Origin of the sequence: Streptomyces sp. NPDC091377 (assembly GCF_044757045.1) — a bacterium.
Lineage (GTDB): Bacteria > Actinomycetota > Actinomycetes > Streptomycetales > Streptomycetaceae > Streptomyces.
This window is the reverse complement of the sequence record NZ_JBIVUE010000004.1, coordinates 401,787-455,987: the sequence shown is the minus strand read 5'-3', so window position 1 is coordinate 455,987 and position 54,201 is coordinate 401,787. Positions and strand designations below refer to the sequence as shown.

57 protein-coding genes (1 of these 57 cut by a window edge) are annotated in these 54,201 nt (G+C 72.2%); 20 read left to right on the top strand and 37 right to left on the bottom strand.

Annotated elements, in window-relative coordinates; genetic code table 11:
- The 4 genes from uraH to ACIQNG_RS12285 form a co-directional block, all read right to left on the bottom strand.
- Positions 1-139 carry the 5' portion of a hydroxyisourate hydrolase gene (gene uraH, locus ACIQNG_RS12300; protein ID WP_401484377.1) on the bottom strand. 254 nt of this gene lie to the left of the window's left edge, so 139 of the gene's 393 nt are visible here — the first part of the coding sequence; it begins with the start codon at positions 137-139; its stop codon lies beyond the left edge, outside the window.
- A gap of 20 nt (positions 140-159) precedes the next feature.
- Positions 160-672, bottom strand: a complete 513-nt coding sequence (gene uraD / locus ACIQNG_RS12295) for a 2-oxo-4-hydroxy-4-carboxy-5-ureidoimidazoline decarboxylase (RefSeq protein WP_401484375.1) — start codon at positions 670-672, stop codon at positions 160-162.
- Between the two features lie 179 nt (positions 673-851).
- Positions 852-1,169, bottom strand: coding sequence for a helix-turn-helix domain-containing protein (locus ACIQNG_RS12290; protein WP_401426444.1), 318 nt, complete (start codon positions 1,167-1,169; stop codon positions 852-854).
- A gap of 47 nt (positions 1,170-1,216) precedes the next feature.
- On the bottom strand, positions 1,217-1,468 hold the full coding sequence (locus ACIQNG_RS12285; protein ID WP_401426442.1) for a hypothetical protein: 252 nt from the start codon (positions 1,466-1,468) through the stop codon (positions 1,217-1,219).
- Between the two features lie 156 nt (positions 1,469-1,624).
- On the opposite strand from ACIQNG_RS12285, the gene ACIQNG_RS12280 reads away from it, so the two are divergent.
- Positions 1,625-2,074 (top strand): SRPBCC family protein, encoded by a 450-nt coding sequence (locus ACIQNG_RS12280; RefSeq protein WP_401426270.1) that lies wholly within the window; start codon positions 1,625-1,627, stop codon positions 2,072-2,074.
- 46 nt (positions 2,075-2,120) lie between these two features.
- Here the strand turns inward: ACIQNG_RS12280 and ACIQNG_RS12275 are convergent, their stop codons facing one another.
- The 3 genes from ACIQNG_RS12275 to ACIQNG_RS12265 form a co-directional block, all read right to left on the bottom strand.
- A complete protein-coding gene (locus ACIQNG_RS12275) occupies positions 2,121-2,747 on the bottom strand; it encodes a disulfide bond formation protein DsbA (RefSeq protein WP_401484373.1) in 627 nt (208 codons plus the stop codon).
- Between the two features lie 107 nt (positions 2,748-2,854).
- A complete protein-coding gene (locus ACIQNG_RS12270; protein ID WP_401484371.1) occupies positions 2,855-4,096 on the bottom strand; it encodes a hypothetical protein in 1,242 nt (413 codons plus the stop codon).
- Between the two features lie 66 nt (positions 4,097-4,162).
- Entirely contained in the window at positions 4,163-5,248 is a 1,086-nt protein-coding gene (locus ACIQNG_RS12265; protein WP_401484369.1) for an alpha/beta hydrolase, read from the bottom strand.
- Positions 5,249-5,375: 127 nt separating this feature from the next.
- Between ACIQNG_RS12265 and ACIQNG_RS12260 the strand changes: the two genes are divergently transcribed.
- The gene (locus tag ACIQNG_RS12260; protein WP_401484367.1) at positions 5,376-5,975 is read left to right on the top strand and encodes a TetR/AcrR family transcriptional regulator; all 600 of its coding nucleotides are present in this window, start codon (positions 5,376-5,378) and stop codon (positions 5,973-5,975) included.
- A 115-nt stretch (positions 5,976-6,090) separates the two neighbouring features.
- On the opposite strand, the gene ACIQNG_RS12255 is transcribed toward ACIQNG_RS12260, so the two are convergent.
- Both ACIQNG_RS12255 and ACIQNG_RS12250 read right to left on the bottom strand, forming a co-directional pair.
- Positions 6,091-6,399, bottom strand: coding sequence for a putative quinol monooxygenase (locus ACIQNG_RS12255; RefSeq protein ID WP_401426259.1), 309 nt, complete (start codon positions 6,397-6,399; stop codon positions 6,091-6,093).
- A 98-nt stretch (positions 6,400-6,497) separates the two neighbouring features.
- Positions 6,498-7,535: a zinc-binding alcohol dehydrogenase family protein gene (locus tag ACIQNG_RS12250; protein WP_401484365.1), complete on the bottom strand. Its 1,038-nt coding sequence runs from the start codon at positions 7,533-7,535 to the stop codon at positions 6,498-6,500.
- A 243-nt stretch (positions 7,536-7,778) separates the two neighbouring features.
- Between ACIQNG_RS12250 and ACIQNG_RS12245 the strand changes: the two genes are divergently transcribed.
- Positions 7,779-8,159, top strand: a complete 381-nt coding sequence (locus ACIQNG_RS12245) for a winged helix-turn-helix transcriptional regulator (protein WP_401426255.1) — start codon at positions 7,779-7,781, stop codon at positions 8,157-8,159.
- A gap of 272 nt (positions 8,160-8,431) precedes the next feature.
- On the opposite strand, the gene ACIQNG_RS12240 is transcribed toward ACIQNG_RS12245, so the two are convergent.
- Positions 8,432-8,875: an ANTAR domain-containing protein gene (locus tag ACIQNG_RS12240; protein ID WP_401484363.1), complete on the bottom strand. Its 444-nt coding sequence runs from the start codon at positions 8,873-8,875 to the stop codon at positions 8,432-8,434.
- Between the two features lie 133 nt (positions 8,876-9,008).
- Here ACIQNG_RS12240 and ACIQNG_RS12235 point away from each other — a divergent pair, with 133 nt between their 5' ends.
- Positions 9,009-9,968, top strand: a complete 960-nt coding sequence (locus ACIQNG_RS12235) for a helix-turn-helix transcriptional regulator (RefSeq protein ID WP_401426250.1) — start codon at positions 9,009-9,011, stop codon at positions 9,966-9,968.
- A 28-nt stretch (positions 9,969-9,996) separates the two neighbouring features.
- On the opposite strand, the gene ACIQNG_RS12230 is transcribed toward ACIQNG_RS12235, so the two are convergent.
- Genes ACIQNG_RS12230 through ACIQNG_RS12220 form a run of 3 tightly spaced genes read right to left on the bottom strand, consistent with a single transcriptional unit; the run spans position 9,997 to position 12,433 of the window.
- On the bottom strand, positions 9,997-10,335 hold the full coding sequence (locus ACIQNG_RS12230) for an STAS domain-containing protein (protein WP_401426247.1): 339 nt from the start codon (positions 10,333-10,335) through the stop codon (positions 9,997-9,999).
- Positions 10,336-10,343: 8 nt separating this feature from the next.
- Positions 10,344-11,630 (bottom strand): PP2C family protein-serine/threonine phosphatase, encoded by a 1,287-nt coding sequence (locus ACIQNG_RS12225; protein WP_401426244.1) that lies wholly within the window; start codon positions 11,628-11,630, stop codon positions 10,344-10,346.
- Positions 11,630-12,433 carry an alpha/beta fold hydrolase gene (locus ACIQNG_RS12220; RefSeq protein WP_401484466.1) on the bottom strand — a complete coding sequence of 268 codons (804 nt, stop codon included), beginning with the start codon at positions 12,431-12,433 and terminating at the stop codon, positions 11,630-11,632. The genes ACIQNG_RS12225 and ACIQNG_RS12220 overlap by 1 nt, the downstream gene beginning before the upstream one ends.
- Positions 12,434-12,618: 185 nt before the next feature.
- Between ACIQNG_RS12220 and ACIQNG_RS12215 the strand changes: the two genes are divergently transcribed.
- The 4 genes from ACIQNG_RS12215 to aac(3) all read left to right on the top strand — a co-directional run bounded on the left by ACIQNG_RS12215 (position 12,619) and on the right by aac(3) (position 16,117).
- Positions 12,619-13,248 (top strand): SAM-dependent methyltransferase, encoded by a 630-nt coding sequence (locus ACIQNG_RS12215; protein WP_401484360.1) that lies wholly within the window; start codon positions 12,619-12,621, stop codon positions 13,246-13,248.
- Positions 13,249-13,464: 216 nt separating this feature from the next.
- Positions 13,465-13,962: a DinB family protein gene (locus ACIQNG_RS12210; protein WP_401484359.1), complete on the top strand. Its 498-nt coding sequence runs from the start codon at positions 13,465-13,467 to the stop codon at positions 13,960-13,962.
- A 24-nt stretch (positions 13,963-13,986) separates the two neighbouring features.
- Positions 13,987-15,012 carry an alpha/beta fold hydrolase gene (locus tag ACIQNG_RS12205; RefSeq protein WP_401484357.1) on the top strand — a complete coding sequence of 342 codons (1,026 nt, stop codon included), beginning with the start codon at positions 13,987-13,989 and terminating at the stop codon, positions 15,010-15,012.
- A gap of 250 nt (positions 15,013-15,262) precedes the next feature.
- Entirely contained in the window at positions 15,263-16,117 is an 855-nt protein-coding gene (gene aac(3) / locus ACIQNG_RS12200; protein ID WP_401484355.1) for an aminoglycoside 3-N-acetyltransferase, read from the top strand.
- Positions 16,118-16,156: 39 nt separating this feature from the next.
- On the opposite strand, the gene ACIQNG_RS12195 is transcribed toward aac(3), so the two are convergent.
- From ACIQNG_RS12195 to gvpO, 11 genes are all read right to left on the bottom strand, one after another.
- A complete protein-coding gene (locus ACIQNG_RS12195) occupies positions 16,157-16,579 on the bottom strand; it encodes a DUF5133 domain-containing protein (RefSeq protein WP_401484353.1) in 423 nt (140 codons plus the stop codon).
- Positions 16,580-16,707: 128 nt separating this feature from the next.
- Positions 16,708-16,995 carry a gas vesicle protein K gene (locus ACIQNG_RS12190; protein WP_401426230.1) on the bottom strand — a complete coding sequence of 96 codons (288 nt, stop codon included), beginning with the start codon at positions 16,993-16,995 and terminating at the stop codon, positions 16,708-16,710.
- On the bottom strand, positions 16,992-17,177 hold the full coding sequence (locus tag ACIQNG_RS12185) for a gas vesicle protein (protein ID WP_401426228.1): 186 nt from the start codon (positions 17,175-17,177) through the stop codon (positions 16,992-16,994). The genes ACIQNG_RS12190 and ACIQNG_RS12185 overlap by 4 nt, the downstream gene beginning before the upstream one ends.
- Complete coding sequence (locus ACIQNG_RS12180; RefSeq protein WP_401484351.1) at positions 17,174-18,007, bottom strand: GvpL/GvpF family gas vesicle protein; 834 nt, start codon at positions 18,005-18,007, stop codon at positions 17,174-17,176. The genes ACIQNG_RS12185 and ACIQNG_RS12180 overlap by 4 nt, the downstream gene beginning before the upstream one ends.
- On the bottom strand, positions 18,004-18,384 hold the full coding sequence (locus ACIQNG_RS12175; protein ID WP_401426437.1) for a gas vesicle protein: 381 nt from the start codon (positions 18,382-18,384) through the stop codon (positions 18,004-18,006). The genes ACIQNG_RS12180 and ACIQNG_RS12175 overlap by 4 nt, the downstream gene beginning before the upstream one ends.
- A gap of 2 nt (positions 18,385-18,386) precedes the next feature.
- Positions 18,387-19,511 (bottom strand): SRPBCC family protein, encoded by a 1,125-nt coding sequence (locus ACIQNG_RS12170; protein ID WP_401484349.1) that lies wholly within the window; start codon positions 19,509-19,511, stop codon positions 18,387-18,389.
- Positions 19,508-20,413, bottom strand: coding sequence for a DNA primase (locus tag ACIQNG_RS12165; RefSeq protein WP_401484347.1), 906 nt, complete (start codon positions 20,411-20,413; stop codon positions 19,508-19,510). Before ACIQNG_RS12165 ends, ACIQNG_RS12170 begins: the two co-directional genes overlap by 4 nt.
- A complete protein-coding gene (locus ACIQNG_RS12160; protein WP_401426219.1) occupies positions 20,410-20,670 on the bottom strand; it encodes a gas vesicle protein GvpG in 261 nt (86 codons plus the stop codon). The genes ACIQNG_RS12165 and ACIQNG_RS12160 overlap by 4 nt, the downstream gene beginning before the upstream one ends.
- Before the next feature lie 7 nt (positions 20,671-20,677).
- Complete coding sequence (locus ACIQNG_RS12155) at positions 20,678-21,424, bottom strand: GvpL/GvpF family gas vesicle protein (RefSeq protein WP_401484345.1); 747 nt, start codon at positions 21,422-21,424, stop codon at positions 20,678-20,680.
- Complete coding sequence (locus ACIQNG_RS12150) at positions 21,421-21,882, bottom strand: gas vesicle structural protein GvpA (protein ID WP_401426214.1); 462 nt, start codon at positions 21,880-21,882, stop codon at positions 21,421-21,423. The genes ACIQNG_RS12155 and ACIQNG_RS12150 overlap by 4 nt, the downstream gene beginning before the upstream one ends.
- A gap of 50 nt (positions 21,883-21,932) precedes the next feature.
- Positions 21,933-22,220, bottom strand: coding sequence for a gas vesicle protein GvpO (gene gvpO / locus ACIQNG_RS12145; RefSeq protein WP_401484343.1), 288 nt, complete (start codon positions 22,218-22,220; stop codon positions 21,933-21,935).
- 344 nt (positions 22,221-22,564) lie between these two features.
- On the opposite strand from gvpO, the gene ACIQNG_RS12140 reads away from it, so the two are divergent.
- The gene (locus tag ACIQNG_RS12140) at positions 22,565-23,413 is read left to right on the top strand and encodes a TIM barrel protein (RefSeq protein WP_401484341.1); all 849 of its coding nucleotides are present in this window, start codon (positions 22,565-22,567) and stop codon (positions 23,411-23,413) included.
- A gap of 185 nt (positions 23,414-23,598) precedes the next feature.
- Entirely contained in the window at positions 23,599-24,492 is an 894-nt protein-coding gene (locus ACIQNG_RS12135; RefSeq protein WP_401484339.1) for a 2-hydroxy-3-oxopropionate reductase, read from the top strand.
- 365 nt (positions 24,493-24,857) lie between these two features.
- Here the strand turns inward: ACIQNG_RS12135 and ACIQNG_RS12130 are convergent, their stop codons facing one another.
- The 5 genes from ACIQNG_RS12130 to ACIQNG_RS12110 form a co-directional block, all read right to left on the bottom strand.
- Positions 24,858-25,907, bottom strand: coding sequence for a methyltransferase (locus ACIQNG_RS12130; protein WP_401484337.1), 1,050 nt, complete (start codon positions 25,905-25,907; stop codon positions 24,858-24,860).
- A complete protein-coding gene (locus tag ACIQNG_RS12125) occupies positions 25,904-26,101 on the bottom strand; it encodes a hypothetical protein (RefSeq protein ID WP_401484335.1) in 198 nt (65 codons plus the stop codon). Before ACIQNG_RS12125 ends, ACIQNG_RS12130 begins: the two co-directional genes overlap by 4 nt.
- Positions 26,102-26,365: 264 nt before the next feature.
- Complete coding sequence (locus tag ACIQNG_RS12120; RefSeq protein WP_401484333.1) at positions 26,366-28,261, bottom strand: carbamoyltransferase; 1,896 nt, start codon at positions 28,259-28,261, stop codon at positions 26,366-26,368.
- The gene (locus tag ACIQNG_RS12115) at positions 28,258-30,516 is read right to left on the bottom strand and encodes an iron-containing redox enzyme family protein (protein WP_401484331.1); all 2,259 of its coding nucleotides are present in this window, start codon (positions 30,514-30,516) and stop codon (positions 28,258-28,260) included. Before ACIQNG_RS12115 ends, ACIQNG_RS12120 begins: the two co-directional genes overlap by 4 nt.
- Positions 30,517-30,607: 91 nt before the next feature.
- Positions 30,608-31,663 carry an SGNH/GDSL hydrolase family protein gene (locus tag ACIQNG_RS12110; RefSeq protein WP_401484329.1) on the bottom strand — a complete coding sequence of 352 codons (1,056 nt, stop codon included), beginning with the start codon at positions 31,661-31,663 and terminating at the stop codon, positions 30,608-30,610.
- A gap of 125 nt (positions 31,664-31,788) precedes the next feature.
- Here ACIQNG_RS12110 and ACIQNG_RS12105 point away from each other — a divergent pair, with 125 nt between their 5' ends.
- The gene (locus ACIQNG_RS12105) at positions 31,789-32,232 is read left to right on the top strand and encodes a MarR family winged helix-turn-helix transcriptional regulator (RefSeq protein ID WP_401484326.1); all 444 of its coding nucleotides are present in this window, start codon (positions 31,789-31,791) and stop codon (positions 32,230-32,232) included.
- A gap of 128 nt (positions 32,233-32,360) precedes the next feature.
- On the opposite strand, the gene ACIQNG_RS12100 is transcribed toward ACIQNG_RS12105, so the two are convergent.
- Complete coding sequence (locus ACIQNG_RS12100; protein ID WP_401484324.1) at positions 32,361-33,053, bottom strand: NADPH-dependent FMN reductase; 693 nt, start codon at positions 33,051-33,053, stop codon at positions 32,361-32,363.
- 172 nt (positions 33,054-33,225) lie between these two features.
- Between ACIQNG_RS12100 and ACIQNG_RS12095 the strand changes: the two genes are divergently transcribed.
- Positions 33,226-33,453: a hypothetical protein gene (locus ACIQNG_RS12095; RefSeq protein WP_401484322.1), complete on the top strand. Its 228-nt coding sequence runs from the start codon at positions 33,226-33,228 to the stop codon at positions 33,451-33,453.
- Between the two features lie 63 nt (positions 33,454-33,516).
- Here the strand turns inward: ACIQNG_RS12095 and gcl are convergent, their stop codons facing one another.
- Positions 33,517-35,301 carry a glyoxylate carboligase gene (gcl, locus tag ACIQNG_RS12090; protein WP_401484320.1) on the bottom strand — a complete coding sequence of 595 codons (1,785 nt, stop codon included), beginning with the start codon at positions 35,299-35,301 and terminating at the stop codon, positions 33,517-33,519.
- Between the two features lie 175 nt (positions 35,302-35,476).
- Positions 35,477-37,153 (bottom strand): AMP-binding protein, encoded by a 1,677-nt coding sequence (locus tag ACIQNG_RS12085; RefSeq protein ID WP_401484318.1) that lies wholly within the window; start codon positions 37,151-37,153, stop codon positions 35,477-35,479.
- Positions 37,154-37,582: 429 nt separating this feature from the next.
- Between ACIQNG_RS12085 and ACIQNG_RS12080 the strand changes: the two genes are divergently transcribed.
- The gene (locus tag ACIQNG_RS12080) at positions 37,583-40,387 is read left to right on the top strand and encodes an ATP-binding protein (protein WP_401484316.1); all 2,805 of its coding nucleotides are present in this window, start codon (positions 37,583-37,585) and stop codon (positions 40,385-40,387) included.
- 283 nt (positions 40,388-40,670) lie between these two features.
- Positions 40,671-41,459 carry a S1 family peptidase gene (locus ACIQNG_RS12075; RefSeq protein WP_401484314.1) on the top strand — a complete coding sequence of 263 codons (789 nt, stop codon included), beginning with the start codon at positions 40,671-40,673 and terminating at the stop codon, positions 41,457-41,459.
- 167 nt (positions 41,460-41,626) lie between these two features.
- On the opposite strand, the gene ACIQNG_RS12070 is transcribed toward ACIQNG_RS12075, so the two are convergent.
- A complete protein-coding gene (locus ACIQNG_RS12070) occupies positions 41,627-42,748 on the bottom strand; it encodes a winged helix DNA-binding domain-containing protein (protein WP_401484312.1) in 1,122 nt (373 codons plus the stop codon).
- 42 nt (positions 42,749-42,790) lie between these two features.
- Here ACIQNG_RS12070 and ACIQNG_RS12065 point away from each other — a divergent pair, with 42 nt between their 5' ends.
- Positions 42,791-42,991, top strand: a complete 201-nt coding sequence (locus ACIQNG_RS12065; RefSeq protein ID WP_401484309.1) for a hypothetical protein — start codon at positions 42,791-42,793, stop codon at positions 42,989-42,991.
- Between the two features lie 78 nt (positions 42,992-43,069).
- Here the strand turns inward: ACIQNG_RS12065 and ACIQNG_RS12060 are convergent, their stop codons facing one another.
- On the bottom strand, positions 43,070-44,569 hold the full coding sequence (locus tag ACIQNG_RS12060) for an APC family permease (RefSeq protein WP_401484307.1): 1,500 nt from the start codon (positions 44,567-44,569) through the stop codon (positions 43,070-43,072).
- Between the two features lie 154 nt (positions 44,570-44,723).
- Here ACIQNG_RS12060 and ACIQNG_RS12055 point away from each other — a divergent pair, with 154 nt between their 5' ends.
- The 3 genes from ACIQNG_RS12055 to ACIQNG_RS12045 all read left to right on the top strand — a co-directional run bounded on the left by ACIQNG_RS12055 (position 44,724) and on the right by ACIQNG_RS12045 (position 48,234).
- Complete coding sequence (locus ACIQNG_RS12055; RefSeq protein WP_401426186.1) at positions 44,724-46,163, top strand: aldehyde dehydrogenase family protein; 1,440 nt, start codon at positions 44,724-44,726, stop codon at positions 46,161-46,163.
- 105 nt (positions 46,164-46,268) lie between these two features.
- Complete coding sequence (locus ACIQNG_RS12050; protein ID WP_401426182.1) at positions 46,269-47,687, top strand: NAD(P)/FAD-dependent oxidoreductase; 1,419 nt, start codon at positions 46,269-46,271, stop codon at positions 47,685-47,687.
- A gap of 22 nt (positions 47,688-47,709) precedes the next feature.
- Entirely contained in the window at positions 47,710-48,234 is a 525-nt protein-coding gene (locus ACIQNG_RS12045; protein WP_401426180.1) for an Lrp/AsnC family transcriptional regulator, read from the top strand.
- On the opposite strand, the gene ACIQNG_RS12040 is transcribed toward ACIQNG_RS12045, so the two are convergent.
- Both ACIQNG_RS12040 and speB read right to left on the bottom strand, forming a co-directional pair.
- Positions 48,231-49,115, bottom strand: a complete 885-nt coding sequence (locus ACIQNG_RS12040) for a polysaccharide deacetylase (RefSeq protein WP_401484305.1) — start codon at positions 49,113-49,115, stop codon at positions 48,231-48,233. The two genes, ACIQNG_RS12045 and ACIQNG_RS12040, sit on opposite strands and share 4 nt — an antisense overlap.
- On the bottom strand, positions 49,112-50,017 hold the full coding sequence (gene speB, locus ACIQNG_RS12035) for an agmatinase (RefSeq protein ID WP_401484303.1): 906 nt from the start codon (positions 50,015-50,017) through the stop codon (positions 49,112-49,114). Before speB ends, ACIQNG_RS12040 begins: the two co-directional genes overlap by 4 nt.
- On the opposite strand from speB, the gene ACIQNG_RS12030 reads away from it, so the two are divergent.
- Positions 49,974-51,509, top strand: coding sequence for a PucR family transcriptional regulator (locus tag ACIQNG_RS12030; protein ID WP_401484300.1), 1,536 nt, complete (start codon positions 49,974-49,976; stop codon positions 51,507-51,509). The two genes, speB and ACIQNG_RS12030, sit on opposite strands and share 44 nt — an antisense overlap.
- Positions 51,510-51,646: 137 nt before the next feature.
- Here the strand turns inward: ACIQNG_RS12030 and ACIQNG_RS12025 are convergent, their stop codons facing one another.
- Positions 51,647-53,041: a helix-turn-helix domain-containing protein gene (locus tag ACIQNG_RS12025; RefSeq protein WP_401484298.1), complete on the bottom strand. Its 1,395-nt coding sequence runs from the start codon at positions 53,039-53,041 to the stop codon at positions 51,647-51,649.
- Positions 53,042-53,228: 187 nt separating this feature from the next.
- Between ACIQNG_RS12025 and ACIQNG_RS12020 the strand changes: the two genes are divergently transcribed.
- Positions 53,229-53,984, top strand: coding sequence for a DUF4232 domain-containing protein (locus ACIQNG_RS12020; RefSeq protein ID WP_401484296.1), 756 nt, complete (start codon positions 53,229-53,231; stop codon positions 53,982-53,984).
- The last annotated feature ends 217 nt before the right edge of the window (positions 53,985-54,201 follow it).

Here is a 54,201-nt window from a genome sequence, read left to right as displayed (position 1 = left end):
TCACGGAGCCGCCGAGCGCCCGCCAGTCCGCGTCCCGCCCGGAGCGGGCGGAGAGCCGGACGGTGACGCCCTCGGCGGGGCGGCCGACACTGGTGTCCAGGATGTGGGTGGACACCGAGGCGGTGGTGCTGGTGCTCATGCGGATCGGTCCTTCGCTGGTCAGTCCTCGGCGGAGGCGAGGAGGCGGGCGAGCCGTATGCGGTTGATCTTCCCCAGCTCGGCGCGGACGATCTCCCGCTCCCGCTCCGGCGCGTTGCCGATCCGCTCCTTCAGAGCGTCGCGCATCTGCTCACCGGTGCGGCCGGTGGCGCAGATCAGGAAGACATGCCCGAACCTCTCCTGGTAGGCGAGGTTCAGTTCGAGCATCTCCGTCTTCAGCGCGTCGCTCGCCCCGGCCATGCCGCGCTGCTCCCGCGCCGAGGCGGGGTCCCCCGGCCGGGGGCGGCCGATCGGCGGGTGCCCGGCCATCGCCTCGCCGAGATCGTCGGCGGTCAGCTCGGCCGTGGCGGTGTCGCTCGCCGCGTACAGGTCGTCGTCGGTGGCGTAGGGGCGGGCGGCGAGCAGCCGCCGTGTCCATGCCGTGGCGGCGCACGCCTCGCGCAGCGCGGCCGAAGCCGCCTGTTCCCCAAGGGCGTTGAACCGGGCGAGGCCCGGCGTGGAGGGGGTCGTCACGGGAGCCTCCGTGGCCTGGTGCGGGACGGGCTGCGCATAGCTAACGCCCTGGAAAACACGGCGTCAACAGTTTGTTGAAAATTCGGGGTAACAAAAAACGCCGCCTCCTGTGAACCGGAGGCGGCGCCGAGGATGGGGAAACGTGCTGGTCAGGGGGGGGTATGCCGGGGGGGTGTGTGTTACGTGGGAGCGTCCCGCTCCCGGTTGAGGTAGTTGTAGACGGTGAAGCGGCTGACGCCGAGCGCACTCGCCACGGTCTCCACCCCGTGCCGCACGGAGAACGCGCCGCGCGCCTCCAGCACCCGTACGACCTCCTGCTTGGCCTTGCGGTCCAGCTCGGCGAGCGGCATCCCCCGCGCCCGCTCCATGGCGGCGAGGATGTGGTCGAGGGAGTCCGCGAGCTGGGGCAGCCGTACGGCCACGGCGTCCGCGCCCGCCCACACGAGCACCACATCGTCCGGACCGGCCTCGCCCGGCGGCAGCAGCGTCCCGCCCATCGCGTCGACCAGCGGCTTCACCGCCGCGACGAAGGCGTCCTCGCCGGTCACCCCTCGTCCTCCGCGACCACGTTGACCTGGAGCGAGACCCGGGTGGCCCCGGCCTCCAGGGTCCGCCGCAGCAGGGCGTCCAGCGCGGTCAGCACCGCGTCGGCCCGCCCCTGCGCCGTATTGCCGAAAGGACCCACGTCCACCTCGTCAAGACCGGCGCCCTCGATCACCTCCCGCGCCACCAGCGCGTGCGCCGGCGCCTCGTCCAGGTCGAACGGCTCGGTCGTGAACTCCACCCGCAAGCGCACCAAACCCCCAAGAACCTCACTGTGGCCCACATCACGGCCGTGGTGTACGCCGGCCGCTCCGACACGACCTTAGGGGACGGGCCGACCGGTGTCAGGGACCGCCGCCGGGGTACCCGGTGGTCCGGCCCGCTTCCGCAACGACGAAGGAGAGCACGCATGTCGAAGATCGAGGAATCCGTCGAGGTCGCTGTGCCGGTGCGTACCGCGTACAACCAGTGGACCCAGTTCGAGGAGTTCCCCCGGTTCATGGACGCGGTCCAGCGGATCGATCAGCTCACACCGACGCTGACGCACTGGGTGACCAAGGTCGAGGGCGTGGAGCGCGAGTTCGACGCGGAGATCACCGAGCAGGTGCCCGACGAGCGGGTCGCCTGGACGACTGTGGGCGGCGAGGTCCGCCAGGCCGGGGTGGTCACGTTCCACCGGCTCGACGACAAGAACACCAAGGTCATGCTGCAACTGGACCACGATCCGCAGGGCATCACCGACACCGTGGGCGACAAGCTCGGCTTCGTGCGGCGCCAGGCGAAGAGCGACCTGAAGCATTTCAAGGAGTTCATCGAGTCCCAGGCCATCGAGACCGGCGCGTGGCGCGGCTCCGCCTGACGGGACCGCCCTCACCCAGAGGCGGGGCCGGTCCCCGGACCAGGTGTCAGCCGGGCATGTCGAACCGGGGCTCCCCGCTCCGGGTGCGCTTGACCTCGTAGAAACCCGGAACCGTGGCCAACAGGGCGAAGCCGTCCCAGAGCCGGCCGGCCTCCTCGCCGGTGGGGGCGGGCGAGACGACCGGCCCGAAGAAGCCGACCCGTTCCCCGTCCCCACCGCTGGTGCCGAGCGCCAGCACGGGGGTGCCGATGTCGGTGCCGGCCAGGGCGACGGCCTCGGCGTGCGAGGTGCGGATCGCCTCGTCGTGGGCGGTGGACCCGGCGGCCTCCGCCAGTTCCTCCGGGAGCCCGGCGTCCGTCAGCGCCGCCGTGAGGTCGCCCCAGTCGCCGCGCAGGTGGAAGCGGGTGCCCATCGCGGTGAAGAGGTCCCCCAGCGCCCGCTGCCCGAACCGCTCCTCCACCGCCGCGCACACCCGCACCGGCGCCCACATGTAGTCCTCCCACTCGCCCTCCGGGTGGTCGTCCCGGTGCTCGTTGAGCACGGACAGGCTCATCACCCGCCAGCGGACGGTCACCGGCCGCACCCTGGTCACCTCCACCAGCCACCGCGAGGTGATCCACGTGTAGGGGCACACGGGGTCGAACCAGAAATCCACGCTCCGCCGCTCGGCCATGTCGACCGGCTCCTTCCACCGCGTCGTCGGACATCGGAAACCGGCCTGAGGGCCGCCCTGTAGATGATCGGTGACACGGGACCGCGTCACCACCGTCCGGACCGGGTTCAGGCGGCGGGGGACTCGCGGCGGTCGAAGAAGTCGGCGACGAGGGGAAGTGCCTTCCGTACCGAGGTGTTGTGGTCGGGGGCGGGGACCTCGATGCGTGCGTGCCGGGCGCCGTTCGCCGCCAACTGGTCGTCGCAGTACGCGGCGTGCTCGGGGGTGACGTCCCGGTCCCCCGTGCCGTGGAAGATGCGCACGGGTACGTCCGGCCGCCAGTCGCAGGTGTGGTCCAGCGCGTGCAGCTTCCGCTTCAGTACGCCGCCGGGCTCGCGGACCCGGTCCAGGAACTCCTCGGTGAACAGGTCCTTCGAGGCGGCGGGAAGCTCGCGCAGGATCTCGGGGCCGGTGTGCAGTCCGTCGAAGAGCCCTTCCACCGTCTGGTCGTAGGGGGCGCGGAACGCCTCGGCGGGTGAGTCGTAGAGCCCGTACATCCGGTTCCACGCGACGGTGAAGTAGGCGAGGTAGATCGCGGACCGGTCGATGGCGTCGTTCGCCGCGGCGGCCTCGAAGGCGCTCAGTTCGAAGGGGCCGCCGACCGGTGCGAGCGCGCCCGGCCGGAAGTACGGGTCGGCGCGCTCCTCCTGGAGGGCCCGGCCGACCATCATGGCCGCGGGCCCGCCCTGGGAGAACCCGCTGATGTCCACCGCCCGCCGCAGGTCCCGCCCCTCGTCCCGGGCGACGGTGCGCGCGGCGCGCAGGGCGTCCACCGCGGCGGCGACGGTGGCCGCCGGATCGCCGTAGGGGTGCAGTCCTTCGCCCTTGCCGAGCCCCACGTAGTCGGGGGCGGAGACCGCCTTCCCGGCGGAGGCGAAGAACAGGGCGGTCCGCCGGTCGCCGGAGTCCGGGTTCACCGAGGCGGCCTCGCCCTTGTGGACGGAGGTGCCGTGCAGCCAGGAGACGACGGGCAGGGTGCGGGTGCCGTTGTGCGGCAGGACGACGAGTTGACTGGCGGTGACGGGGGCGCCGGTGTCGTCGGTGGTGCGGTACAGGACGCGGTAGCGGGTGACGTCGTACCGGACCCGCGAACTGTCGATCCGGGCCCGCCCCAGACTCTCCCTCACCTCGCTCGCGGGTACCCGGGTCTCCTCCTCGACGGCCACGACGTCCCCGGCGCGCAGGGGTGGGGGACGGCTCCCGGCGGGCTCGGCCGCCCCGGCGGGAGCGGCCAGTGCGGCGGCGGTGCCGAGGGCGATCGTGCCGGAGAGCAGGGCGGTGGCGTGCTTGCGGCAGGGGCTGAGGTTCATGACCCGATCATGTCCGGGTCCTCGGCCCCGGCGGCATGGAGCGGGCCCCCGTATCCGACCGGGGGATTACCGGCGTCGGCGCCGGTCTGACGCCCCGTCGATGCCGAGGGTCCGCTGGAGCCAGTCGCAGGTCAGGGCCATGACCTCGGGCATCTTGGTGACGGCGCAGTGCCCGGTGTCGGGCAGGAGGTGGACGCGGGTGTCCCGGCGGCCCTCGAAGACCAGGGTGTCGTGCTGGGGCACATGGACGTCGTCGGCTCCGTTGATCACCAGCATGGGGGCGTTGATGTCCTGGTCCAGCAGGGGGCGCAGGTCGAAGGCGGAGAAGCGGGCGCCCATGCGGTCGGGGCTGGGGAGTTCGTCCAGTCCGAGGGCGTTGCCGACGATGCCTTCCATGCCGAAGGCGAAGGAACGGCCGGGGGTGAACGCGGTCTCGACAGGGCCGCCGAGGTCGATGGCGGCGTCCACGGTACCGGCGAGGCCGGTGCGGGCGGAGTAGTGGCCGCCCATGGACAGCCCGAGGTGGGCCACCTGCCCGTTGCCGACCGCGCGGGCCTCGGCGATGAGGCCCTCCACGACCTCGTTGCCGCCGTCGTGGGTCATCGGGATGTCGCTGGTCTCACCGGTGCCGGGAAGGTCGAACGCCATGATCCGGGTGCCGGTGCGCAGGGCGAGGGCGACGAACAGGGCGTGCAGGTCCATCTTCCAGGTGTCGACGCCACCGCTGGCGAGGGTGACCGGGGCGTCGTCGGGCAGTCCGGGCGCGGCGAGCACATGCACCGGCACCCGGACGGTGCCGCCCCGGTGGGGGACGGTCAGGACACGCCGCTCGAAGTCGACGGGGAAGCCGGTGGCGGACCGGCCGTACTGCTCGGCCTGGTGGGCGAGGGCCCGGCGCATCGGCTCGGTGGCCAGGGTGGGGAACTTGGCGTTGCCGTAGGCGAGGGCGGCCAGGTCGTGACGGCCGGCGGCGGCGTAGCGGCCGGCCAGCCGGGACCACTCGTACACCCAGCCGCCCGGGGCGTCGGCCCACATGTCGGTGGTCGCCGCCCGGACGGCGTCGACGTCCGGGGCGGGCAGACCGAAGGCGAGCATCTGCGGATAGCGCTCCGTGAACAGGTCGCGCGGGTCAAGGGGCCAGGTGAAGGGCATGGCGAACTCCTCTCACGCCACCGCACGGTGACGCTAAAAGCAAGAATACTTGCTTCAGCTACGGTGGGGCATGACGGCGCAAGAAGCAAGGATCCTTGCCTTAGAGTGGGCGGGAGAGGTGAGGCGCGTGAGTGACAGCGAGATCCGGCGCAGGCCGGGCGGGCGGGCCGCCCGGGTGCGCAAGGCGGTGCTCGACGCGGCCGTGGAGGCCCTGGTCGAAGGCGGTACGACCCGCTTCAGCATCGCCGACGTCGCCCAGCGGGCCGGGGTCAACGAGACCTCCGTCTACCGCCGTTGGCGCACCCGCGAGAACCTCCTGGTCGACACCATGCTCACCGCCAGCGACCAGCACATCCCCGTGCCGGACACCGGCTCCGTACGCGGGGACCTGCGCGCCTTCGCCACCCTGGTGGCGACCTACCTCGCCGACCCCCTCGGCGCCGCGCTGGCCCGGGCCGCGGTGCTGACGGTGGACGACCCGGAGACGGCCGAGGCCCGCGAACGCTTCTGGCGTACGAGGATCGAACTGGCCGCGGTGATGATCGAACGCGGCATCGCCCGAGGCGAACTGCGCCCCACCACCGACCCCCGCGTCACCCTCGAAGCCCTGATCGCCCCCCTGCACAGCAGAGTCCTCATGACCCGGACCCCCCTGCCCGACGACCTGCCCCACGCCTTGGCGGACCTGGTGCTGGACGGAGTGGCGGCACCGGAGAAGGGGCTGTGAACCTCTTCACGGACGGCCACCGCCGCCTGCCGGCCCGGCAGGCGAGCGGGAACTGCCGCGCACGGGCAGCGGCCGTCCGCGGGAGACTGCGAGATCATCAACGGCAGAGCCGGGCTCAGACCTCGCGCAGCGGGATCAGCCGGATCGGTTCCGCGAGCAGTTCCCCGAACCGGGCCGCGAATGCCTGGAAGTGGGGGGTGGCCCTATGGAAGTCGAGTGCCGCCTGGTCGGCCCAGGTCTCGCGTACGTAGAAGGTGCCCGGCTCCTCCTGCAGTTCGAACAGGGTGTAGTCCAGGCACCCCTCCTCGGCACGGGACGGAGCGACCAGAGCGGCCAGGGCGTTGTGGAGTGCCGCACGCTCCGACGTCTTGGCCTTGACCCGTGCGAGGGCGATGAGTTGCTGGGGGCGTGGGGTGGGGGACACGCGGGTCTCCTTGGGGTGACGGGGTGGGCGGGGCGTTCACCGGTGCCTCATCCGGGTCCGGGTGCGGCGACGCGCAGCCGGGTGCTTCGGCCATCGGCTCAGAAGCCGGTGAGTGTGATCTTGCCGATGGCACGGCCGGATTCCAGGATTCGGTGGGCCTCGCGGAGGTGGGCGGCGTTGACCGTGCCGAGGTCCTGGGTGGCCGTGGTGGTGAGGACACCTCGGTCCACAAGGCCGGCGACCTGGTTGAGGATGTGGTGCTGCGTCGCCATGTCCGGCGTCCGGAACAGCGACCGGGTGAACATCAACTCCCAGTGGAAGGAGATGCTCTTCGACTTCAGCAGGCCGATCTCCACCGGGCCGAAGTCGTCGATGGCGACGAGCCCGCCGAACGGCTTGAGCATGTCCGCGTAGGCCGGGAGGTTCCGGTCCGTGCCGGCCGTGCTGAAGATGTGATCCAGGCCGTCGGGCGCGAGCCGCGCCACCTGCTGCGGCAGCGGGTGGTGGTGGTCGACCACATGCGTGACGCCCATCCGGCGGGCGAACTCGCCGGTCTCGGGCCGCGACGCGGTGCCGACCACCGTCAGGTCGGTGAAGGCACGGGCCAGTTGCGCCACCATCGCCCCGACACCGCCGGCCGCCGCGGTGACCAGCAGCGTGCCGGTCTCCCGCCGGCCGTCGTCCCGGCGCAGGCCCAGCCGCTCGAACAGGCCCTCCCAGGCGGTGAGGGACGTCAGCGGCAGAGCCGCCGCCTCGGTGAAGGAGAGCGTGGTCGGCTTCCGTCCGACGATGCGCTCGTCCACGACGTGGAAACGCGCGTTGCTGCCGGGACGGTCGATCGCGCCGGCGTAGTAGACCTCGTCACCCGCCGCGAACAACTCGACCCGGTCGCCGACCGCGACGACCGTACCCGCCGCGTCCCAGCCCAGCACCTTGGGCTGCCCGCCCGGGTCGCTGTTCTGGCGCACCTTGTAGTCGACGGGGTTGACCGCGACGGCCTCCACGCGGACGAGCAGGTCATGCGGGCCCGGCTGCGGCACGGGCAGTTCGACGTCCACCAGACTCTCGTCGTCCTGGGCCGGCAAGCTCTGCCGGTAGGCGACCGCCGGCATGGTCCTGTTCAGCGTCTCGTTCATCCCGCGTCTCCTCACAGTGGAATCCCCGGCCGGCGAGCGGCCCCGCGATGCCGTCAGCCCGGCCATCGCGTTCCGGACGGTACCCTCGCAGACGTAGTAACCTGCAAGGGAGCCTACTTCCTTGGGGGAAGTGACCAGGTGGAAGACACCAGGAATCCACCGGGAAGACAGGGCAGGCAGGGCAGGCAGGGCAGGCAGGGCAGGCAGGGCAGGCAGGGCAGGCAGAGGGATGGGAGACGGCCGGTGGCCATAGGTTGCACGTCGGAGCGGCACGACGCACACGATGTCTACGCGGCCCAGTGTCCGTGCCGCGAGGTGCTCGACCTGCTGGCCAACAAGTGGTCCGCGCTCGCGATCGGGGCGATGGAGGAAGGACCGCAGCGCTTCGGTGCTCTGCAACGCCGCTTGGAGGGGGTCAGCCCGAAGGTGCTGACCCGTACGCTTCGCCGTCTGGAGGAGAAGGGGTTCGTCGACCGGACCGTCTATCCGGCGGTACCCCTGCACGTGGAGTACGCGCTCACGCACCTGGGCCACAGCGTGGCGGAACCCTTGGCGCAGTTGCGGAACTGGGTCGAGAACCATCTCGACCAGGTCCACGACGTCAGGACCGCCGCTCAGCCTTGACCGGGAAGCGGCCCCGCTCCACGATCAGCCGCGGCCTCGGTGAGTCCACGCACCGGGCCCGCCGTGCTGCGGGGCGCGCGGCATGTGGGGCGCGCGGGACGCGGGGCGCGTGGCATGTGGGGCGTGGCGGCATGTGGGGCGTCAGGGCATGCGGGGCGCGTGGCATGTGGGGCACACGGCATGTGGGGCGTGGCGGCATGTGGGGCACACGGCATGCGGGGCGTCACGGCATGCGGGGCGCACAGCGTACGGGGCGCGCGGCATGTGGGGCGTCACGGTTGACACGAGCAGCTTGCCACCGTCCTCGGGGGCCTGGGGGCCGAGCCGTCCTCGTCCGCGGCCCGGTCGCCGTGGCGGCTCGGTGCGGGGCGTGAGCCGGTTCCCGGTCTCTCCCCGCCGGGCGCCTTCCGGGCGGGCTCGCGGTCGAGGCGCCGTACCTGCTCCATCGCGTGGGGCAGCGCACGGCGTACGGACTCGGGCAGGGGGCCGCCCGCCGGCCACAGCACCAGGGCGCGTGCCACGTCCCGCAGCTTCAGATTGGTGTGCTGCGAGATGCGCTTGAGGACCATCCAGCCCTGCTCGGGGTGGAGATGACCCACGGCGACCACCACTCCGATCGCCTGGTCGACCAGAGCATGCGCGTCCATGGCGCGACGGAGGTGCTCCACCTCGTCCTCAAGCTCTCCGACCCGGTCCGGGTCCCTGTCTCCGATCATCCTTCGAGGCTCGCTGTCGACGGACCGGCGGAGCCAGCCAGCAGGCGAACATCCACCTCACTCGCCATCCGGAAAACGAAACGCCCCAGCTCGCAGGGCACATGATGAGCTGTTGCCGGGGAATCCGGGCTTCATGGAGACGCTCAGATTCGACAGCGGCGACCTGGCGAAGACCGAGGAATTCCTCAGCCGGGCCTACGCCAAGATGCGCATCGGCAGTGGTACCCCCGACACCAGCCGCCTGCGTGTACACCGCACCGGGATCCCCTCGGTGAGCGTGGACGAACTGGACCTGACCTTCGAGTTGAGCTACTCGGTGAATCCACTCGGCAAGATCTGTCTCTGCCTCCTCCACGACGGCACCGTGCGCGACCACTCCTTCCAGGGGGTCGAGGACGACTTCGGCCCGGGGGACGTCGTCCTGTTCGCCCCGCCGGACCTGCCCTACTCCGGACGCATCTGCAACGCCCGCTACACCATCACCATGCTCGACCCGGCCCTCCTCGCCCAGGTCGCGGACCCCGACGGCACCCATGAGGGGCGGCCGGTCCGGCTGACCGGGCACCGGCCGCACTCCCCCACCGCCGGTCACCGGCTCGGCGTCACCATCGCCTATCTGCGCGACCACGTCCTCGCCGACCCGACGACCGCGGACCAGCCGCTGGTGGCCTCCACCGCCGCACAGCACCTGGCCGCCCAGGTCCTGGCCACCTTCCCGCACACGGCACCCACCGAGGCGACGGGCCCCGACCGCAACGACGCCCACCCGGCCACCCTGCGACGCGCCCTCACCTACATCGACGACCACGCCGACCAGCCGGTCACCGTGGCCGAGATCGCCGCCGCCTCCCATGTCACCGTACGGGCCCTGCAATACGCCTTCCGGCGCCACCTGGACACCACCCCGCTCGCCCACCTCCGCCGGGTACGGCTGGCGCAGGCGCACCGGGACCTGGTCGCCGCCGACCCGGACACCGGCGCCACGGTCACCGAGATCGCCGCCCGCTGGGGCTTCCACCACCCCGGCCGCTTCGCGTCCCTCTACCGCGACGCCTACCGCCGGGCACCCCACCAGTCACTGGGCGACGGGTAACGGGTGTGACGGGTGTGACGGGTGCCGTCTAGGCACTGATCGCGGTGTCGGTGTCCGGGTAGAGCGGGAAGATCCGGTCGAGGCCGACGATGTGCAGGATGCGCAGGGTGCGGGCGGGCACGGCCGCGAGGGCGATGTCGGCGTCGGCGGCCTGGGCGCGGTTGCGGGCCGTGAGCAGGGCGCTGATGCCGCTGGAGTCGCAGAAGTCCATGCCCGCCAGGTCCAGTACGAGGCGCTGGCCCGCGCGGAGCGGGAGGGTGTCGAGTCGTCGGCGCAGTTCGGGGGCGTGGAAGTGGTCGAGTTCGCCGGTGATCTCCAGGACGGGACCAGTGTGTGTGTCTCGGGTGATGATCTTCAACGGGCTCATGATGCGCTTCAGGTCGTGAGGTCGGTGGAGGACTGGGCCGGGACACCGACGGCGAGGAGCGCCGTGTCGTCGTCCAGGCCGTCGCCCAGGTCGTGCAGGAGGCCGGTCAGGGCCTGGATCACCGCGTGCGGGGACCGGCCGGCCTGCGCGGCGGCGAAGGCGAGTAGCGCCTCGTCCCCGTACAGGCTGCTGCGGTCCTGCCCGGTACGGGCCTCGGTGAGGCCGTCGGTGTAGAGCAGCAGGGTGTCCCCGGCGGCCAGGGTCGCGGTGGCGGTGGTGAATGGGGCCTCGGGCAGGATGCCGACGAGGAGACCGCCGGGGGTGGGCAGATACCCGGCGGTGCCGTCCGCGCGCAGGACGAGGACCGGCGGGTGACCGCCCGACGCCAGATGGACGAGGGCGTGCCGCCGGTCCGGGTCGGGCTCGATGGTGCCGAAGACCGCCGTGCAGTAACGCGGGTCCCCACTGCTGGCGTACCGCTCGTGGAGCACGGTGTTCAAGGTGCTCAGCGCGGAGACCGGGTCGGGGTCGTGCAGGGCCGCCGCCCGCAGCGTGTAGCGGGTCAGCGAGGTAACGGCGGCGGCTTGGGGGCCCTTCCCGCACACATCGCCGAGGAAGAAGCCGAAGCGCTTGCCGTCGATGGGGAAGACATCGTAGAAATCTCCGCCCAGCCGGTCCGGCGAGGCCGTGTGGTAGTAAGCGGCGGTCTCCACACCCGGGACCGGCGGAAGGCTGTCGGGCAGCAGCGACTGCTGGAGCACGGCCAGCGCGTCCTGGAGCCGGGCGCGATCGGCCTCGGCCTGCTCGCGTGCCGCCTCGGCGACGTTCCGCCCCCGCAGGAGTTCCTCCTCGTAGGCCCGGCGGTCCCGCGCGTCGAAGAGCGTGGTGCGGATGAGGAGGGGTTCACCGCTGTCACCGTGCTTGATCGCCGAGGAGACCAGCACCGGGACCCGGCCCCCGCCCTTCTCCTTGATCTCCAGGGCGATGCCGCTGATCTCGCCCTGCATCCGCAGCAGCGGAGCGAAGTGGGTCTCGTGGTAGAGCCGTCCGCCGACGGTCAGCAGATCGGTGAACCGCATCCGCCCCACGACCGCCTCGCGTTCCAGACCGAGCCAGTCCAGCAGCGTCCGGTTGATCTTCGCGACGGTGCCGTCCATCAGCGTGGAGAGATACCCGCACGGGGCCGACTCGTACAGATCCTCCGCGCTGTCCTCCAGCAGGGCGGCGAACGCCGCGTCCGGTGTCGTCCCGCCGCTCGCGTCGTGCGGATCGGGGTGCCCTCCGGTCCTGCTCATCATCGCAGGCCCGCCAGGAAGTCCCGGATCGCCTCATGGGTGGCCTCGGGAGCCGACAGATGGGGGCAGTGACCGGTCGCGTCCAGGGTGACCAGCGTCGAGCCCGGAATGGCCCGGTGGACGTACCTCCCCACCTCGGGGGGAGCGATGGCGTCCTGGGTGCAGTCCAGCACCAGCGTCGGCACCCGTACGCCCTTCAGATCGTCCCGGGAGTCCGACAGGAACGTGGTCCTGGCGAAGACACGCGCCATGTCCGGGTCGGTCGCGCAGAAGCTGTTCCTCAGTTCGTCCCCCAGTTCGGGCCGGTCCCCGTTGCCCATGATCAGCGGAGCCATCTGCGCCGACCAGCCCAGATAGTTGGACTCCAGGGACATCAGCAGTTCCTCGATGTCCTCCCTGCTGAATCCGCCCCGGTAGCCGTCGTCGTCCATGTACCGGGGGGACGGGGCGACCATCACCAGCGCCCCGATCCGCTCCGGAGCCGCCGCCGCGGCCAGCACCCCGATCATGGCGCTGACCGAATGTCCCACGAAGACCGCGTCCCGCAGGTCGAGCGCCTCGCACACCTCCACGGCGTCCCGGGCGTACCCGTCGAGCGAGGCGTAGCGGTCCTCCGAGAACGCGGACGGGTCGGAGCCGCCCGCACCCACGTAGTCGAACAGGACGATCCGGTGGTCCGGGGCCAGCGCGTCGACCATCAGCCGCCACATGTTCTGGTCACAGCCGAAGCCGTGCGCCAGCACCACCGTCCGACCGTGCGGGTCGCCGGTGACGGTGACGTTGTTCCTGCGGATGATCTCCATGTCCATCAGTCTCTCAGTACCCCTTCTCACCTCCTTCAGCGCCTTGACCATCGCAATCTTTCGGCTTCCGGCCCGTCTTGCCATAACCGCAAGATCGCGTGCCAAGCCGCAGGGCACCGGGTGAGGCTGGAATCCGCACCTCCACAGGAGGGGCGAGGAAAGGCAAGGAGACGTGAGGAGCCATGATGAGCAGCACGGATGCGACCGCGTTCTGGGACGGTGTCCACGCCGCCCGGCCGACGGCGGCGGACGTCCCCCCGCCCAACGCCCGGCTCACCGAGACGGTGGCGGGGCTGCCGCCCGGTGACGCCCTGGACCTCGGATGCGGCGGCGGAGGCGACGCCCTGTGGCTCGCCGCCCAGGGGTGGCGGGTCACCGCCACCGACCTCTCGGCCGTGGCGGTCGGGCGGGTCGCGGCCCTCGCCCACGCCCACGGCCTGGGCGACCGGGTCACCACCGCCCGGCATGACCTGCACCGGTCGTTCCCGCCCGGCGCCTTCGACCTGATCTGCGCCCACTATCTGCACACCGACTTCGCTCTCGACCGCGACACCGTCCTGCGTACGGCCGCGCACGCGCTGCGCCCGGGCGGCCGACTGCTCGTCGTCGACCACGGCTCGACCGCGCCGTGGTCGTGGAACCAGGACCCCGACCTCCGGTACCCGAGCCCCCAGGAGGTCGCCGCGGGGATCGGTCTGGACCCGGCCGCCTGGACCGTCGAGCGGGCCGACGCGCCTCGCCGGATCGCGACCGGACCGGACGGAAGCACCGCCGAGGTCACCGACCACGTCGTCCTCGTCCGCCGCACCGGCTGAGTCCCCGTCCGCCGCACGGCCGGAGTCCTCGTCCGCCGAAGCGCGGGAGCCCGCGTCCGCCGTACCGCCTGAGTCCTCATCCCCCCTACGGCCGGAGTCCCCGTCCACCCGACCGCCCGAGTCCTCATCCCCCCTACGGCCGGAGTCCCCGTCCACCCGAGTCCCCCGACCGCCCCACCGCCTGACCCGGCCGCCCCGCGCCAGAAGGAGACCGCAGTGCCCGGAACCACCCGACCCCGCCGCGGCGACACCCCGCCGCCCCGCACCGGAAGCAGCGAGACCGAGGTCCTGCGCGCCTTCCTCGACTACCTCCGCACCTCGATCGCCGCGAAGGTCGACGGCGCGCCCGAACCGCAGGTGCGCACCGCCGCCGTGCCGTCCGGCACGAACCTGCTCGGCCTGCTCCACCACCTGACGTCCGTCGAACGTGCGATGTTCCTCGGGGAGCACGTCACCGACTGGCAGGCGACGTTCACGGCCGCGCCCACGGACAGCGTCGCCGATGTCGTGACCCGCTACCGGGAGGCGGTCGAGCGCGCCAATGAGGTGCTCGACGACTGCACCGACCTCGGCGCGCCCCTCCCCCGGCGGCGGGCGGACCGCCCCGCGCCCAGCGTCCGCTGGGCCCTCACCCACATGATCGAGGAGACCGGCCGCCACGCGGGCCACGCGGACATCCTCCGTGAACTCATCGACGGCGCCACCGGCCGCTGACCCGCCTTCCCAGGACAGGACCACATGATCACCGAACGACGGCCGTTGCCGCGCCGCCCGCGATCCGCGTACACGGCGGCAACCGTCCTGCTCACCGTCCTCCTCACGATCGCCGCGGCGGGCTGCGCCACCCCCACGGACGACCCGGCCCCGTCCTACGCCGCCGCCACCCAGGACGATCCCCGCTTCAAGAGCACCTTCCGCCACGAGTTCGCCGACGTCGACGGCGTCCGTATGCACTATGTGAAGGGCGGCAGCGGCCCGCCGGTCGTGCTGCTGCACGGCTGGCCCCAGACCTGGTACGGCTGGTGGCCGATCATGCCGGAACTCGCCGAGCACCACACCGTCTACGCCGTCGACCTTCCCGGTCTCGGCGACTCCACCGGCACGCCGACCGGCTACGACAAGGCCACGCTGGCCCGGTACGTGCACACGCTGATCGCCGAGCGGCTCGGGGTGCGCGACGCTCGTGTCGTCGGGCACGACTTCGGCGCCGCGGTGGCCTTCCAGTACGCCAGCCGGTTCCCCGACGACACCGCGCGCCTCGGCTATCTCGACCTGCCGCTCCCCGGCCCCGCGATCGACGCCCCCACCTACCGCTCACTGAGCTGGCACATCGCCTTCCACGCCCAGCGACGGGTCCCCGAGGCGGTCGTGAGCGACGACGTCCGCGCATACCTGGCGCTCTTCTATCCGCAGGTCTCGTACGGCGGCACGGCGTTCGGCGGCACCTCGGAGCGGTCCCCGTTCAGCGAGGACGAGATCGACGAGTACGCCCGGACCTACAGCCGGCCCAAGGCCCTGACAGGCGGCTTCGAGCTGTACCGCGCCCTCGACAAGGACGTCCGCGACACCGTGGCGGCACCACCGACCCGGGTCCCGGCCCTGCTGATGACCGCCGAAGGACAGCTCAAGGCGATCCGGTCCACCGTGGGCCCCCGGATGACCAACATCGTGCGGGCGGTGGACGTACCAAAGGCGGGGCACTGGCTGGTCGAGGAGAACCCCCGCTTCGTCACGGCCGAACTGCTGCGCTTCCTCGCCCCATGACCGGGCCACGCCCGCACCCAGGAGACTCCCGCATGCACACCTACGACGTCACGGTGACCACCGGCGCCTCACCGGAAACCGAAGTTCATGCAGGGCATGGCCGAGGGGCTGGCCCGCCACGCCGAGGCGTGCGAGCCCGGCCGGGACTCCTGACCGCGTGACCGCGTGACCGCGTGATCACGCCCGGATGAGCGCGCCCGGACGTTAATCGGTTGCGGTCGGCCCCCACGGCGCGGATAGCGTCCCGTTCATGGACGAACTGGCCCTGCTCAAAAGCTCCGACGGCCCGGTCACCCGCGGTCGGCTCACCGACGAGCTGACCGCGCTCGGCCTGGCCGACGGGGACACCGTGATGTTCCACACGCAGATGTCCGCCCTCGGATATGTCGCCGGTGGCCCCCCTACGATCATCGGCGCGCTCCGCGACGTCGTGGGAGAGCGGGGCACTCTCATGGTGACCTGCGGCTGGAACGACGCACCGCCCTACGACTTCACCGACTGGCCGCAGGCATGGCAGGACGCCCTGCGCGCCGAACACCCCGCCTACGACCCGGACCTCAGCGAGGCGGACCACAACAACGGCCGGCTCCCGGAGGCGCTGCGCCGCCACCCCGGCGCCGTACGCAGCAGGCACCCCGACGCCGGCTTCGCCGCGCTCGGTGCGGCGGCGACCGCGCTGATGGCCGACCACCCCTGGGACGACCCGCACGGCCCCGACAGCCCGCTCGCCCGGCTGGTCGCCATGAACGGCCGGGTGCTCCTGCTGGGCGCTCCCCTGGACTCGATGACGCTGCTGCATCACGCCGAGGCGCTCGCCGACGCCCCCGGAAAGCGCTTCGTCACCTACGAGCAGCCGATCCTGGCCGACGGGGAGCGGGTCTGGCGGCGTTTCCACGACATCGACTCGGAGGACGGGGCCTTCGACTACTCCGCGGTGGTGCCGGACGGCACCTGGCCGTTCGAGGTCATCGCCCAGGAGATGCTCGCCGCCGGGATCGGCACCAAGGGCATGATCGGCGCCGCCGAGAGCCACCTGTTCGAAGCCGGCGAGGTGGTGGACTTCGGCGTCACCTGGATGGAGGAGAAGCTGGGCGGGACCGGCTGACTCGTCGGCCCGTCGTTCGGCTGGTCCGGGGTGCGTCGGTCACGCGATGCTCGACCGGTCCCCGTGTGCGTCCGGCCGGTACCGGTCCGCTCGGGTGTCCGGTTGATACCGGTCCACCGGGGTGACCGGCCGATAGCGGCCCACCGGGGTGACCGGGTTGACCGGCCGATACCCGTCCCCGCGTACGTCCGGCCGTCGTGGTCCAGGACCCGTCCGTGCTCCCGCTCCCGCTCCCACTCCCACTCCCACTCCCTCTGCCCCTTCCGCCTCCTCCAACTGCCGGTGGGCGGCGGCGAGCGCGTCCTCGACGGTGTAGGTCCCGGTTGACATGCACAGGGTGTACTCGGTGTCCAGGAGCTGGCGGCGGGCGTGCGACGACCCCGATCCCTCCGTGATCTCCCTGCCCAGCGACGCGTGGATGGCCAGCAGGTTCCTCAATACCGCCGGGTGCGCCTTCAGCATGTAAGTCTCCGCCTCCGCAAAGGAACTCCTCCGGGACGAGAACCCTCCGTCCCGGGCAGATCACCGCGCCGGACGGTGACATGCCACCGTGTACCCCCGAACGCCGTTTCCATCCTGGTCGGGGGCGGTCAATCCCTCGGCAGGAGCGGGCCCAGCGGACCGAGGTCGAGGTTCAGGTCCTCGGGGCGCAGGCCGTAACGGTCGCGCAGTTCGGCCATGCGGTCGGCCAGCAGCATCAGGGTGAGTCCGATGCGTTCTTCCTGTTCCTCGCTGAGGTCACCCTGGTCGACCCTGCGCAGCGCCTGTCGTTCCATCAGCTGGCGCAGCAACTCGACCACGGTCAGGACGAGTTTCACCAGGTCACGCTCGACGGTGTCGGGATCCAGCTCGACCCGGGAGCGGGGGCGGTCGGTCATGGCAGCTCCCAGGGTGCGGGGATCTCCCGGCGCACGGAGCTGATCAGCGCCTGGAGGTCGATACGGACGAGGTCGACGTCCGCGATACGCAAGGTGATGTCCCCGCTGATGACCACCCCGCCGGCGAGCAGCCGGTCGAGCAGGTCCACGAGGGCGACCTCACGGTGTTCGGCGACGGTCATCGGCGTGCCTCCTCCTGGCCCAGGGCGTCCCCGATGAAGGAGTACGCCGCCCAGGGGCCGGTGAGCTGGACGCTGATCCCCGGCTCCGTCCCCCGCACGCCCTCCACGAGGTCCATGAACGCGCGCGAGCCCGTACGGGGCAGGAGGTAGGCGGCGTTGAGCACGTTGTGCCCCGGCGTGGTGGCGAGGGGGCCGGACTGGAGGGGGTGCAGCCGGGCGGCCTCCGCGTGGGCGGTGAGGTCGGTGTGCAGCCGGTTCGCGAACCGCTCCGCCCGCTCCCAGGTGTCCTCCCGCGCCCGCACCGCGTGGCGCCGCTGCCGCAGGTAGTCCCGGCCGGAGGCCGGGCGGTCGGTCGTCCTGCCCGCGTTCTCCTCGCCGACGCTCCCCTCGCCCGCGCTCCCCTGGCCCGCGTTCCTCCCGGCGGGTTCGTCCTCGGGTTCCGCGTAGACCTTCACACCCCATTCGACGCGGCCTTCGAGGCGGTCGAGCGTGCTGCGCAGGGCCGCGTCCTGGGCCGTGAGCATCCGGCGTACGCCCTCGTCGTCATGGAAGACGGTGGCGAGGCGCAGCGGCAGGGTGGTGGTGAGGCCGCTGCACGCGTCGATGACGCGTTCATGGGCCCGCGCGGTCTCGCCCAGCCAGTCGAGGTCCTCCAGATGGGCGTGGAGCGGCTCCTCGGCGAAGTCCCGCTCGGGCACGTCGGCGACCACGGCGACCAGATCCCCGTGGTGCAGGAGGCGGGGGTGCCCGCCCGCGACGCCGGTGAGAGCGGCGGGCGGCGGGGTGTCGAAGGGGCGGCAGACGGCGTAGACGTAGCGCAGGTCGGTCATCGTCGCTCCCTTCTGGCGCGGGCGGGGCGGGTCACCTCGTCGCTGTGGCCCGTCTCCAGTTCCTCCAGCCGGGCGAGCCGTTCGCGCAACTCCGTGTTCTCGCGCTGGAGTTCGTCACGGCGGGCGCGGCTGGAGAGGGCCGGGTCGGTCTCCCACCAGTCGATGCCCATCTCCTTCGCCTTGTCGACGGAGGCGACGATCAGCCGCAGCTTGATGGTGAGCAGTTCGATGTCGAGCAGGTTGATCCGGATGTCACCGGCTATCACGATGCCCTTGTCCAGGACGCGTTCCAGGATGTCGGCGAGATTCGCGCTGCCGCCCTGCGCGTAGGGGCTCATCCCGCGTCCGGGGGGTGGTTCGGGCAGCCGGTCGGACATGGTCACCGCCGGCTCCGTTGCTCGCGACGGGGGGCTTCCTCGTCCTCCTCGTCCTCTTCGTCGACCTCTTCGTACGCGGCCTCGTCGTCGTAGCCGTCCTCCTCGCCGTCCGCCGGCTCGTCCTCGTAGGAGGCGTCGGCGTCCTCGGCGTCTTCGGCGTCTTCGAGTTCGTCGTCCTCGTACTCCGCCTCCCCTTCGTTCTCCTCCTCTTCGTTGCCCTCTCCTTCGTTGTCCTCTCCGTCGTTCTCCTCCTCGGCGACGGCGTCCTCGTGGGAGACGACGACCTCGCCGTCACTGATCTCGCCGCGCCAGCCTTCCGGCTCCTCGCCCTTGAGACTGATGTAACGGGCGAAGTTCTTCAGGTCGAGCCGGGTCCGACGGCCCTGGGCCCGCCAGATGTTGCCGGTCTTCTCGAAGAAACCGGCGGGGTAGTACTCGATCACCAGCACGATGCGGGTGAGGCTGTCCGCGATCCGGTGGAAGGAGACGACACCCTTCGTGGTGCCCTTGGCGCCCTCCGACGTCCAGACGATCCGGTCGTCCGGGACCTGCTCAGTGGTCGACGCCTTCCAACTCCGGCTGGACCAGAGGATCTTCAGCCGCCAGTCCGACTCCACGTCGTCCGCGCGGCTCGCGCTGGTGACACCCTTCGCGAAGGAGGAGAAGTCCTGGTACTGCGTCCACTGGTCGTAGGCCGTCCGCAGCGGTACGCCGACATCGACCTGTTCGATGATGACGGTCGGCTTCTTGCCCGGGGAGTCCTTGCGCTTGCTGCCGCCGCCGAGGTTCTTGAGGGCGCCGGTCACGCTGTCCTTCGCGCGGGACGCGCCCATCTCCAGGGCGGAGCGCAACGGCCCCTTCCCCTCGGCGAGCTTGCGCCCGCCGTCCAGGGCGAGGGAGGCCAGGCCGGGGCTGTCGCCCTGGGCGATGCCGTCCAGCTTGCCGGTGGCCTCGCCCAGTTTGTGACCGACCCCGGACAGCACCCGCTCGGCCTGTGCGGCGAAGTAGTCCCGCACCTCTTCCTTGAGCCGGTCGGCAGCCTCGCTGTGGGCCAGGTCGGTGAGGGGGCCGCCGCCCGTGGCCTCACCGGCGGTCTTCTGCGCCTGTGACACCGGGTTCGGGGTCATCGCTCACCGCCTCCCTTCCGTCCTCCTGCCCGCGAGGCGCTCTTGGTGGCCTGCTTGCGGGCGCCCGTGCTCTTCTGCGCCGCCGACGTGCCGCCGGTCGACTTCCGCGCGGTGGTCTTCTTCGCCGGCGGCTTGCGCGCGGCGGTCTTGGCGGCGGGCTTCTGCGCGGATCCCTTGCGTGCCGGGGCCTTGCGCGCACTGTCCTTGCGGGGCGCGCTCTTACGGGCCGTGCTCTGGCGGGCCGTGCTCTTGCGGGCGCCGCCCGACCGGGCCGGTTTCTCCTCGGCCCCTTCGTCCTCGTCGGCCCCTTCGTCCTCGTCAGCCTCGTCGGCCCCGTCGGTCTCGCCGGCCGCCTCGTCCTCGTCGGCCTCGTCGGCCTCGTCGGCCCCGTCGGTCTCGTCGGCCGCCTCGTCCTCATCGGTCTCGTCGGCCGCCTCGTCCTCGTCGGCCTCGTCGTCCTCGTAGTCCTCGAAGTCCGCGTCGTCCCGGGACTCCTCCCGGTCCTCCGCCCGCTCCTCGGGTTCCTCGTCGGCATCCTCATCCGCGTCGGCATCGGCATCGGCATCGGAGTCCGTGTCGGGCGAGACGCCCGCGAGCCGGTCGCGGACCCCGGCGGTACGGCCGTGCAGCCGGTCGGCGAGCGCCTGCATCTGGCGTTCGGCCAGTGCGCCCGTCGCGGCCTTGCCGACCCCGCGCAGATCGGGCCCCAGTTCGTCGCGGAGGCTCTTGAGCTGCGGATTGTCCTTCAGTCCGCGCGAGACCAGGTCGGCGACGGCCGCGGGGCTCAGATTGAGCCGCTTACCCGCGACCAAGGTGCCGACACCGATGGCCAGTTTCAGTTTCCTCGTCCGGCCGAGGAAGTAGCCCGCCCCGATCGCGAGGCCCATCATCATCCGGTTCATGACGTCCTGTCATCCCATCCGTAGGTGAACTGTTTCGTCTCCTCCAGCCGGTCGAGCAGCTCGTCCTCCCGCCGGTCGAACTCCTCCTCGGTGATCTCCCCGTCCTCCAACGCCCTTTCCAGGCGGGCGAGTTCGGCGCTGATCCCCGAGGGGTCGTAGTAGATGCGCTCGGCCTCCTTCACGACCTGTTCGATCGCCCACGCGCTGCCGCGCACCGGGGCGAGGGGCAGGAGCAGAACTTCCGAGATCAGTCCCATGGCGGGCCTACTTCGTCTCCGCGGGTCCGGACGGTCCGGGCTCGACAAAGCTGTACGGGGGCAGCGGTCCGTTGACGTTCAGCTGGAGGTGCGGGGCCGCTCGGCGCAGCTCGTCCACCGCGTCCAGGAACTCCCCGACCGCGTCGCGGTCCAGGAGGAAGGACACATTGGCCAGCCAGCCGGTCGAGGCGGGTCCCACGCTGATGTCCGCGGCCTTGGGCCGCAGGCGCTCCAGCAGGGCCGCCTCGTCCCGCGTCTCCTGGGCCCGCACGGCGGTGGCGATCATCTCGCCGAGCCGGAGCTGCTGCTCCTGGCTCCCGCCGCCGGAGCGGCGGTTGGCCTCGGCCAGTTCCCGCAGCTCGGGGGTGTCGGCCAGGACCCGGTGGAGTACGGCCTCTTCCTCGTGGGTGGCCTTGACGTTGTACTCGGTCTTCTCGTCCAGGGCGCCGAGGCGCTCGGCGAAATGCTCGGCGCGCTCGGCCAGGACCCCGGTGACCGTGCTGTCGTCGGGGGCGACGCTGCCGAACCGCATGGGCAGCACACAGCCGGTGGCGCCCGCCTCGCCGAGCACTTTCTGGTGGGCGAGGAGTTCACGGCGCTTGGGCCGCAGATCCGGCGGCGCGTCGCTCACGACGGCCATCAGATCGCCCTGCTCCAGCAGGCGCACGGGCCTCGGCGGATCGCCGACCCCGCTCAGTCCCTCGGGGAGGGCGTCGTGCGAACGGGCGGTGATGCCGTAGACGTAGGTGTTCATGCCCCCTCCTCCCCGTCCTGTCGCTCCTTGCGGCGCGCGGACGTGGCCTTGCGCGCCCGCGGCCTGGGCTCGCGCTCCTTCTCACCCTCCTGGGACGAGCCGCCGTCCCGGGCCTGCCGGAACGCGTCGGAGACGGTCTCCGCCGCGCCGCTCAGCGCGCCCTTGGACTTGCCGCGGGCGCCGGATTCCGTGATCTCGCCGACCATGTCGGGCAGGCCGGGGGTCTTGTGCGGCCCGGCCTCCAGGTCGAGCCGGTTGCACGCTTCGGCGAAGCGCAGGTACGTGTCGACGCTGGCGACGACGACCCGCACATCGATCTTGAGGATCTCGATGCCGACCAGGGAGACACGGACGAACGCGTCGATGACGAGTCCCCTGTCGAGAACGAGTTCCAGAACGTCGTAGAGACTGCCTCCGCCGCCTCCACCGCCGGCTTGCTGTGCCGGGACTACGGTCATGTCGGTCGGGCCTCCTTGCCGGGAAGTGTGGTGCCGGTGGCCGCGGGTGCTCAGCGGCCGTCGGCTCGTTGTGGGTCGGAGCGGCCCCGCTCGTAGCGGCGCACGCGCCGGTAGCCGGTGAGCTGCCCCTGGGCGTCGAGGTCGACGCGGTAGCTCGCCATCAGGCTCATCGTGTCCGGGATCTTGGCCAGCTCGACCACCTCGAACTCCAGACTCCAGCCGTCCTCCGTGCGCTCGAAGGACGAGACGTTCTCCGCCGTCATGCCGGTGAGCCCGCCGAACTGATCACGTGCCTGACTCAGCACCTCCGCCGCGGGCGGCCGGTCGTCGTCGGTCATGGTGATGTCCTCGGTCTTCTGGGTCGCTGGTCTGTGGGTCACTCGGATCGCTGGTGGATCGCGGGTCTGTGGGTTGTCGTGGCGGCCGTCGCGCGGACGCGGTGGCGCTCTGCTCTCCGGGTGGCCCTGTGCCCGGGAACCAAACCTCGTGCGGTGGATCGTCGGCGCGAAGGCCCGCCCCGGTCGCCGCCCGCCCGGCGCGCTCCGTGCCGCCACCCCCTTGACAACCCCCGCCCACCGACGGCAATCTTCCATTAAGCAGAAACGAACTTCCGCAGTACGGAAACTTTGACGGAAGATCGGATGACGGCACAGCCGGCGACACGGAAGGGAGCGCGGCTCCGATGCCAGGTTTCGAATCGAGCACTGCCGCAGACCGGCGCTTCAGCGTCAACCTGTCGATCCTCTTCACGGAACTCCCGCTCCTGGAGCGCCCGGCCGCCGCGGCGGCGGCCGGTTTCTCCGCGGTCGAGCTGTGGTGGCCCTGGATCGACACCCCCACCCCCGAGCCGTCCCGGGTGGACGCGCTCAAGCGGGCCGTGGAGAACGCGGGCGTACGGCTCACCGGCCTGAACTTCTACGCCGGTCAGCTCCCCGGCCCCGACCGGGGCGCCCTGTCGGTGCCGGGCGAGGAGTCGGAGCGGTTCCGGGCCAACATCGACGTGGCGGCCGGTCTCGCCGCCTCCCTCGGCTGCCCCGCGCTCAACGCGCTGTACGGCAACCGCGTGGACGGAGTCGACCCGGCCGAGCAGGACGCCCTGGCGCTGGAGAACCTGGCCCTGGCCGCCCGCGCCGCCGACCGGATCGGCGCGATCCTGCTGATCGAGGCGCTCAACCGGCCCGAGTCACCCAGGTACCCGCTGGTGTCCGCGCCCGCCGCCGTCGCGGTCGTCGACCGGGTCAACGAGGCGACCGGGCTGGACAACGCGCGGTTCCTGATGGACCTGTACCACCTGTCGATGAACGGCGAGGACCTGCCCCAGGTGATCGCCGCCTACGCCGACCGGACCGGGCATGTGCAGATCGCGGACAACCCGGGGCGCGGCGCTCCCGGCACGGGCACGCTGCCCCTGGCCGACCTGCTCGAACAGCTCGGCAAGGCGGGGTACGACGGCTGGGTCGGCCTGGAGTACAAGGCCGGTGCGGCGGACGCGTTCGACTGGCTGCCGGACGCCGCGCGCGGGACGTCGTAGCGCCTCGGGGGCCGTCACCCCCGCACCCCCGCACCCGCACCCCCGCACCGGCACCGTCGCCCCCGCACCGTCGCCCCGGACCCGTCCGGCTTCGCAGCCACTTCCGCAACCCCTTCCGCGGCCCCTGCACGGCCGCCCCCTCCGCGGCCAGATCCGTAGTCTCCGTAGTCAGAGAGGCACCCTCTATGTCCACCACTCTCCCGAAGATCGCCTGGATAGGGCTCGGGATCATGGGCTCGCCCATGTCCGAGAACCTGATCAAGGCGGGTTACGACGTCACCGGGTACACCCTGGAGCAGGCGAAGCTGGACCGGCTGGCCGCGGCCGGCGGGAGCGTCGCCGCGTCGATCGCCGAGGCGGTCCGGGACGCCGACGTGATCATCACGATGGTGCCCGCGTCCCCGCAGGTCGAGGCCATCGCCTACGGCCCGGACGGCATCCTGGCGAACGCCCGGTCCGGGGCGCTGCTGATCGACATGTCCTCGATCACCCCGCAGACCTCCGTCGATCTGGCCGCCGCCGCGAAGGAGAAGGGCGTCCGGGTGCTGGACGCCCCGGTGTCCGGCGGTGAGGCCGGGGCGATCGAGGCCGTGCTGTCCATCATGGTCGGCGGTGAGCGGGCCGACTTCGACTTCGCGAAGCCCGTGTTCGACGCGCTCGGCAAGACCGTCGTGCTGTGCGGTCCGCACGGCTCGGGCCAGACCGTGAAGGCGGCCAATCAGCTCATCGTCGCCGTGAACATCCAGGCGTGCGCCGAAGCCGTGGTCTTCCTGGAGAAGTCCGGGGTGGACCTCGGGGCCGCACTGGACGTCCTCAACGGCGGACTCGCCGGCTCGACCGTGCTGACCCGCAAGAAGGACAACTTCCTGAACCGGGACTTCAAGCCGGGCTTCCGGATCGACCTGCACCACAAGGACATGGGGATCGTCACCGACGCCGCCCGGAACGTGGGCGCCGCCCTGCCGGTCGGTGCCGTGGTCGCCCAACTCGTCGCCTCCCTGCGCGCCCAGGGCGACGGAGGGCTCGACCACTCCGCACTGCTGCGGTCCGTGGAGCGCCTGTCGGGCACCCAGGTCTGACCCGCTCCCCCCTGCCTCCGGGCGGTGTCGGCGTCGACACCTGTCCTGTCGCGCCCAGGCGCCGGCACCGCCCGGAATCCATGTCCCATACCCTCCGCACGTCCCCCACGTCCACGCTGCGTGCGGGACCCGATCCACCAGGCGGCGTGCGGTACCCCGACGGGAGGTCGGAGCACCGCACGCGTCGGCCCGCCGCCGGCGACCCGGATGAGGGGTGGTCGACCGGTACGGCGGGCCCGGCAAGGAACCGCGGCGGCGAGCGAGCCAGTGCGGTGGTCAACGTCCCGGAACCGCTTCTCGACCTGAGTGAAGCGGCTCCGGGACCATCGCCCGCCGCCGCGGACCCGGCCGAGCACGGCCCGTCCTCAGTCCTCCACCCTGTCCTCCAGCCTGGCTTCCAGGAGGGAGAACGGGTTGTAGGAGGGGCCCGGGAGGTGACGGGTCGGGGTGAACCCGGCGGTGGCCAGGAGTTCCGCGTACTCCGCGTGACTGCGCTCCCGGCCCGCCCCCACCCCCAGCATCGCCAGGTCGTTGAACTTGGCCGGATGGGGTGCGTCGGTGTCCGGCAGCACCGCCTCCAGAACGACGAGACGCGCTCCCGGGTGCGCGGCCCGGGCGATGTTGGCGAGGATCGTCGCGCACTGGTCGTCGTTCCAGTCGTGCAGGACCGTCGAGAGCAGATAGACGTCCGCCGACGGGACCTCGGTGAAGAAGTCCCCTCCGACGGCCTTGACCCGGTCGGCGACGCCGAGTTCGGTCAGCCGCTTGGCCGCCGCCGGCACCGCGCCCGGCACATCCAGCACGATGCCCCGCCGTTCGGCGTCGGAGGCGATCAGACCGGCGAGCAGGGTGCCGTCGGAGCCGCCGATGTCGGCGACGACCCGCCCCGGCGGGAGTTCGTAGCCCGTCAGCAGATCGACCTTGATCCAGCGGGCCACCTCACTCATCGCGCCGAAGAGGCTGTCCAGGTAGCGGGGGTGGTCCCCCAGCCAGTCGCCGAAGGTCCTGCCGAAGTGCGCCTCGAAGGCGGGCTCACCGGTGCGGATCGTGGTCGGCAGATCGCTGAACGGGATGTAGTGGGTCTGCATCCAGAACGCGGCCAGTGCCCGCACCGAGCCCGGCCCGTCGGCCAGGGTCGCCCCCAGCGCGGTCAGCGCGAACACCCCGTCGGGTTCGTACGACACCACGTCGATCCCGGACAGGAACCGCAGCAGCCGCAGGAGGGCGTCCGGGTCGGTCGCCGTGACGTCGGCGAGTTCCCCGAGCGGGAGCGGGCCGTCGAGAAGGGCGGTCGCCACGCCGAGTTCGGCGAAGGCGTGCAGCGCCTGGGACTGCTGGAAGCCCGCGAGCAACTGTGCCATGCGCTGGGTGTCGGCGGTCGTCGGACGGGGCGCGGGGGACGGCGGGGTGGTCATACGGCGCTCCTCGGGCGGGCGGGGGCGGCGGGCCGGCTCTCGCCGAGCCGGTGCCAGTAGGAGGGACGGCGGGCGGACGGACGCCGGTCCAGGGGGTCACGCACGACCCGGGACAGCACTCCGAGGGGCACGAAGACCACCGCGTAGAGGAGGAACAGGGCCGTCGTCACCACGGCATCGCGAAGGAGTCTCATGGGTTGGGGGTCCACTTCTCGGCAGAGCCGGGGTCGGGTCGGGGGCCGGGCGGGCGCGGGCGGGCGGGCGCGGGCGGGGCAGTCCGGGCAGTCGGGGGTGCTCGGCGGAGCCGGGTCGGGTCCGGGCCGGGCCGGGCGGGGCAGTCGGGGCCGCTCAGCGGAGCCGCGGGTCGGCTCCGACGCCGGGCGGACGCGGGCGAGGCCGCTCAGCGGAGCCCGGTCGGCTCCGGAGCCGGGCGGGGTCGCTCGGGGGCCGGTCGGCTGTCAGTCGAGAGGGATCTCGTCCCGCCAGTCGCCGTCCTCGGACCACTTCGGCTGTTCGGTCCGGTCGAGCAGGAAGCCGCCGATGGCCAGCAGATCGATGTGGGTGCGCATGAAGCAGCGGTAGGCGTCGGCGGGGCTGGCCACGATGGGTTCACCGCGCACGTTGAACGAGGTGTTCACCAGGACGGAACACCCCGTCAGATCCCTGAAGTCACTGAGCAGTCCGTGCAGCGCGGCGTCCCGTTCCTTGTCGACGGTCTGGATCCGCGAGGAGTGGTCGACATGGGTGACGGCGGGAATGGTGCTGTGGACGGAGCGCAGCCGCTCACCGGCCGCGAGGGTGTCGGGGGCCGTCTCCGGCGCCCCCGCGGTGCGCTGCCGCTCGGCGACCTGGCCGACGATCAGCATGTAGGGGCTGGACTGCTTGAGGTCGAAGTACTGCTCGGTGTCCTCGGCGAGCACGATGGGGGCGAACGGCCGGAACGACTCCCGGAACTTGATCTTGAGGTTCATCGTGGACTGCATCTGCGGGCTGCGGGCGTCGCCGAGGATGGAGCGGGAGCCCAGGGCCCGGGGCCCGAACTCCATCCGTCCGGAGAACCAGCCCACCACCTTGCCCGCCGCCAGTTCCTCGGCGACCGCGCGGCTCAGTTCCGGGCCGCGCATCCTGCGGTACGGATAGCCGTGCTGGTCGAGGAAGCGCCGGATCGTCTCGTCGTCGTAGCCCGGTCCGAGGCGGGAGCCCTTCATGGCGTCACCGCCGTGCGGCACATGGCTCCGGCCGCCGTCGTGGCGGGCGGCGAGCAGGGCCGCGCCGAGCGCTCCCCCGGCGTCACCGGCCGCGGGCTGCACCCACACCTCCTCGAACAGGCCCCGCTCCACGATGCGGCCGTTCGCCACACAGTTCAGGGCGACGCCGCCGGCCAGGCAGAGCCGGGACTCCCCGGTCCACCGCCGGGCCGTCGCCGCCAGCTTGAGCATGATCTCCTCGGTCACCTGCTGCACGGAGGCCGCGAGGTCGAACTCCCGCTCGGTCAGCGGTCCTTCGGGGACGCGCCGGGGGCCGCCGAACAGCCGCTCGAAGGCGCGTCCCGTCATCACCTGGCCCTGGAGGAACGCGAAGTGGTCGGTGTTCAGCCGGAAGGAGCCGTCCTCCCGGATGTCGACGAGCTTCTCCTTGATCAGCGCCGCGTAGCGCGGACGGCCGTAGGGCGCCAGGCCCATCACCTTGTACTCGCCCGAGTCCACCTTGAACCCGCAGAAGTAGGTGAACGCCGAGTAGAGCAGGCCGAGGGAGTGCGGGAAGCGGAGTTCCGCGACGGGTTCCACCCGGTCGCCCCGGCCGTGCCAGACGGAGGTCGTCGTCCACTCGCCGACGCCGTCGACCGTCAGCACGGCCGCGGACTCGTAGGGGCTGGGCAGGAAGGCCGACGCCGCGTGGGTCTCATGGTGGCCGTAGGTGACGATCGGCGGGGGTGTGCCCGCCCCCATCGCCGCGAGCCGTCGGTGCGCGGTCCGTTCGGCCCGGGACTTCCACGCCAGCCACTGCGGGACGGTCTCCTTGAAGGAGCGCCAGCCGCGCGGGGCGGTGGCGGCGTAGGTGGCGAGCACCCGGCGGAACTTCAGCGAGGGACGCTCGTAGTACGCGATCGCGTCGAGGTCGGAGAGGGCGGCGCCCGCCTCCTGGAGGCAGTACGCCACGGCCCGCTCCGGGAACGCCGGGTCGTGGCGGCGGCGGCTGAACCGCTCCTCCTGGGCGGCGGCGACGATGTCCCCGCCGCGCACCAGCGCCGCGGCGCTGTCGTGGTAGTAGGCGGATATGCCGAGCACGGCGGGAATCACGGAAGCCGTGGGTGTGGTGGGGGTCGTGGGGGTCGTGGGTGTGGTGGGAGTCATCGTGGGTCTGCCCCTTCGGGCGGCGGGGGGAGGGACGGGACGGTCGTCGCGCGCCGGGTCCTGATCCGCGAGCGGAGCGCGGCGCCGAGGGTGCGGGGGGCGGTCAGCGACCGGTAGCCGATCCGGACCCGGCGCCACATCCGGTGCTCCGCACCGGGGCCGAGGACACCGGGGATCTGCTCCATGAAGCGGTCCACGGCCTCGGCCGCCCAGGCGGAGTGACCGGTGGCCACGTTGTCGATGGTGTTGTGCAGATCGACGAACTGGGTGCTGAAGCCGTACTTCTTGAGGGCGACCCGGGCCGACCGGTAGCTGCCGCCCACCCCGGACAGTTCCATCGCGAGGTTGAGCCCGAGGATCTCCGGCTGGAACGTCCTCGGGAACCTGGAGATGCTCAGCCAGAAGACGGGCAGGTCGAAGGAGTCGTCGTGGAAGCCGGACCACTCGGCGAAGGCGGCCGAGGCCGTCGGGGGCAGATCGTGGCCCATCTGGCTCAGGAGCGCGCGGTAGATCCGGGGGTGGTTCAGCGCGGGCACCCCGTTGCCCAACTCGTCCCAGTAGGTGCGGAACAGCAGATGGCCCACGGGGGACGACGCCAGCCGGTAGTCGGTGAATCCCTGGAGCCAGGCCCCGTCGATCATGATGAGCGGGGCCAGTTGCAGGGTCGAGGAGATGAGTTCCGCACGGGTGGGCACCGGTGTCCGCCGGTCGGTGCCGGTGAACTCCTCGCCGTGGCGGTCGTGTTCGGCCAGCAGCCAGGGGGACAGTCCCTGTTCCCGGTCCCAGTGCGCGGGCAACTGGTGCGGGGCCGCGTCCAGCCGGTACGCGCTGCGGGCCAGTCGACGCCGCACGCAGTCGTGGGCGAACCGGCGCAGCGCCGGGGAGTCCTGCCGGGTGAGCAGCCGGTGGTAGGCGTCCCGTGGGGAGCGCGGGGAACGAGGGGAGCCCAGGGAGCGTGGGGAGCCCGGGGAGCCCGGGAGGGGTCCGTCCGGCGGCTGCGCGGAGTTCCCGGCGGTGTGCCGCAGCCAGGTCCGTTGTACGTCGTCCAGGTCCCGCCTGCGTGCCTCGTCCGGGCCCCGTCCGCCGACGTTGCCGTCCGGGTCCCGTCCGTCGGGTCCGGGTGGGGCGGCGGTCGGGAGCCGCAGGATCCATCGGCGGATCGCGGCGACCTCCTCGTCGGTGAACACCCGGAACATCGGGCCCGTCTCGGAGATCAGGCCCTTCACCAGCGGACTGCGGTCGGGGTCCCCCGGCCGTACGAGGGGACTGGCGGCCAGGGCGTCGAGGAAGTCGCCGGGGCCGGCCTCGATGTCCGCGAACCACTCGGCGAGCGGACGCCCGGCCAGCCGGAACCGCCCGTGGTACACGGCGGCCTGGCGGGCCCGGCTGAACAGCAGCCGCCAGACGTCGTACTCGGGGTACCCGGCCGGGCCGGCCTCGCGCAGCACCAGGGCGCACCAGCGGCCGTACTCCCCGGCGGCCCAGTGGAAGCCGCGTCGCAGCCGGTCGGCGGGCGGGCGCCGGGCGGCGGCCAGGGACCGCTCCAGCGCGCTCGGGGGGCTCGGCTCGGCCGGGGTCCCGGGGCGGGCCGGGGTCCGGGCCGATCCGAGGTCCAGGTCCTGGGCCGTCATCGGTCCGAGGGCCGAGGCCGGGAGTACGGCGAGCGGGGGTGGTGTCCCCACCGCGCGGAGGAACAGATCGGCGCCGAGGAGTTCCGGGGTGTAGCGGTCGGGCTGTCTGCTCATCGCCATCAGCAGCGCCGGCAGCCGGAAGCTGAAGTTCTGCACCCGGTCGTGGGAGGTGAGGTGCATGCCGCCGGTGTCCAGCGGCAGCCGGTGGTGGGCGAGGGTGGCGCGGAAGGCGCTGCCCCGGTCCGCGTGCGGGTGTCCGACGCCAAGGTCGCAGGCGTAGAGGGAGAGGACGTCCAGGGCGAGGCCGGTGTCCCCGTTGGCGGCGCTGGACATCCACTGGAGCCAGGCGCCGGCCACCAGGGCGAGGGGGGCGCAGTTCAGCAGCAGACAGTGCACCACCGACTCGTCGGCGACCTTCTCCCCGAGTTCCTCCCGGAAGCGGGTGGCCTCCGCGGCTCCCCATCGGTGTGCCTCTGCGGCGAGTTCCTCCACCGACGCGTTCCCGGGCTCCTGGTCGAAGGCGATCGCGTCCAGTCCCCCGAGGGACAGTGGCCCCTCCGGGTCCAGGGCGCGTAAATACAGTAAGCGGTCCGCTGTCGTGGCGTCGGGGGCCTGATGGAGCACGGCGGTCCCTTTCCGTCTCAGAACATGGGGTATATGGACCCGTCGTTCTTCCGCCTGCGACGCCGACGGAAGAATTCTATGATCTTGCGGATCAAGGTTTTCCCTTCCAGGTCTCGCCAAGATTCAATTCACGGCACAGTACTTCCGCGACCAGTGCGTTCCCCCGGTCGTTCAGATGCACCGGATCGACGAAAAGCCATTCCCCCTTCTCCGCGACGAGCGGGAGGGAGGTATTGACATCGACAAACGTGATGCCGCGCTCCTTGCAGGCCCGTCCGATCGCCTCCGCGTAACCCGCGTGGGCCTCCTCCACCAGCGCGGGGCGGAATCCGGCCCACACCTTGGACCAGAGCGACCCGTTGTCCCCGAGCAGCACCGTCTCCTCGGCGGAGAGTTTCTTTCCGCACCAGTGCGGCGCCGGCTGGAGGGCGAAACTCACCCGGGCGCCGGTGGGGGCCAGCAGATCGATCAGTCGGTCCAGATCGTGGCGGATCGCGTCCGCCGCGATCTCGATGCGCCGGGCGAGCGGAGGCCCGGGCGGGGCGGCGTCGCCGCGCGCCGGGCGGGACAGCAGCCGGGAGAGCGCCGGGGGAAGCAGGCGCCGGAGCCCGGTTGCCGGGCCCGCCGTGTGGGAGATGGGGGTCCGCCGGGCCTCGACGCCGCGCAACTCGCCGTAGAAATCACCGGAGAAGAAGAACTGGCCGTAGCCCTGATCGGCTCCGGGGAGCCCCGCCACGACCAGATTGTTGAGACCCGAGAAGATCACCACGTCCCGGACCCCGGACAACTGATGGCGGTGCAGCAGGAACAGAAGGACCTCCTGCGTCGAGTTGAACGCGGGAGCGGCGAGATTGAGCCAGGTCCCGCCGGACTCCTGACCGAGCAGCGACGACAGTGTCGTGCGGTCCGAGCCGGCCCCGAAGCCGAAGGCCGACGAGCCGCCCATCAGCAGGCTGACGGGGCCTTCGGGGCACTCGTCACCCAGTGCGTACCTGCCTTTCTCGCCATGGGAGAAGCGGAAGCCCTGGGAATCGGTGTTGATCACCGGAGACCGGTAGTTCGGCTGGTTGAAGTACATGACGTACGGAAGCCAGTGGACACCACGCATGGCGAACGTCTGGTAATGCGCTAACTGGGGCGCGAGCACCGAATGCGTATCCATGTCACCTCTTGCGAGTCAGCGTACACAGACAGTAAATCCCGCTAGGTTGAGATGTCAACCCTAATTCAAGAAGAGAGAAGGCCGATATCGGCTCCGTGTACGGTATGACGGTGAATGCCTCACTCACTGACGCGGAGCAGCAGGTGTGGAGATCCGTCCTCATCGTGGCTGACCTCTTGAGATTCCGGGTCGCGGCCGATGTGAAGCCCGCTTCGGGCCTGTCGTCGGCGGACCACAGCGTGTTGATGCGCCTGAACGAGGCCCCGGACAAACGCCTCGGTCAGCAGCGCCTCGCGGACGATATGTTCTGGTCGAAGAGCCGGCTGTCGCACCAACTGACCAGGATGGAACAGCGCGGGCTCGTCGCGCGCGGGACCGCGCCCGGGGGCCGGGGGGTGGAGATCAGCCTGACCGACGCGGGGCACGAGGCCGTGGACGCCATGGAGGCGGCGCACGCCGAGGCCGTGCGCCGCCATCTTTTCCGGGTGGCCTCCGAAGCGGAACTGACGGTGATCGTCCAACTCGCCGAACGGCTCAAGGCCCGCGAAGGATAGGCGTCACGCGGAGCACCCGAGGTCGGAACACCCGAGGTCGGAGCACCTGAGGTCGGAACACCCGAGGGTCGCGGAACACCCGAGGGGCACGGGGCCCTGGGAAATCGCGGGGTCCCGGGGAACCCCGGTCAGGCGGAGGCCGGGACCGGACCGCTCGGGACCGGACCGCTCGGGACGGGCGGGGTCGACGCGGACCCCGTCGGCGCCGTCCCGGACGTGCCGGCGAGGTGCGTGCGGATCGAGCGCAGCAGTGCCCCGGGCTGGTCCTGGGCGAGCAGGTCGCCGAGCACACGCAGCTGGACCCGGATCAGCCGCGCGGCCTCCGGATCGAGCAGCCTCGCCCCGCCGTACTCGTCGGTGGCGAGCGCCCGGTGGGCCAGATGCACGACCGCCTGCGGCTGGGGGACGACGAGATTGCCGAGTTCGTTGAGCATCGCGGCCGTGTCGGCGACCCCCCGGAAGCCCCTCGCGCGCGCCGGGGTGGCCGTCAGCACCACGACGCCCTTTCCGGTCAGGGCGGGAGCGTCCTTGGGCCGGGAGGCCCAGTCGATCGCGTTCTTCAGGACCCCGGGCAGGGAGTGGTTGTACTCGGGGGTGGCGATGACCAGCCCGTCGCACTCGGCCACGGCCCGGCGGAAGCGGCCCACCGCGGGCGGCGGGACGTCGGTGTCCGCGTCCTCGTCGTAGAGCGGCAGCTCACCGAGGCCGTCGAAGGTCCGCCACTCGAAGAGCCCGGGGGCGAGAGCGGGCAGGCAGCTCAGCAGCCGGGAGTTGAGCGAGTCCTTGCGCAGGGAGCCGGAGAGCTGGAGCACTCGGTGCATAGCGCTTCCCATCACGAGTCGGGGGGCGGGTCGCACAGGGCGGGCAACAGGGGCCGGACTCGAAAACTACAGTCCTCCATAGGATTGAACAAGTGGGCGGAGCCCCTGAGCACTTCGCGCCGCCCCGGGCGACGGACATGCGGCCCGGCCGCCCGCACGGCACCCTGAGGGCATGGCACCTTCCTCCCCGCGCCCGCACGTCGTGGTGCACGCCCCCGCGCTGGACGGCACCCGACGGGTCACCGAGGGCGCCGAGACCCTGGGCGTCGCCAGCCATCTGGACGACGTCGGCGAGATCCTGCGCCTGGCCGACCACTATGTGACCGATGTCGAGCACACCGACTTCGTCGAGTGGCAGGGCGGCGGCCCGCAGGACTGGCCGGGCCTCTCGGAACCCTGACCGAGGACGCCCGCGGCGCGCAGGCCCGGCACGGTGCGCGCCGGGCCCGCACTGCGCGGGACGTCAGACCTTCAGCGTCTTGATGGACGTCGGCGCGTGCCCCGGCTCGGTCGCGATCTCCTCGAACTCCACGACGTTGCTGATGTCGTTGGTGCCCGACATGGAGATGTTGGTGACCCGCTCCAGGATCGCCTCCACCACCACCGGCACCCGGTGCTCCGCGGCCAGCTTCACGGCCTGTTCCAGGGCCGCGCCCAGTTCGTTCGGGTCGGTCACCCGGATCGCCTTGCAGCCGAGGCCCTCGGCCACCTTCACATGGTCGACGCCGTAGACGCCCAGCTCGGGCGAGTTGAGGTTCTCGAACTCCAGGTTGACCTGGAAGTCGATCTCGAAGGCGCGCTGCGCCTGCCGGATCAGGCCGAGGTAGGAGTTGTTCACCAGGACGTGGACGTAGGGGATGCGGTGCTGGGCGCCGACGGCGAGTTCCTCGATGAGGAACTGGAAGTCGTAGTCGCCGGAGAGGGCGACGACCAGGGTGTCCGGGTCGGCCTTGGCGACGCCGAGCGCGGCCGGGATGGTCCAGCCGAGGGGGCCCGCCTGACCGCAGTTGATCCAGTGCCGGGGCTTGAAGACATGGAGCATCTGGGCGCCGGCGATCTGGGAGAGGCCGATGGTGGAGACGTACCGGGTGTCGGGTCCGAACGCCTTGTTCATCTCCTCGTAGACCCGCTGCGGCTTGATGGGGATGTCGTCGAAGTGGGTGCGGCGCTGGAGGGTGGCCCGGCGTTCCTGGGCGGCGGCGGCCCAGGCGGAGCGGTCGGGCAGCCGCCCGGCCTCCTTCAGTTCGCGCGCCACCGTGACGAACAGGTCCAGGGCGGCCCTGGCGTCGGAGGCGATGCCGTAGTCCGGGGCGAAGATCTTGCCGATCTGGGTGGGCTCGATGTCGACGTGCACGAACGTCCGTCCGGCGGTGTAGACGTCGAGGCGGCCGGTGTGGCGGTTGGCCCAGCGGTTGCCGATGCCGAGGACGAAGTCGGACTCCAGGAAGGTCGCGTTGCCGTAGCGGTGCGAGGTCTGGAGGCCGACCATCCCGGCGTTCAGGTCGTGGTCGTCGGGCAGGACGCCCCAGCCCATCAGCGTCGGCACGACCGGGATGCCGGTCAACTCGGCGAACTCCACGAGCAGTTCACTGGCGTCGGCGTTGATGATGCCGCCGCCGGCCACGATCAGCGGGCGCTCGGCGGCGTTCAGCAGGGTGAGCGCCTTCTCGATCTGGGCGCGGCTGGCGACGGGCTTGTAGACCGGGAGCGGCTCGTAGGTGTCCGGGTCGAACTCGATCTCGGTGAGCTGCACGTCGATCGGCAGATCGATCAGCACCGGTCCTGGCCGGGCCGAGCGCATCAGGTGGAACGCCTGCTGGAAGACGCCGGGCACCTGGGCCGCCTCCAGGACGGTGACCGCCATCTTGGTGACCGGCTTGGCGATGGAGGCGATGTCGACGGCCTGGAAGTCCTCCTTGTGGATCACCGCGGTGGGGGCCTGGCCGGTGATGCACAGGATCGGGATGGAGTCGCCGGTCGCCGAGTACAGCCCGGTGATCATGTCGGTGCCGGCCGGGCCCGAGGTGCCGATGCACACCCCGATGTTCCCGGCCCGGGTGCGGGTGTACCCCTCGGCCATGTGCGAGGCGCCCTCGACATGCCGGGCGAGGGTGTGGGCGATGCCGCCGGACGCCTTCAGGGCGGCGTAGAACGGGTTGATCGCCGCACCCGGCACTCCGAACGCGTCGGTGACGCCCTCGCGCTTGAGAATCTCGACTGCCGCGCGGGCAGCGGTCATACGAGCCATTGAGTACTCCTGCTTCGGCTGTCGGATACGCACTCCCGTCGCGCCCCGCGGTGAGTACTTCCGGATGGCGAGTGACCCTTCCCGCAACCTTCGACTTCCACATTGCGGAAAGAGTTTTCTACTATCTGGAATGAGAGTAGGAGGACAGCCGAGCGCAGTCAAGACACCGTCGGGCTCAGCGGAAGTCCTCCTCGCGGTACTCCGCCGCCGAGCCCGCCGCCGTCGCCTCCCGCAGTTCGACCCGCCGGATCTTGCCGGAGACCGTCTTGGGCAGCGCCCCGAACTCCAGCCGGCGGATCCGCTTGTACGGCGCCAGCACCTCGCGCGCGTGCGCGAACAGCACCCTCGCGGTGTCGGGCCCCGGCACCCAGCCCTCCGCGAGCACCACGTACGCCTTGGGCACGGCGAGCCGCAGCGCGTCCGGCGCGGGCACGACCGCCGCCTCGGCCACCGCCGGATGCTCCAGCAGGGCGCTCTCCAGCTCGAACGGGGAGATCTTGTAGTCGGAGGCTTTGAAGACGTCGTCGCCGCGCCCGACGTAGGTGATGTATCCGTCGGCGTCGCGGGAGCCGAGGTCGCCGGTGCGGTAGTAGCCGCCGGCCATCGCCTCGGCCGTGCGTTCCTCGTCACCGTGGTAGCCGGTCATCAGGCCGACCGGGCGGCCGGCCGGACCGGACAGGTCCAGGGCGATCTCGCCCTCGTCACCGGGGGCGCCGGTGACCGGGTCGAGGAGGGTGACGCGGTAGCCGGGGCTGGGGCGGCCCATGGAGCCGGTCTTGAGCCGCTGACCGGGACTGTTGGCGACCTGCACGGCGGTCTCGGTCTGGCCGAAGCCGTCCCGGACGGTGCCGCCCCAGGCGCGGCGGACCTGCTCGATCACCTCCGGGTTGAGCGGCTCCCCGGCGGCGACGATCTCGCGCGGCGGGGTGCGCAGCTGGGTCAGGTCGGCCTGGATGAGCATCCGCCACACGGTGGGCGGCGCGCAGAAGGTGGTGACCCCGGCCCGGTCCATCTCCGCCATCAGCCGGGCCGCGTCGAAGCGGGTGTAGTGGTGGAGGAAGACGGTCGCCTCGGCGTTCCAGGGGGCGAACAGATTGGACCAGGCGTGCTTGGCCCAGCCGGGCGAGGAGATGTTGAGATGGACGTCGCCGGGGCGCAGGCCGATCCAGTACATGGTCGACAGATGGCCGACCGGATACGACACATGGGTGTGCTCGACCAGCTTGGGGCGGGCGGTCGTACCGGAGGTGAAGTACAGCATCAGCGGGTCGTCGGCGCGGGTGGGGCCGTCGGGTGCGAAACCGGCGGGGGCCTGTTCGGCCTCCCGGTACGGCAGCCAGCCCTCGGGCGCGGCACCGGCCGCGATGCGGGTGTACGCACCGGGCACCTCGGCGAACTTGGCGGTGTCCTCGGCCCGCGCGATCACCTGCCGGACCCGGCCCCGCGCGACCCGGTCGCGCAGATCGGCGGGGCCCAGCAGCGGGGTGGCGGGGATGACGACGGCCCGCAGCTTCATCGCGGCGAGCGCGGTCAGCCACAGCTCGGTCTGGTTGCCGAGCATGACGAGGATCCGGTCCCCGGCGGCGACGCCGTGCCCGCGCAGCCAGTTCGCGTACCGGTCGGAGCGCTCGGCCATCGCGGCGTAGGACACCACGGTCCGGGTGCCGTCCTCCTCCACGAGGTGCAGCGCCGCGCGGTCGTTCCCGGCGGCGATCGCGTCGAACCAGTCGAGGGCCCAGTTGAAGTGCTCGGGCCTCGGCCAGCGGAAACCCTCGTAGGCCGTGCGGTAGTCCTCGCGGTGCTCCAGCAGGAAATCGCGCGCCTCGCGGAAGTCCTCGGTCGCGGTCGTCATCTGTCCGCCTCTGCTCTCCTGGGGGCCCGGACCGTTGCCGGGCGGCTTCCGGACATCGTGTAATCCGTGATGCGGGTCTCACCACCCCCGAACGGGGGTGGGTGCCGCGGCGAAGGGGCGAACAGTGGTGGTGCGGGGGCGTGCGCGAGGCGACGGCGGCGGCCCGGCGAACGGGGCTGCTGCCGTGATCACCGTCACTCCGTGCCCCCGCCACCGCCCGACCTCTGGGAGCCTGGTGGACCGCTCGGGGGCTCCGCGCCGGCGGTCGACCGAAACTCGACGGTGAGGCCCCCGCAGGGCCGCCTCCGCATTCCCTGCCGCCCCACGCTCCTCCGCAGCCCCGGCTGTAATTTCCCTCACCATCTCGCCCTTCCGGATTTCAACGGCGCGTTGCCTAGAATTTGTCGGACCAGACACGCGGAGGGAGCGGTGACCGTGCGACGGGACCTCCAGGAGCCTGCCCGATGCCGCCCCGACCTGGTCATCGGCCGGGAGGAGCTGTTCGCGGCGGCGCGGGAGCAGCTCGGGCGCGGCGGCAGTGTGCTGCTCCACGGTCCCGCCGGAATCGGGAAGTCGACGGTGCTGCGGGCGCTGGCCGCCGAGTACGCCGGGACCGCGCGGACCGTGCTGCGCTGCTCGGCGACCGAGTCGGAGTCCCATCTGCCCTTCCTCGCCCTCGCCGACCTCCTCGGCCTGGTCCTCGACGAGGTGTCCGGAAAGCTGCCCGACGCACAGCGCACCGCGCTGGAGTCGGCGCTCACCGGCCGCGGGGAGTCCACCCTCCAGCGCGACGGGCTGGCCCTGCGGCTCGCGGTGCTGTCCGCGCTGCGCGCCCTCGCCGCCGAGGGCCCGGTCCTGATGGTCGCCGACGACCTCCAGTGGCTGGATCCGGCCAGTGCCGAACTGCTCGGCTTCGCCGCCCGCCGCCTCGGCGACTTCCCGGTACGGCTGCTGTGCGCGGCCCGCACCGAGGGCCAGGAGTACGACGACCATCTGCGCGCGTCCCCGCCCGGCACCCTCGCCCTGCGTCTCGGCCCGCTCACCCGCACCCATGTGTCCGCGCTGCTGGACGAGCGCGGCTATCCCGGGCTGCCGCGCTCCACCGTGCGTGACATCCATCGCACCAGCGGCGGCAACCCGCTCTTCGCGCTGGAGCTGGGCCGCGCCCTGGCCGAGAACCCGGTGCCGCCGCGCCCCGGCGAGCCGCTGCCGGTGCCGACCTCGCTGCGGGCGCTGGTCCTGCACCGCCTCGACATGCTCTCCGCCGACGCCCGGCGCACCCTGCTGGTGGCCAGCGCGGGCGCCCGGCCGACCCGGTCCCTGCTGCACGCGGCGGGCCGTACCGACGCCGAGGCGGAGACCGCGCAGGCGGCGGCGCTGGGGCTGCTGGCGACCGACCCGGAGGGCCCGACCGTACGGTTCGCGCATCCGCTGATCTCCGCCGCGCTGTACGCGGAGGCATCCGCGCAGGAGCGGCGGGACGCGCACGCCGCGCTGTCCACGGCGGCCTCCGACCCCATCGAGCGCGCCCGGCATCTGGCGCTGGCCACCACCGGCACCGACCCGGAGGCGGCGGCGCGGCTCGCCGAGGCGGCGGCGCTGGCCCGGGACCGGGGCGCTCCCGCGGTCGCCGCGTCCCTGGGGCTGCTCGCGGCCCGGCACACCCCCGCCGACGGCGACCCCGGCCCGGAGGAGCTGCGGCTGACGGCGGCCGAGGACGCGCTGACGGCCGGGGAGTCCGATCTCGCCCGGGACATCGCGCGGGACGTCCTGACCCGGGCGGTCTCGGCGGCGGCCCGGGTACGGGCCTGGATGGTGGTGATCGACGCGGCCGGGCAGGCGATGAGCGAGGTCGACGCCGTGTTCCCGCAGGCGCTGTCCGACGCGGGCGACGACCCCCGGCTGCGCGCCCTGGTCCGCTATCAGCTGGCCTGGCGGGCGCTGCTCGTGGAGGGCGAGATGGACAAGGGCCGGGAGGAGGCCGCGCACGCGGCGGGTCTCGCGGCACGGGCGGGGGACCGCCGTACCGAACTGCTGGCGCTGGCCTTCCAGGCGCACATGGAGACCCTGATGGGCCACCCGGACGCGCCCACCACCATCAAACGCGCGCTGCGCGAGCCGCAGGACCCCCAGGTGGCCTGCGACCACAACGGCATCGGCGCGGTCCGTTTCCGCTGGCTGCTGATGAGCGACCAGCTCGCCGAGGCCCGTACGACCATCTCGTCGCTGCTGCGCGCGGTGCGGCGGCGCGGCATGGCCGAGAGCGAGGTGCACTATGTGCGGTTCCTCGCGGAGACCGAGTTGCGCTCGGGGTCCTGCGGCCGGGCCCTGGACCTGGCGCGGGAGAGTCTGCGGCTGGCGCGGGACTCGGGCATCGGGGAGAGCGCGAGCGCGATGCTCACCTCGCTCGCCGAGGCCGCCGGAGGCGACCTGGGCCGGGCGCTGGCGCTGGCGCGGGAGTCGGCGGAGCGCGCCGAGGAGGACGGCGACGTCATGTATCTGTCGCGGGCGCTGGCCGCGCTGGGCCACGCCCATCTGGTGGCCGGGGACGCGGGTGCCGCGGTGCGGGCGCTGCGCCGGGCCCGCGAACTGGAGCACGGCATCGGCATCACCGACCCGGCGCGCGGACGCTGGCAGGGCGATCTCGCCGAGGCCCTGGTCCGGGTCGGGGAGCTGGCGGAGGCCGAGGACGTCATCGAGGTGACCCGGGTGCAGGCGCTGCGGCTGGGCCGGGAGAGCGTCCTGGCGGTGCTGGACCGCGCGGAGGCCCTGGTGCGGGCGGCGCGCGGCGAACGGGACGCCGCCCTGGCGCAGCTGACGTCGGTTCAGGACCGGCTGGCCAAGCTGGGGTACGGACTGGAGGAGGCGCGGGCCGCGTTCGCGCTGGCCCGGTTGCGCACCGGGCGGCCGGGGCCGACGACGTACGACGAGGCGGCCCGGCTGTTCCGGCGCTGCCGGGCCCTGCCGTGGCTGCGGCAGGTGGAGGAGACCGCCGCCGCGAGCACGGCGCTGCCGGTCGGTGAACCGGCCGAGCTGGACGCGCTGGAGGGGCTCGCGGCGATGGAGCGTCAGGTGGCGGCGCTGGTGATGGAGGGCGCCACCAACCGGGAGATAGCCGCCCGGCTGTTCATCAGCGTCAAGACGGTGGAGGCCACGCTCACCCGGGTCTACCGGAAATTGGGGATCCGATCGCGGGTGGACATCGTCAGACTTGCGGCGGGGCGCCGCGTGTGACGCGCCCGCGCTGGGTTTACTGAGGATCCGGCGCGGGTTCCGCTGGTCTCCCAGGGTTTCCGAGGTCCGGGTTTGACCCGTGCGACCGAGGGTTTTCCCTGCCCAACTCCCCTGCCCCGCTAGGGGGTTCCCTCATTGGGGACAAGGCGGGCCGCCGTCTAGCGTAATGGGCGTGCCGCTCGCCGGGCACACGGGGGTCGGTCGGTCCCAAGGGCCGTCAGATCCTCGTGCAGCACCCCCCACACCCGCGCGACCCCCCACCGGCAACCCCTTGAGGAGACTCATGTTCGGGCTCACCCGCGCCAGAAAGACCGCCGTCGCCCTCGCGGCCTGCGCCGCCGCCGCGGCGACCGCGCTCGCCGGCGCCCCCGCCGTCGCCGCCCCTACCCCCATCGTGGGCGGAACCACCACGACGACGACGGCGTACCCCTTCGTCATGCAGATCACCGACGCCGCGGAGAACCAGTTCTGCGGCGGCACCCTCGTCTCGCCCACCAAGGTCGTCACCGCCGCGCACTGTATGGTCGGCGAGACCACCAACAGCGTCCGGGTGGTCGGTGGCCGCACCTACCTCAACGGCACCAACGGCACGGTGGCCAGGGTCAGCAGGATCTGGGTCCACCCCGACTACCGCAGTGTGACCCGCGGCGACGACGTGGCCGTGCTCACCCTGTCGTCGTCGATGCCGTACACGACCGCCCCGTACGTCGCCGCCTCGGAGACCGGGATCTACGCGACCGGCGCCACCACCCGGGTCCTGGGCTGGGGCACCACCTCGGAGGGCGGCAGCTCCTCCAACCAGCTCCGCACGGCGACCGTCCCGACCGTCTCCGACGCCAGTTGCCGCACCTCCTACGGCACCCGCTTCGTGGCGAGTGACATGGTGTGCGCCGGGTACACGAACGGTGGGGTGGACACCTGCCAGGGCGACAGCGGCGGCCCGCTCCTGATCGGCGGCCGACTGGCCGGCGTCACCTCCTGGGGCGACGGCTGCGCCCGCGCCGGGCTGCCCGGCGTGTACGCCCGGCTGACGACCTTCTCGGACCTGGTGACCGCGCAGGTCAACTCATAGCCGACGGCCCGGTCACCCCGGCCGTCACGATCACCACCGGCACCCCGGTTTCCTGAGCCTCACCGCTCAGGTGCACGACCAGGGGGCGTTGCGGGCCTCCACGAGCGGCCCGCAGCGCCCCCTGCTCCATGTCGTGCCCCGTCCTATGGTGTCGCGTCGTCCGAGGCTCACGGCAGCACCGTCCCGAACCGGACGTCGTAGGCATCTTCCGGGTGCACCGCCCGGAGGGTCCGCTCCCCCTCCGCCAGCACCTCCTCGCGCCGGGCCGGGGTGAGCCGCTCGAACAGCTCGATGACCAGGGCGTCGTCGGTGATGCCCCACACCCCGGCGAGGAACCCGTCCACGAGCAGCGGGCGGTGGACGGTGTTGACCTGCCAGGTGCGCCCGTGGTGCACGACCGGGACCACCCGGGTGCGGTCGGCGTGGGAGAGCAGGGCGTTGTCGAACTCGGGCAGGAAGCGCGGCGGGGCCGGGGTCTCCGCGTCCGGGCGGGGCGCGTCGGGCAGATCGAACAGCTCCACCCCGTGCTGGTCGCGGAAGGTGAGGAGCCGGGGGCGCAGCCCCTCGAAGGCGTCCCGCAGCCGGGTGAGCCCGCACCAGGTCTGCATGTCCCGCACGGAGGCGGGGCCGAAGGCGGCGAGATAGCGCAGCACCATGTCCTGGCGGTCGGCGGGCGGGGCCGCGGGCCGGCCGAGCCAGTGCTCGACGGTGGTGACGACGACCTGCTTGCTGTGCCCCCACATCCCGCGCGGGGTGACCTGCACCAGCGGCAGCAGACAGCGCGCGGCGATGGACAGCGACTGCGGGTCGGCCCGCGGCCAGTGCGCGCCGAGCGCGTCCCGCACCTGGCGCATGGTGCGCGGCTCCTCCTCGACCAGGTCCCGCGCCACCGCCGCCAGCCGCTCCAGGTCGACCCCCACCAGCCCCTTCCGGAAGATCCTCAGCTCCCGGTCCAGCGCGGCCTGCGCGAAGGGCCGTACGGTGAGCGTGTCGTCGGCGGTGTGCAGGTGGATGGTCGAGCGCAGCCCGGCCATCCGTACGACGTCCCGCGCGGCCAGCAGCTCCGACAGCTGCCCGGTGCCGAACCCGTCGAGCCGGGCGGCGAGCGCGTAGTACGGCGGCTTCACCTCCTGCGCCTGGAGCCCGACGAGATGGGTGACGGCGTCGAACGGGGACATCTGCGCCCGCCGGAGCAGCAGTTGCCGGGCGAGGGTGGCCCGGTTGAGGTCCCGGGGGGTCAGGACGGGGGCGGGGGCGGCGGTCGTCCCGGCCGCCTTGGTCTCCTTCATGACCAGCACGGTAGTCGCGCTTGCGGACAGATACGGTCCTCGATGAGAGGCGGCCGGTCAGCGGAGCTGCGCGACACGGTCGGCGCCACGCTCGCGGCGGCCCGGCGGCTCACCGACCCCGACCGCGCGGCGGCCCGGCGGCTCACCGACCCCGACCGCGCGGCGGCCCTCGCGGACAGCGCCCGCGCCGCCCTCACCCCGGGCCTCCGGACCGCCCCGGCGCCGTCCCCGCAGCCCCGCTGAACACCCCGGCCGGACCGGACGGTCACCGGGCCGGTCCAGGCGTGCCTCCTCCCCCGGCAGGTCTGGACCGGACTTCCGTCACGCGCGGTCCTGGACCTTCCTGCGGTAGAGCCACAGCAGGACCGAGACCGCCAGCACTCCCAGCGCGATGGAGAGTTCCTTGTAGCCGCCGTAGCCGGTGATGGAGAAGCCGGTGGCGCCGACGACGAGGATGAGGGTGAGCAGGACGGTCAGGAACCGGGCCAGCGGGACGAAGAAGCCGGGCAGCCGGATGGGGCGCGGGGCGTCGGGGCGGTCCCGGCGCAGCAGGAGGAAGCCGGAGATGGCCAGGACGTGGGTGAGGATGTAGCCGAGGTTGCCGGTGACGATGATGGCCAGCGGGGTCTTCAGGACCGTCAGGACGACGACGTTGAGGACCAGGGCGACCAGCAGGGCGCGGGCCGGGACGCCGCGGCGGTTCAGGACGCCCATCTGGCGGACGGTGTGGCCCTGGCGGCCCATCTCGTACAGGACCCGGGAGCCGTCGGCCAGGCCGGTGATCATGATGAGCAGCAGGGACGCGATGAGGAAGACGACCATGAGGTCGGCGGCGCCGCCCACCAGGTCCTGGAAGGCGCCGACGTAGAAGGTGGTGGGGTCGGCCGCGATGGCCGCCTCGCCGACATGTCCCGACAGGGCCAGCGGCAGCAGGATGAAGACGCCCAGGCAGAACAGGACCCCGGCGCGCAGCGCGCGTGAGGTGTCCTTGACCGTGTCCTTGTACTCGGGGGCGAAGGTCGCGCAGACCTCGACGCCGAACGACGTCCAGGCCATCACGTAGAGCCAGACCAGGGCCTCGCGCACCCCGCCGAACCCGTCCGGCAGGTTCCAGTGCAGGCCGGCGGAGGTCCAGTCGCCGCTGAGGAACGGCATGACGATGAAGACCACCAGCGGGACGAGCAGCGCGCCGCCGGTGACGTAGACCAGCCACATCGCCACGTGCAGGCCCATCATGGTGGCGCCGAACAGCAGCAGGATGACCGCGAGCCCCACCACGATGGGGAAGCTCAGTTCGGCCGGGCCGAGGGTGACGGACCAGTCCTGGCCGGGGAACCACTGGGCCTGGACGAACGAGCCGATGATGCCCGCGTAGACGGCCAGCGCGGTGGTCCACGGGAACCAGTAGCCGACGCTCGCGATCGGGCCGACGACGGGGGCCCGGGTGCGCCAGCCCTCGGCGGCGTAGGCCGCGATGCCGCCGGAGGAGTTCGGGAACATCGCGGCGAGTTCGGTGTAGATCCAGTTGGTGGCGGTCGCCAGGACCATCGACGCCGCCCACAGGGCGATCGCGCCCCAGGCGCCGAGGCCGCCGATGGACGCGCCGAGGGAGGCGATCAGGGCCGCGGGCATGGTCAGCGACATGGCGAAGCCGTCGTACCAGCGGATCTTCTTGGCCAGCGCGGGCCCGGCGGCGGACGGGTCCGTCGCGGTGGGTGCCGGGGACAGGGCGCCCGGCCCGGGTCTGTCCTGCGCTGCGGTGCTGTCCTGCGCCGAGGCGCTGTCCTTCGCTGCGGTGCTGTCATTCGCTGAGGTGCTCATGCGGCTCTTATAAGTCCGGCGAAATTTCCGGGTCAAGATGCACGCATGAGCAATCAGAAAGCTTTTACTTTGCGGATCCGTGAGTCTTGACGTTCCAAACTTGCCGATGAATCATCAGCCGTAGACGTCGCAACGGACGGAGGAGCACCACCTCATGACCACCGCAGAGCAGCAGCTCTTCATCAATGGCGCTTACACGAGCGGCGCCGGTTCACAGACCGCCGATGTGATCAGCCCCGCCACCGGCGAGCGCGTCGGATCCTTCCCGCTGCCCACCGCGGCCGATCTGGACGCGGCGGTCGAGGCCGCGCACCGCGCACAGCGAGAGTGGGCCGGGGTGAACATGTGGGACCGGGCGGCGGCCTGTCACCGCATCGCCGACGAACTCGACGCGCGCCGGGACGAGTTGGCCCGGCTCCAGACCCTTGAGCAGGGCAAGCCGCTCGCCGAGTCGGTCGCCGACGTCACCGAGGCGGCCCAGCTCTTCCGGCTGCACGCCGAGGACGCGGTCCGCCTCAACGGCGAGACCCTGCTCTCCCGCGACAACACCAAGAAGATGTTCACCTTCCACCGGCCGGTCGGCACCTGGGGGGTCATCACCCCGTGGAACTTCCCGCTGCTGATGTTCGCGGAGTTCGCCGCCCCCGGTCTGGCCACCGGCAACGCGCTGGTCGTCAAGCCGCCGGCCAACACCCCGCTGACCGTCCTCAAGGCGATGGAGGCGGTCGCCGCCGCCGGGCTCCCGGCCGGTCTGGTGAACATCCTGCCCGGCGACGGCGCGTTCGGCGACGCCCTGGTCCGGCACCCCGGCATCCACGCCATCGGCTTCATCGGCTCCTCCGCGACCGGCGCGAAGATCACCGCCGCGGCCGGGCTGAAGCGCTCCCTGATGGAGTGCTCCGGCAACGGCCCGCTCGTCGTCCTCGCCGACGCCGACATCGCCGCCGCCGCCAAGGCCGCCGTCGACGGCGCCTACCCGTGTGCCGGTCAGGTGTGCTGTGCCACCGAGCGGGTCGTGGTCCACACCGAGGTCCACGACGCCTTCGTGGAGGCCGTGCTGCGCGAGGCGGAGCGGATCCGGCTCGGCGACCCCTTCGACGACAAGACCGTGCTCGGCCCGCTCAACAACGAGGGCGTCGCCGCCAAGATGGACCGGCACATGGCCGACGCCCGGGAGCGCGGCGCCCGCATCCTGACCGGCGGTGGCCGCCGCAGCGGGATGCCCACCGACCTCTACTACGAGTTCACCGTGGTGGACCAGGTGCCCGAGGACAGCCTGCTCTCCAAGGAGGAGTCCTTCGGGCCGGTCGTCCCCATCATCACCGGCCGCGACGAGGACGACCTGCTGCGCATCGCCAACGACGACGCCCTCGGCCTCCAGGGCGCCGTCTTCACCCGCAGCATGAAGTCCGCCTTCCGCTTCATCGAGGAGATGGAGGTGGGCCAGGTCATCGTCAACGAGTCCAACAACTGGTGGGACATCAACATGCCGTTCGGCGGCGCGGGCGCCCGCGGCACCGGCTGGGGCCGGATCGGCGGCAAGTGGACCCTGATGGACATGACCGACACCCGCACCGGCGTCATCAGCCTCTGAAGCCTCTGACCTCCGCGGTCCCCTCCCCCAGGGGGCGTGCCCGGCACCCGGCCACGCCCCCGCACCCCCGTCCGGCCACTCTCCCCCACCCGCAGTGAGGAGCCCATGACCTCCGCCCCCGAGACCTCGCGTCCGGACCCCCGCAGCCGACTGCGCCACGCGGCGCCCGCGCCGTACTGGCTCGACCGGCCCGAGAGCCCCGGGGCACTGCCCAGACTCACCGAGGACACCGCCTGCGACCTGGCGGTGGTCGGCGGCGGCTACACCGGGCTGTGGACCGCGCTGCTCGCCAAGCGGCGCTTCCCCCGGCTCGATGTGCTGCTGCTGGAGCAGAAGACCTGCGGACACGCCGCCAGCGGACGCAACGGCGGCTTCTGCTCCCCCTCCCTCACCCACGGACTCGCCAACGGCGCCGCCCGCTGGCCCGACGAGATCGCCTCGCTCCAGCGGCTCGGCGCCGCCAACTTCGACGCGTTCGAACGGGACCTGGAGACGTACGGCATCGACTGCGGCTTCGCCCGCACCGGCAAGGTGACCGTCGCCGCGACCGACTGGCAGGCCCGCGCGCTCGGCGAGGCCGCCGAACTGGCCCACCGCCACGGCGAACCCGCCACCCTCCTCGACCGCGACCAGGTCCGCGACTACGTCGACTCACCGCTGTGGTCCGCCGGGCTGTGGAGCCCCGACTACGCCCTGCTGGACCCGGCCCGGCTGGTGTGGGGACTGCGCCGGGCCTGTCTGGAGCAGGGGGTGCGGATCGCCGAGCACACCGAGGTCCACTCGCTCGACACCCGCGCCCGGGGCCCGGTCCGGCTGCGCACCCCGTACGCCGAGGTCAGGGCCGGGAAGGTCGCGCTGGCCACCAACATCTACCGGCCGCTGCTGCGCCGGCTCTCCCTCTCCATGGTCCCCGTCTACGACTACGCCCTGGTGACCGAGCCGCTGACGGACGATCAGCTCGGCGCGATCGGCTGGCGCGGCGACCACGGCATCACGGACGCGGGCAACCAGTTCCACTACCTCCGCAAGACCGACGACCACCGCATCCTGTGGGGCGGCTACGACGCCGTCTACCACTACGGCAGCCGCACCGACGACGCGCTCACCCAGCGCGCCGAGAGCTTCGAGACCCTCGCCCGGCAGTTCGCCGAGACCTTCCCGCCCCTCGCCGACGTGCCGTTCTCGCACGCCTGGGGCGGCATCATCGACTCCACCACCCGCTTCTGCATGTTCGCCGGTACGGCGGCCGGCGGCCGGATCGGCTACGCCCTCGGCTTCACCGGCCTCGGCGTCGGCGCCACCCGCTACGGCGCCCAGGTCACCCTGGACCTGCTGGCCGGCCGGCGCACCGAGGCGACCCGGCCCGCGATGATCCGCCGCCCGCCCGTGCCCTTCCCGCCGGAGCCGGTGCGCTGGCTCGGCATCCAGGCCACCCGCCGCTCCCTGGCCCGCGAGGACGAGCGCGGCGTACGCGATCTGTGGCTGCGCACCCTGGACCGGCTGGGCCTCGGCTTCGACTCCTGACGCGGCAAGGAATGATGGGCACATGGGTTCCACGGCACACCAGGGCGGCCATCCGCTCGACGACATCGACCGGCGCATCATCGCCATCCTCCAGGCCGACGGCAGACGCCCCTACAGCCAGATCGCCGAGGACCTCGGCATCCCCGCCTCCTCGGTCCGCTACCGGGTGCAGCGGCTGGAGGAGAACGGCGTGCTCCAGATCGTCGGCATCGCCAATCCACTGACGATCGGCTTCGACCGGTTCGCGATGATCGGCCTCAAGGTCAGACCCGGAATGACACGGGAGGTCTGCCGACGGCTGCGGGAACTGCCGGAGACCTCCTACGTCATCATGACGGCCGGTCAGTACGACGTGATGGCGGAGGTCATCTGCCGGGACACCGACCACTTCACCGATCTGGTCAATGAGCGTATGCACGTCATGGAGGGCGTCATCTCGACCGAGTCCTTCTTCGTCCTGGAGGTCCACAAGATGGCCTACGGATGGGGCGTGGGCGAGGTGGAGACCCTGCTGCTGGACGGCCGCGAAGGCGCGGAGACCCCTTAGGGACGGTCCGGGTCCGGCGGGGTCAGGGTTCTGGGGGGCAGGTCCAGCGACCGGACGTGGCGGGCGAGGTCGGCCAGCGGGGCGACCCAGGTGTCACCGGTGCCGGTGACCTCCTCGATCAGTTCCTCCAGGGCCGCGGCCCGGGAGGGGCGGCCGGAGAGGAACGGGTGGTTGGTCAGGACGAAGCAGCCGCCCTCGGCGCGCAGCGCCCGGAACTCCAGGGACCACAGCTCCCGTACCTTGCGCGGGCTCTCGATCAGCCCGCTGCCGGAGATGCCGGGCAGGTAGCAGTACTGCTCCCAGTCGTCCAGCGCCCACTGGACGGGGATCTCCACGAGCGAGGAGTCCCGGTCGGGGACGGCGAGTTCGTAGGGGACGTCGGCGTCCATGAGGCTGGAGTCGTAGAGGAATCCGCGCTCCGCCAGCAGTCCGGGCGTGTGGTACGAGAGTTCCCACATCGGGGCCCGGTAGCCGACGGGCCGGACGCCCGCGACCCGCTCCAGGGCGTCCAGGCCGCGGTCGAGGTACTCGGCCTCGGTGCCGGGGGCGAGCCCGGTGGGCGGCTCGTGGAGATAGCCGTGGTGGCCGATCTCGTGCCCGGCCGCGACGACGGCCCGTACGGCGTCGGGGTGGTGCAGGGCGGTCCAGCCGGGGACGAAGAACGTGGCCCGCACGTCCTGTCGTTCGAGGAGCCGCAGCAGCCGGGGGACGCCGACGAGCGGGCCGTAGGACTGGTGGGTCATCACCGACATGCGGTGCCGGGCGGTGGGGTGTTCGTACAGGACGGCGGACTCGGCGTCGAGGTCGAAGGTGAAGGCGGCGGCGGCCCGGCGGCCCTCGGGCCAGTCGACCGGCTCCGCCGGCCGGGGCGCCGGGCTCATCGGGGGGCCTTGGCGCACAGGGAGACGAACTCGTAGGCGAGGTTGGCGGCGGCGACGCTGGTGATGTCGGCGTGGTCGTAGGCCGGGGAGACCTCGACCACATCGGCGCCGACGAGATTCAGGCCCTTCATGCCGCGCACGATACCGAGGAGTTCCCTGCTGGTGAGGCCACCGGCCTCGGGCGTGCCGGTGGCGGGGGCGTGGGCGGGGTCCAGGACGTCGATGTCGACGGAGAGGTACAGCGGCGCGTCGCCGATCCTGGCCCGCAGCCGGCGCACCACGTCGGTCACGGTGAGGTGCTCCAGGTCGGCGCAGTGGACGACGGTGAAGCCCAGTGCGGCGTCGGCGGTGAGGTCGTCGGGGTCGTAGAGCGAGCCGCGGATGCCGACGTGGGCGCTGGCGCCCGGGAGGAAGAGGCCCTCCTCGGCGGCGCGGCGGAAGGGCGTGCCGTGGGTGAGGGGCGCGTCGAAGTAGGTGTCCCAGGTGTCGAGATGGGCGTCGAAGTGGACCAGGGCGACCGGGCCGTGGACGCGGTGCATGGCGCGCAGCAGGGGGTAGGCGACGGTGTGGTCGCCGCCGAGGGAGACCAGCCGGGCCCCGTCGCGGATCAGCGCGTACGCCGCCGCCTCGATCTCCTCGCTGGCCGCGGCGATGTCGAAGGGGTTGCAGGGCAGGTCACCGGCGTCCACGACCTGCTGGTCCCGGAACGGCATGACGTCGAGTCGGGGGTGGTAGGGGCGCAGGAGGCGGGACGCCTCCCGGATCGCGGAGGGACCGAATCGGGCGCCGGGCCGATAGGTGACCCCGGCGTCGAACGGGATCCCGGCGACGGCGACGTCATGGCGGGGGACGTCCTCGATGCGGGGCAGCCGGGCGAAGGTGCCCGCCACGCCCGCCACCATCCAGACCGTGCTCGACCTCCCCCACCTGCGGCTCAGCCTGTTCTCGGGCGCCGCGGGACTGGGCCGGGAGGTGTCCTGGGCGCACGCCTCCGACCTCGACAGCCCCTGGGACTGGATGGCGGGCGGCGAACTGCTGATGCGCAACGGCCGTACGCTCCCCGCGGCCGGCGGCGCGCAGGCGGCGCTGGTCGAGCGTTGCGCCGAGGCGGGCGCCAGCGGCATCCTGATCGGCGAGGACCCGGACACCCCGGAACTGAGCCACGCCCTCGCCGCGGCGGCCGACCGGCACTCGCTGGCGGTGCTCAGGGCGGCGTACTCGGTGAGCTTCGTGGCGGTGTCACGGGCCGTCGCCGACGCCAACACCGGCGAGACGTCGGCCCGGTTCGGCCAGATCGAGAAGATCTACGGCGCCCTGCGCGACTCCCTCGCCTCCCGCACCGGCGATTCCCCCACCGCCCGGCTCGGCCGGGAACTGGGCTGCCGGCTGCTGCTGCTCGACACGGCGACCGCGAACCCGGTCGACCCGGCGGGCACCGCCCCCGACCCCGCGCTGCGGCGGGCCGTGCTGGCCGCCGTGAGCGACCACGACGGGCACATCCCCGGGGTGCTGCACGTGCCCTTCCCGGGCGGTCCGCAGGTGCTGGCCGTGGAGGTGCCGGGCGAGGAACCGACCGTCCTCGTCACCGTCGGCCTGCCTGGCTCGGACACCTCCCTGCTGCACCATCTGGCCACGGCCGCCGCCGTCGAGACGGCCCAGCAGGGCATGCTCCGCGAACACGAACGCCGGCTCGGCTCCGAACTCCTCGCCCAACTGCTGGACTCCCGGGCCGAGGCCAAGGCCGCCCACGGCGAACTCGCCGCCCACCGGCTGCCGCCCGACCGTCTGGTCCTGCTCGCCGTACGGCACGAGAACAGCGCCGAGCAGCGTGATCTGCATCTGACCCTGAGCCGGCGCCGGGTCGCCCATCTGCTGCTCAACCGCGGGGACCTCCTCATGGCCCTGCTCAGCGACGACCCCGGTGACCTGGCCGTCGTCCAGCGGCGGCTCGGCCCGCACACCCCGACCGGGCTGAGCGCCCGTACCTCCCCCGACCGGATCTCCGAGGCCAGGGACGAGGCGGTGTGGTCCCTCTCGCTCGCCCGCGGCCAGTCCGGCGGCGGCCCGGTCCGCTACGGCGACGAGACCGCGTTCACCGTGCTGCGCAGCCTGGAGGAGGCCCGCGCCATCGTGGAACGCGTCCTCGGCCCCCTCCTGTCCTACGACCGCGCCAACGGCACCGAACTCACCGGGACCCTGCGCTCGTTCCTGGTCCACCGGCGTTCCTGGCAGCGCACGGCCGCCGCGCTGAACGTCCACAAGCAGACGGTGATGTACCGCGTCCAGCGCGTCGAGGAACTCACGGACCGCACCCTCGCGGAGACCGCCGACATCACCGAACTGTGGATCGCGTTCCAGGCGTACGCCCTGCTGCACGGCGAGTCACTGAGCTGAACTGGGCGCGGTCCGACCCGGCCTGGTCCGATCCGACCCGGCCTGGTCCGGCCGGTTCAGTCTGTTCCGACCTGTTCCGACCTGTTCCGACCTGTTCCGGCCTGGTCCGATCTGGTCCGATCTGGTCGGTTCGGCTTTCAGCCGTCCATCCTCTCGATCCACTCGCCGCCGCCCGGTGGGTAGTCGTAGCCGGGGCGGGAGACGTTCGCGCTGGTGCGGAAGGGGGTGCCGGAGTTGTCGAGGTGGAGGGTGCCGCGGCGGTCCCCGCTGGACCAGTCCAGGGTGAGGTCCCAGCGGACGTCGTGCGCCCCGGTGCGGGCGGTGACGTAGAAGACCTCGGGATCGGACTCGCTGACCTTGTACGGGAAGTCGCGTTGGCCGTTCTTGACGGCGACCGCGGGGCTGCCGTCGTCCAGGTCGACGTGGAACGACCGGGTCTCCACGCCGCCGCCGCAGCCGACGCCCATCGCGTAGTCGTTCCAGGCCAGCGGCGTCCCCTTGGAGACGACCCGGACATGCAGGTCCTCCAGTACGACGGTGTCCGCGCCGGTGCCCTGGACCGTGAGGGCGATCCGCTGCTCGTCGGAGGAGACCGCCCCGTAGGCCGCCGCCCAGCGCGGGGCGTCCTGCTCGTTCGCGGGCGGGCCCATCTGCGCGGGCTCGCTGTCCACCAGGAAGTGCTGGCTGCACGGGCTGTCGTAGACGTAGGGGCGGGTGCCGACGGTGAGCGGGACGGCGTCCGAGTCACCGCTCCCGCCGCCGTCCCCGCCGTCCCCGTCGTCGCCGTCAGCGGTGGGAGCCGCGCCGGCGCCGCCCTTCGGGTCGTCGGACGCGGTGGCGGACGGTGACGCCGACGGTGACCGGCTCCGGCCGCTCCGGGACGGGGTGGGGGACGGCTGCCCGGTGTCGTCGGTGGCCTGCCCGGTGGCACCGGCCGCCGGTCCGCCCGCCGTGTCCTTCCCGCCGTCGTCCGACCCGGGCCGGACGACGAACACCAGGGCGGCGAGCAGGGCGACGGCCGTGACGGCGGAGGCGACGAGGGTGGAACGGCGGCGCATACGGGGGCGGGAGCCGGAAGAGGCGGGCTGCCGGGGCACATCCGCGACCAAGGGGTCTGCGGGTCCGGCGGGTTCGGCGGGTCCGGCGGGGTCGGGCTCCGGGGCGGTGAGGGGCTCGGCGGCGGCCGGGGCGGCCTCGTCCGGACCCGCGGTGGGCGGCGCGGGCTCCGTCGGTTCCGTCCGCTCCGCGCCCACCGGTGGCTCCGCCCGGCGCTTACGGGCCGCGTCCGCCAGGATCCAGTGGCGGTGCAGTTCCACCCGTTCCCGCGAGGTCGCCCGGCAGACCCGGGCGATGCGCTCGACCGGCGCGTACTCGTTCGGCACGGCACTGCCGTTGCAGTAGCGGTGCAGCGTCGACGTGCTCATGTGGAGGCGTTTGGCCAGCGCCCCGTAGCTCAGTCCCGAGCGGTCCTTGAGCTGCCGCAGCAGCGCCGCGAACTCTTCCGCCTCCCCGGCCCCTGTGGCCCCTGGCACCCGTTCCTCCGTTCCACGACATCCCGTTCCAGCGTTCCAGGGGCACTGTGTTCCCCCAGCTCAGAGCCGGTTCCAGCGTTCCAGCGTCCCCAACTGCCCAGCACGGCTGGCCGCTGGGACGGATCACCGGACAAGCTCCGGTCATCCAAGCACCACCGCCACCCGAACAGCGAAAGGGCTCCCCTCCATGTCCGAAATCCGTACCTCCCGCACCCGTCTCCTCGCCGCCGCCGCCTCCGCCGTCCTCGCCACACTCGCCCTCACCGCGTGCGGGGACGGCACGGGGGTGAAGGACATGGGCGCCTCGGCCGCCGCCTCCGGCCCCGAGACGTCCGGCTCCTCCGGTTCTTCTGGCTCCTCCGGTTCTTCTGGTTCTTCTGGCTCCTCCGACTCGTCCGGCTCCGGTTCCTCCGGGTCCTCCGGGTCGGACTCGGTCGTGGAGGGCGAGGGCGGGACCGTCACCCAGGGCGGCACGAAGTCCGGCGCGGGCCGGGGCGGCGGCAAGAAGGGCTCCCGGGACGTCGTCTGCGACGGCTCCACCACCAAGACCGTCGCCGCGCCCGTCAACCGCCCCGTGAACCACATGCTGCTCACCGTCACCAACACCGGCAGCAAGCGCTGCTCCCTGTACTACTACCCGCAGGTCCGGTTCACCGACGCCCAGTCCGTGCCGCCGGTCATCGAGGAGTCCAAGCCGCAGGCGGTCGTCTCTCTCGACCCGGGCCAGTCGGGATACGCCGGGGTCAGCCTGTCCGCCGCCGACGGCAGCGGCGGGGACGGCCGCACCGCGGACTCCCTGACCGTCTACTTCCAGGGCCGGTCCGGCGGCGAGAGCGTCGGCCAGGGAGCCACCCCGTCGCTGCCCGCCGGGGGCGTCCACATCGACGACTCCCTGAAGGTGACGTACTGGCAGACGGAGATGGACACCGCCCTCAGCTGGTGACCCCCGGCGGGCGTCTCGTATGCGCCAGGGAAAATCCAGTTCATCAGTCCGCAAATCGATCACTGGATCGGTGGATTCGGCGCGGATGCCGGAGGTCCGGGCGCTCTGGCGTCGAAGTGCACAGGGCCGCGACACGGCCCGGCCGAACCTGGTGATGGGGGGCGAACGTCCAGGTCTGCTGGAAGAAGTTCGCCAACCACTTCGCCACACCCTCAGC

Coding starts and splice junctions, on each gene's coding strand:
- ACIQNG_RS12215 (WP_401484360.1), top strand. CDS start 12,619: ATGAGCAGCACGGATGCGACCGCGTTCTGGGACGGTGTCCACGCCGCC.
- ACIQNG_RS12020 (WP_401484296.1), top strand. CDS start 53,229: ATGTCCGAAATCCGTACCTCCCGCACCCGTCTCCTCGCCGCCGCCGCC.
- ACIQNG_RS12135 (WP_401484339.1), top strand. CDS start 23,599: ATGTCCACCACTCTCCCGAAGATCGCCTGGATAGGGCTCGGGATCATG.
- ACIQNG_RS12100 (WP_401484324.1), bottom strand. CDS start 33,053: ATGCACCGAGTGCTCCAGCTCTCCGGCTCCCTGCGCAAGGACTCGCTC.
- ACIQNG_RS12290 (WP_401426444.1), bottom strand. CDS start 1,169: ATGGGCGGGACGCTGCTGCCGCCGGGCGAGGCCGGTCCGGACGATGTG.
- ACIQNG_RS12030 (WP_401484300.1), top strand. CDS start 49,974: ATGCGGGGCAGCCGGGCGAAGGTGCCCGCCACGCCCGCCACCATCCAG.
- ACIQNG_RS12150 (WP_401426214.1), bottom strand. CDS start 21,882: ATGACCGTAGTCCCGGCACAGCAAGCCGGCGGTGGAGGCGGCGGAGGC.
- ACIQNG_RS12160 (WP_401426219.1), bottom strand. CDS start 20,670: ATGGGACTGATCTCGGAAGTTCTGCTCCTGCCCCTCGCCCCGGTGCGC.
- ACIQNG_RS12195 (WP_401484353.1), bottom strand. CDS start 16,579: ATGCTGAAGGCGCACCCGGCGGTATTGAGGAACCTGCTGGCCATCCAC.
- ACIQNG_RS12075 (WP_401484314.1), top strand. CDS start 40,671: ATGTTCGGGCTCACCCGCGCCAGAAAGACCGCCGTCGCCCTCGCGGCC.
- ACIQNG_RS12125 (WP_401484335.1), bottom strand. CDS start 26,101: ATGAGACTCCTTCGCGATGCCGTGGTGACGACGGCCCTGTTCCTCCTC.
- ACIQNG_RS12130 (WP_401484337.1), bottom strand. CDS start 25,907: ATGACCACCCCGCCGTCCCCCGCGCCCCGTCCGACGACCGCCGACACC.
- ACIQNG_RS12250 (WP_401484365.1), bottom strand. CDS start 7,535: ATGAACGAGACGCTGAACAGGACCATGCCGGCGGTCGCCTACCGGCAG.
- ACIQNG_RS12225 (WP_401426244.1), bottom strand. CDS start 11,630: ATGAGCAGGACCGGAGGGCACCCCGATCCGCACGACGCGAGCGGCGGG.
- ACIQNG_RS12180 (WP_401484351.1), bottom strand. CDS start 18,007: ATGACCGACCTGCGCTACGTCTACGCCGTCTGCCGCCCCTTCGACACC.
- ACIQNG_RS12060 (WP_401484307.1), bottom strand. CDS start 44,569: ATGAGCACCTCAGCGAATGACAGCACCGCAGCGAAGGACAGCGCCTCG.
- ACIQNG_RS12265 (WP_401484369.1), bottom strand. CDS start 5,248: ATGCCCTTCACCTGGCCCCTTGACCCGCGCGACCTGTTCACGGAGCGC.
- ACIQNG_RS12235 (WP_401426250.1), top strand. CDS start 9,009: ATGGAGACGCTCAGATTCGACAGCGGCGACCTGGCGAAGACCGAGGAA.
- ACIQNG_RS12040 (WP_401484305.1), bottom strand. CDS start 49,115: ATGAGCCCGGCGCCCCGGCCGGCGGAGCCGGTCGACTGGCCCGAGGGC.
- ACIQNG_RS12050 (WP_401426182.1), top strand. CDS start 46,269: ATGACCTCCGCCCCCGAGACCTCGCGTCCGGACCCCCGCAGCCGACTG.
- ACIQNG_RS12085 (WP_401484318.1), bottom strand. CDS start 37,153: ATGACGACCGCGACCGAGGACTTCCGCGAGGCGCGCGATTTCCTGCTG.
- ACIQNG_RS12280 (WP_401426270.1), top strand. CDS start 1,625: ATGTCGAAGATCGAGGAATCCGTCGAGGTCGCTGTGCCGGTGCGTACC.
- ACIQNG_RS12190 (WP_401426230.1), bottom strand. CDS start 16,995: ATGACCGACCGCCCCCGCTCCCGGGTCGAGCTGGATCCCGACACCGTC.
- ACIQNG_RS12185 (WP_401426228.1), bottom strand. CDS start 17,177: ATGACCGTCGCCGAACACCGTGAGGTCGCCCTCGTGGACCTGCTCGAC.
- ACIQNG_RS12270 (WP_401484371.1), bottom strand. CDS start 4,096: ATGAACCTCAGCCCCTGCCGCAAGCACGCCACCGCCCTGCTCTCCGGC.
- ACIQNG_RS12155 (WP_401484345.1), bottom strand. CDS start 21,424: ATGAACACCTACGTCTACGGCATCACCGCCCGTTCGCACGACGCCCTC.
- ACIQNG_RS12220 (WP_401484466.1), bottom strand. CDS start 12,433: ATGGAGATCATCCGCAGGAACAACGTCACCGTCACCGGCGACCCGCAC.
- ACIQNG_RS12165 (WP_401484347.1), bottom strand. CDS start 20,413: ATGAACCGGATGATGATGGGCCTCGCGATCGGGGCGGGCTACTTCCTC.
- ACIQNG_RS12055 (WP_401426186.1), top strand. CDS start 44,724: ATGACCACCGCAGAGCAGCAGCTCTTCATCAATGGCGCTTACACGAGC.
- ACIQNG_RS12170 (WP_401484349.1), bottom strand. CDS start 19,511: ATGACCCCGAACCCGGTGTCACAGGCGCAGAAGACCGCCGGTGAGGCC.
- ACIQNG_RS12205 (WP_401484357.1), top strand. CDS start 13,987: ATGATCACCGAACGACGGCCGTTGCCGCGCCGCCCGCGATCCGCGTAC.
- ACIQNG_RS12230 (WP_401426247.1), bottom strand. CDS start 10,335: ATGAGCCCGTTGAAGATCATCACCCGAGACACACACACTGGTCCCGTC.
- ACIQNG_RS12275 (WP_401484373.1), bottom strand. CDS start 2,747: ATGGCCGAGCGGCGGAGCGTGGATTTCTGGTTCGACCCCGTGTGCCCC.
- ACIQNG_RS12095 (WP_401484322.1), top strand. CDS start 33,226: ATGGCACCTTCCTCCCCGCGCCCGCACGTCGTGGTGCACGCCCCCGCG.
- ACIQNG_RS12175 (WP_401426437.1), bottom strand. CDS start 18,384: ATGTCCGACCGGCTGCCCGAACCACCCCCCGGACGCGGGATGAGCCCC.
- ACIQNG_RS12070 (WP_401484312.1), bottom strand. CDS start 42,748: ATGAAGGAGACCAAGGCGGCCGGGACGACCGCCGCCCCCGCCCCCGTC.
- ACIQNG_RS12065 (WP_401484309.1), top strand. CDS start 42,791: ATGAGAGGCGGCCGGTCAGCGGAGCTGCGCGACACGGTCGGCGCCACG.
- ACIQNG_RS12045 (WP_401426180.1), top strand. CDS start 47,710: ATGGGTTCCACGGCACACCAGGGCGGCCATCCGCTCGACGACATCGAC.
- gcl (WP_401484320.1), bottom strand. CDS start 35,301: ATGGCTCGTATGACCGCTGCCCGCGCGGCAGTCGAGATTCTCAAGCGC.
- ACIQNG_RS12140 (WP_401484341.1), top strand. CDS start 22,565: ATGCCAGGTTTCGAATCGAGCACTGCCGCAGACCGGCGCTTCAGCGTC.
- ACIQNG_RS12120 (WP_401484333.1), bottom strand. CDS start 28,261: ATGACTCCCACCACACCCACGACCCCCACGACCCCCACCACACCCACG.
- ACIQNG_RS12240 (WP_401484363.1), bottom strand. CDS start 8,875: ATGATCGGAGACAGGGACCCGGACCGGGTCGGAGAGCTTGAGGACGAG.
- speB (WP_401484303.1), bottom strand. CDS start 50,017: ATGGTGGCGGGCGTGGCGGGCACCTTCGCCCGGCTGCCCCGCATCGAG.
- gvpO (WP_401484343.1), bottom strand. CDS start 22,220: ATGACCGACGACGACCGGCCGCCCGCGGCGGAGGTGCTGAGTCAGGCA.